The 57,671-nt window shown below is 74.6% G+C and carries 11 protein-coding genes (1 of these 11 only partly in view); all 11 read right to left on the bottom strand.

What is annotated here, in order from left to right; genetic code table 11:
• Positions 1-210: 210 nt before the first annotated feature.
• Positions 211-3,630, bottom strand: coding sequence for a DNA/RNA helicase domain-containing protein (locus tag AB0L89_RS05460; protein ID WP_365134687.1), 3,420 nt, complete (start codon positions 3,628-3,630; stop codon positions 211-213).
• Positions 3,627-4,631 carry a MoxR family ATPase gene (locus tag AB0L89_RS05455; protein WP_365134684.1) on the bottom strand — a complete coding sequence of 335 codons (1,005 nt, stop codon included), beginning with the start codon at positions 4,629-4,631 and terminating at the stop codon, positions 3,627-3,629. Before AB0L89_RS05455 ends, AB0L89_RS05460 begins: the two co-directional genes overlap by 4 nt.
• Positions 4,632-4,687: 56 nt before the next feature.
• Entirely contained in the window at positions 4,688-6,796 is a 2,109-nt protein-coding gene (locus tag AB0L89_RS05450) for a trypsin-like peptidase domain-containing protein (protein WP_365134681.1), read from the bottom strand.
• Between the two features lie 16 nt (positions 6,797-6,812).
• Positions 6,813-7,256 (bottom strand): CU044_2847 family protein, encoded by a 444-nt coding sequence (locus AB0L89_RS05445; protein ID WP_365134678.1) that lies wholly within the window; start codon positions 7,254-7,256, stop codon positions 6,813-6,815.
• Positions 7,257-7,340: 84 nt separating this feature from the next.
• Positions 7,341-8,528: a cytochrome P450 gene (locus tag AB0L89_RS05440; RefSeq protein ID WP_365134675.1), complete on the bottom strand. Its 1,188-nt coding sequence runs from the start codon at positions 8,526-8,528 to the stop codon at positions 7,341-7,343.
• Between the two features lie 116 nt (positions 8,529-8,644).
• Entirely contained in the window at positions 8,645-9,868 is a 1,224-nt protein-coding gene (locus AB0L89_RS05435; RefSeq protein ID WP_365134672.1) for a cytochrome P450, read from the bottom strand.
• Positions 9,869-10,057: 189 nt separating this feature from the next.
• Positions 10,058-13,270 carry an ACP S-malonyltransferase gene (gene fabD, locus AB0L89_RS05430; protein WP_365134669.1) on the bottom strand — a complete coding sequence of 1,071 codons (3,213 nt, stop codon included), beginning with the start codon at positions 13,268-13,270 and terminating at the stop codon, positions 10,058-10,060.
• Positions 13,267-35,046, bottom strand: a complete 21,780-nt coding sequence (locus AB0L89_RS05425; protein ID WP_365134666.1) for an amino acid adenylation domain-containing protein — start codon at positions 35,044-35,046, stop codon at positions 13,267-13,269. Before AB0L89_RS05425 ends, fabD begins: the two co-directional genes overlap by 4 nt.
• Before the next feature lie 3 nt (positions 35,047-35,049).
• Positions 35,050-43,398: a type I polyketide synthase gene (locus AB0L89_RS05420; protein WP_365134664.1), complete on the bottom strand. Its 8,349-nt coding sequence runs from the start codon at positions 43,396-43,398 to the stop codon at positions 35,050-35,052.
• A gap of 71 nt (positions 43,399-43,469) precedes the next feature.
• Positions 43,470-52,682: an amino acid adenylation domain-containing protein gene (locus AB0L89_RS05415; RefSeq protein ID WP_365134661.1), complete on the bottom strand. Its 9,213-nt coding sequence runs from the start codon at positions 52,680-52,682 to the stop codon at positions 43,470-43,472.
• A 16-nt stretch (positions 52,683-52,698) separates the two neighbouring features.
• Positions 52,699-57,671 carry the 3' portion of an SDR family NAD(P)-dependent oxidoreductase gene (locus AB0L89_RS05410; RefSeq protein WP_365134658.1) on the bottom strand. The gene runs 3,589 nt beyond the window's last position, so the window shows 4,973 of its 8,562 coding nt (coding positions 3,590-8,562); the start codon falls outside the window, past its right edge — the gene reads right to left on this strand; the stop codon is at positions 52,699-52,701.

Here is a 57,671-nt window from a genome sequence, read left to right as displayed (position 1 = left end):
GCCGCGGCAGCGGCGTCCAGCACCAGCCGGATCCACCACCGATGTCGCCGGAACCACTCCGGCACCTCTGACTGGTCCATCCAACCCACCTCCTGTCTCCCTTGGTCCCCGCTGCTGCGCGCGGACGCGACGTCACCAGCGGGGGCGTCGGGAGACAGATCTGGGCTTCCGTAGCGGAGGCTATCGCGGGGCGGGCCCCGATCCCCGCGGCTACGACCATTCGCCAGGGTTCGCCACGGGATTGCCTGTGTCACGTCCCAAGGTCACCGTTCCTGCGACGAGTTCGGACAGTTTGTGCCTGGTTTCGTCGTCGGTCGCATAGAGCACGGTGCCGATCGCCCCCCGGGTCAGGAGCACCTTGTACGCGGTGCGGATCAGCGCGTCGACATCGGCGTCCGGCACGGAGCGCCGGTGGAGCGCGGGGTCCCGGGAGGCCGTGCGGTCGGTGACCCAGCGGTCGTCGCGCCACACCAGGTCGGGCCCGATGACGACGCCGTTCCAGTCGTACTCGAAGCCCTGCGCCGCGTACACGGAGCCGATCTGGCCGAAGCCCGCGGGGTCGGTGGCCCACAGGGCGGCGGGCGGCGCCCCGGCGACCGCGCGCTCGCCGGAGACGTGCCACGGGCGGTGCCAGTCGCCGATGCGCACGTCCAGGGGCAGCGTGCCGTCGGCCGGCCGCGTCCAGGGCCAGCAGTACCCGGCGGTGATGCGGGCCGAATACCCCTCGGCGCGGCGGCGTTCGAGGAATTCCTCCAGCTCCTGCGGGGTCCTTGCCACCAGCACCCGCATCCGGTCCTCGGGCCGCCACGCGGCGGGCCCGCCGCGGTCGAAGCCGAGCAGCCGCAGGACCCAGGGCACGTAGGCGGCGCTCCCCCCGCTGCGGAACTGCTCGTCCAGGCCGATGACCCGGCAGGTGAGTCCCTTGGCGCGGGCCGCCGCGCGGATGCCCTCGACGGTGCCCGTCTCGCCGGGCCGCACCATCTGGTGCTCGTCCAGGAGGAAGACGGGGACCTTCGCCGCGTCGATCAGCTCGTCGATCTGCGGGCGGTCCGTCCGCCGGGACGCGGGCGTGTAGCGGTTCGCCGAGGTCGCACGGATCCGGTGCGCCTCGTCGCACACCAGCACGTCGACACCGTCCGGCTCGGCGTCCATGAAGGAGTTGAAGTACGTGAACAGGTCGCGGACCTCCCGCTTCCTGGCCCCGGCCGCCTTGCGCAGCGTCGTGGTGGAGGCGCTCGAACCGGTGGCGTGCAGCACGCTGACGCCCTGCCGGTACAGCTCGCCGACGAGGGAGAGCCCGATCACGCTCTTCCCGGTTCCGGGGCCGCCGGTGACGACGACGACCTCCTTCTCGCCGGACCGCCGGACGGCCGCGCGGACCGTCCTGGACACCATCTCGTAGGCCAGCTGCTGCTCGTCCAGGAGGACGAACTGCCGCCGTTCCCGCACCTCTTCGGCGGCGACCGCCATCAGCTGCCGCGTGGGGGCGGTCCGCGCGGCCAGCAGGGCGTCGGCGGCCGACGTGTCGCTCCCCGGGGCGAAGCGCGCACGGAGGAAGTCGAGGAGCAGTCCGCCGTGCCCCGCCGTGTAGAGCCGTGCGCGGTCGTCCTGCGGGACCTCGTACAGCGAGGCGACGCCGAACTCCGTGGCGTTGGGCAGATAGGCCACGCCGGCGATGAGCTGCGGCCGTTCGGCCAGCTCCTGATGATGGGACGTCAAGAAGTCGACGTAGCCGCGCACTTGCTCCAGCGGGTGCAGCACGGCGTGCGTGAAGCCGTCGACGCGCAGGATCAGGGGGTCGTCCTCCGACGCCTCCGCCTGGCTCCAGCCCTTCATCTCGACGACCACGTACGAGGGTTCGCCGGTGACCGGGTGACGTCCTGCGAGGACGACGTCGGCGCGACGGCTGGTGCGCGGCAGCTGGTACTCCACCAGCATCTCGACGTCACCGAGGCCGGCGTCGATGAGCCGCCTGGCCAGGTGCGGCAGCGCCCTCTCCCAGGCGCGGACCTCACCGGCGCCCGGCCGGTGCCCGTGCCGCGCCACGAACCGCTCGGCCAGCCGCAGCGCCACCCCTCCGGCCGCGCTCTCCGCCTCGATCCGGTGCGCCGTCGTCCGCAGCAGGACGTCACCCGGACCGCCCGCGCGCTCGGGCTCCTCCTCCGGCGCCTCCTCCGGCGCCGGGGGTACCGGCTCCGGAGGCGCGTCCCGGGTCGCGAAGGCCGTGGCGCCCTCGGGCACCCCCTCGCGTCCGTCGTCGTCCGCGACGAGCGCCGCGGCGTCGGGGTGTCTGCCCCAGTGGGGTGCGAGCGCCCGGCCCACCGCCTCCTGCACGTCGAGGGCGTCGGCCCTGCTGAGCCCCGACGCCAGCAACTCCCGTACGCCCGGCCTGAAGTCGTAGCGCGGCCCCGCCTCCGACACGGGCACCAGCAGGCCGCCCACCAGGACCTCAGCGACGTGCGCCGCCGTACTGTCCGGGAGCGTGGCCTGGCGCACCAGCTGCATCTCGGCCGGGGTCGTGGGGCCGACGGCGGCGAGCCGGACGGCCAGCCGGTAGGCGCCGGGTGAGAAGGCCCCTCGGAAGCGGGCGATCAGCCGGTCGGCCGGGAGGCTCTCCGGCTCGTCCGCGCGCCCGGTGGGCTCCTGCGCCGTGAACAGCGCCGCATCGACCGGCAGTTCGGCGCCCGGCCGGGCGAGGGCCCGCAGCCAGGACGCGACAGCGCCGGGTTCCAGGGGCAGCACCGGCAGTGGCGCGGCACCGCCGCCGGTCAGCGGGCGCGGCTGCGGATCGAGGGCGGTGCCCCGCCACAGGCGGCGCGGCAGGGGATTGAGGACGGCGACCGGGCCCCGGTGCCGCCAGGCCGCGACGGCCCGCCCCATCGTGGGCCCCGCCCAGGCCGGGTGCACCCCGTCGGTGAGGAGGAGCGTGAGCGTCGACGCCGCCGGTGCGCCCCGGCCCCGCACCCGGGGCCGCTGCGGGCTGAGATGGCGCACGTGGACCGTCCGGAAGACGCCGCTGCGCCGCAGGAGGCGCGCGATCTCCGGTACGAGGGAGTGCCAGGCCCGCATCGACGGGGCGTCGTCGACGAGGACGACGGCGTCGCGGGCCGGCTCGGGCTCGGCGCGGGAGACCACGTCGAGCAGACCGGACTCGGCGGTGGCCCGCACGGTGGCCTCCACGTCGGGCACCGTGCGGGTGGGGTGGGCGCGGTAGGTGCGCAGGGGGCGCAGGGCGCGGGCCAGCTGTCCGGCGCGGGGCAGCGAGCGCGGTACGGGGACGCGCAGGGGGCTTGCGGCGGTGCCGGTGGCCGGGCTGCCCGTGCTCTGCCCGGTGTACAGGGCCCGGCGGGCTCCCGTGTCCCGGGGTTCGTGCGGGGCGTCCGGTCGCGTCCGCGGGGTGCCGGGCGCCGTCGCGGCCTCGGCGGCGGGGCCCTCGGCGGGCTCGTCGGGCGCTTCGCGCGGGTCGGCGTGCGGCTCTCCCTCCTGCCCGCCGGTGGCCGCGTCCGCGCGGTCCGCGCCGTCCGCCGGGTGCCCCGCCATGGCGCGGGCCAGCCACAGGACGTCGAGGAGTTCCGCGCCGCCGAGGTCGTGGCCGGTGGCCGCGAGCGCCTCCCGCAGTCGCTCGATCACGCCAGGAACGCCTCGTCGAGGCGGTGCGTGACGCTGCGGGCCAGCTCCTCGCGGGACAGGTCCGCGCCGGTGACGCGCAGATGGACGGCGGCGAGCAACTGGTCGGTGGCGAGGGTCTCCACGTCGGCGCGGCGCAGGAAATCCTCGATGAGGTCGTCGGCGTCGGCGAGGGCGGCCTCACCGAGGTGGTGCCGGACGATCATCCGGAGCTTCTCGTGGTCGGGGTCGGCCAGGTCGAGGCGTACGCAGCGGCGCAGGAAGGCGGCGGGGAACTCGCGCTCGCCGTTGCTGGTCATGACGATGACCGGGGGCTCCGCGCACCGCACGAGGCCGCGCCGCACCCGCACGCGCTCCCTGCTGCCGGTGACCAGCACGTCGGCGGCCTGCTCGTGCTCCGGCAGCCGTGCCAGTTCGGGGATCTCGAACTCGCCCTCCTCCAGGACGACCAGCAGGTCGTTGGGCAGGTCGATGTCGGCCTTGTCCAGCTCGTCGATCAGCAGGACGCGGGGGGTGCCGGTGGCCGCGAGGGCCGTGCCCAGCGGGCCGAGCCGCAGATACGTGCCGATGTCGGAGGTGCGGGGCAGTCGCCGTCCGAGCCTCCGGGCGTGCCCGCGCGGTGCCTCCCGCTCGCGCCGCAGCGACGTCTCGCGCAGCCGCCCCACGGCGTCGTAGCGGTACAGCGCGTCGGCCAGCGTGGAGCGGCTGTTGACCGACCAGCGCAGCACGTCGCCGAGGCCGAGGTCCTGGGCGAGCGCGCGGGCCAGGGAGCTCTTCCCGGTTCCGGGGCGGCCGGTGACCAGCAGCGGCCGGCGCAGCCGCAGGGCGGCGTTGACGACGGCGGTCTCCTCGCGCGTCATGAAGTAGCCGGTGCCGGCCTCGGCGGGTACGGACGGGTGGCGGCGCCAGGGCGGGGGCGGCGGCAGCTGCGCCGGACCGCGGAAGACCCACCAGTTCTCCGGGGCCTCGCCCCGGTCCTCGGGCGGTGTCGGGTTCTGGGGCACTGCTCGTCTCCTCGTCGGATGGGGCTCGGGGCATCGGGGCCGGGCGGTGGGGCGGCTCAGGGCTGGGTGAGGACCCAGGGGTCGGGGGCGAGCAGGGGCGGCCGGTGGTCGGGGCCGTCGTGGAGGAGCGAGAGGGACGCCCCGTCGGGAGCGCCGCCGGGATCCGCGAGCGCCCGCACCCGCTCTCCCCGTACGGCCTCCGGGATGTCCGCGTGCCCGACGCCGTGGAGCAGCGCGGCGAGTCGTTCGGCGACCCGCGCCCCGTGCTCGTCCCGGTGCCACAGGACCGTGTGGACCCCGGCCTGGAGGCACTGCCGCAGCACCGGGCCCTGCCGGTCCTGTGCGCAGGCGACGACCACGACGCCCGCCTCGGGCGCCTCCTCGAGTCTGGCCCGCGCCACGGTGGGGTCGGCGGCCCGGTGGTCGAGGACCAGGCGCTCGGCGGTCACCAGGGCCTCGGTCCGCCGCTTCCAGTCCACGTAGGTCTCCCTGGTCCTTCGGGCGCTGCGCAGCACGACACCTCGGTTGAGACCCAGGTGGAATCCGGCGTCGTCCTCGCCTGCCGCCGCGGCCCAGGTGTCGACGTCCAGGCGCAGGGAGGCGGGCGCCACGAAGAACTCCACCAGGGCCTTGCCGCACCGCTCGTCGACCTCCGTGCGCAGCACGCCCCGGATGTCCTCCACCACGTGGGCGCGGGGGACGGGGGTGTCCTGGGCCCGGACGACGTCGTGGCGTCCGTCGGGCGACCACACCCACATCTGGTACGTGAAGCGGCGGCCCTGCGGATCGGCGAACAGCTCGACCTGGACCCGTGGTACGGCCTTGTCCACGACGTCGGCGTGCACCGCTCCGGTCTCCTGCGCGAGGTCCGCGCGGAACCGGTCGACGGCCGCGCCCACCCCGAGCACGTCCGCCGTCCACGTCACCCAGGCGTCCAGGTCGTCGGCGAGGGTCTCCTGCCCGGCGCGTTCGGCGAGGGCGACGCGGACGACGCCCTGGAGCAGCGGCGGGGCGGGGCGGTCGGCGGGCGCGTCGAAGCCTTCGAGGACCTCGGTGGCCTCCACGAGGCCGGCGACGGGCGGCCACTCCTCGGCGTGCGGCAGGGTCGTCCGCAGGAGCGTCATCGGGTCGGTGGCGCGGCACTGGGTCAGCAGTCCCGTCAGGTCCCTGCGCTGGAGCGTGGTGAGCAGTTCGCCGGGGCTCACCAGCTCGGCGGCCCGCCGGAGTCCCCGCCGGTGCGCCTCGGCCGCGGTGGGGTCGGCGGCGGGGTGGTCCGCCAGGAACTCGTGGACCACGTCGAGCAGTTCCGGTACGCCGCGCCGTACGCCCAGGGCCATGCCGACGAGCCGGTGGACGTCGGCGGCGGCGCCCGCGGACGCCCGCCCGAGCCGGCTCGCGAGCCGTTCCTCGCAGACGGCCGCCCGCGTGCCGGGCAGCAGCCCGCGCAGCGCGCCGAGCAGCTGCTGTCTGCCCCGCTGGGCCATCGGGACGGCGACCGGCGGCAGCAGGGGCAACTCCGCCTCGACGACGGGCAGTCCGACTCCGTACAGCGTCTGGCGCACGTGGCTCGCGCCGTTTGGCACGGCCCGGTGCGCGGCGACGACGACGCCGATGACGGCCTGGCGCGCGCGGTCCCACAGCGGTCCGCCGCTGTGGCCCTCGTCGACGGCACCGCCGACGACGTCCAGGGCGAGCCACGGCCTGCCCGCGACCCTGGACACCGCCCGCACGGTGGTCAGTTCGTGGCCGCTGGCCCACAGCGCGATCACTTCGCCGCCCTCGCTCTGCGGCAGGAAAGGGGCCGGTTCGGCGCCGTCGGGGGCGGCGAACTCGAGCACGGCCAGATCGCCGTGGTAGGGGAACGCGCCGGGCGCGGGCGCGCCGCCGCCGTCCGGCCGGGCGCGGGGCGGGCACCACAGGTCGCGCACGACGCGGCCGGTCGTCTCGCGTTCGCCGCTGACGTAGGGCATGCGGACGGCGACGGTGTCCCCCGGCGCGGGCGGCGCGGTGGTGAAACGGTCGCGCCCCAGCGCGCTGTTGACGACATGGGCGCACGTCAGGATGAGCGTGTCGGTGATCAGGACACCGGCGCCGACGGGCTCGCCGCCGTCGCGCACGGACACGAACGCCCGGCGCAGCGCGGCGTCCGCCTCCCCTGGGTTCACGGCCTCCTCCTCGTCCTCAGGAGGCGGCCGGGGAGCCTTCGGCGTCGTCGCCCGGCGTCGTCCGCCAGGTGGCGGAGACGGTGAAGCTGGCCTCGCCCTTGCCGGTGAACACCGCGAGGTTGAGGTCGCTGCCGACCTTCACGCCGAACTCGACGGTGACCTCGTCGGGCCGTTCGGGAAGCGTGGCGAAGGACTGGTGGATGCCGCCGAGGACGGGGCCGAGCGGGCGCAGGGCGTCGGCGAGGTCCTCACCGGTGCGGGCGAGGGCCCGCGCCGCGCGGCCGTTGCGGCTGACGGGCTGGGCGGTGCCGAAGCCCTCGGGGAGCTCCATCGCCCCCGTGCCGCCGTCGTCCTGCGGCGGCGGGGCGCTCTCGGGTCCCGCCGATTCCGGCCGCTGGGCCGGGAAGACGTGCAGGCGCACTGCGGAGCCGTCGTCGAATTCGAGTGTCACATCCCCCATGCGCGTCATTCTCGCACGCACGTCAGGGCGTGTTTCACCGGCCCCGAGGGGCCGGTGCCCGCGTCCCGCCCCAGGGGCCACGTGTCAGAACGTCAGGTGCAGCGATTCCATGCCGATGTTCGCGCGCACCAGACGGGCCCGGTGCTCGGTGCCCTCGGTGATCGAGTACTCCGGGATCCGGCGGTGCCACTCCTCGAAGAGGATCTGCATCTCCAGGCGGGCCAGGTGCGCCCCCAGGCAGCGGTGCACGCCGACGCCGAAGCTGGTGTGCGCGTTGTCCGAACGGTGGAAGTCGATGTCGTGCGGGTGCGGGAAGGCGGACTCGTCGCGGTTGGCGGTCGTCAGATGCGCGTTGACCAGCGTCCCGGCCGACACCGGGCAGCCCGCCACCTCGACGTCCTCGGTGGTGACCCGGGGCAGGAACGGGGCCGGCGGGTCGAGGCGCAGCAGCTCCTCCACCGCCGCCGGGATCAGGGCGGGGTCGGCCACCAGTTCCCGGCGCCGCTCGGGGGCGGCGGCCAGGCGCTCCATCGCCATGCTCAGCGCGTCGGTGACGGTCTCCAGGCCGGCCATGATGAGCATCACGCACAGCCCCATGGCCTCCCCGTCGGACAGGCGGTCGTCGCCCCCGATGGCCAGGATCTCGCTGAGGATGTCGTCGCCGGGCTCGGCGCGGCGGGTCTGGATCAGCTGCATGAGGAAACCGGCCGTCGCGACGGTCTGCGCCGTCGCGGCCTCGCGCGCCTCGTCGGTCAGGGGCACCTCGCCCGCGGCGTCGGCGGTGAGCGAGAGGGCCGCCGTCTTGCACGCGATGAACTGGTCGCGCTCCGACAGGGGCAGCCCCAGCAGGGTCAGCAGGCCCTGGGCCGGGAACGGATCGGCGATGTCCGCGACGAACTCGCAGCCGCCGCGGGCCCTGACGCCCTCGACGAGGTCGACGGCCTGTGTGCGCAGCGACTCCTCCAGCGGCCGGATGCGGCGCGGGCTGAAGAACGGCTGCAGGATGCGGCGGTAGCGGGTCTGCTCGGGCGGGTCGAAGCCCAGCGGGACGAGGGGGAAGCCGCTCTCCACGCCGTCGAACACCATCTTGGCGGAGAACCGGTTCGCCTCCCTGAGCATCTCCTTGACGCCGGAGAGGCTGGTCACCGCGAGGCCGTCCGCCATGGCCGCGACCTCTCCCCGCTCGCCCAGCATCCGCCAGGCGTCGTCGCGCCGTTCGGCCACCGGGAGGTCCTTCACCCGGCACTCGGTGCCGTGGTCCACGCTGGTCATCGTCACTGATCCGTTCGTCGTCTGTTCGCTGTCCGAGGGGGAGGTCCGAGGCGGGTGCCACGGGTGCGTCCGTACCGGCCGTCGGCCGCCTCCGTACGCGCCCGTGGCCGCGCGGCTCACACGGTGATCGGCAGCCGTGCCGCGCCGCGCAGGCTGAGCAGGCCGTTCCACTCGACCTCGCCGTTCAGGGCCAGGCCGGGGAACCGCTCCACCAGGCCTCCGATCGCCACCCGGCCCTCGATGCGGGCCAGCGCGGCGCCCAGGCAGTGGTGGATGCCGCCGCCGAGGGAGAGCTGCTTGCGGGCGTTGTCGCGGTCCAGGCGCAGCTCTTCGGCGTCGGGGCCGAAGAACTCCTCGTCGCGGTTGGCGCCCGCGAGGTTGGCGAGAATGAACGAGCCCGGGGGAATCTCGAAGCCGCCGACGTGGTACGGCTCCAGGTTGATCCGGCGGCTGTTGTGCACCGGCGCGTCGTACCGCAGCATCTCCTCGACGGCGTTCTCGATCAGCTCCGGCTCGGCGCGCAGCAGGTCGAGCTGGTCGGGGTTGCGCAACAGGGCGAGGGTGCCGCCGGAGATGAGGTTCACGGTGGTCTCGTGGCCCGCGACGTAGAGCATGGTGACCTGGGCGACGAGCTCGTCGTGACTGAGGACGTCGCCGTCGTCCTCGACCGCGATGAGCTGGCTGAGCAGGTCGTCGCCGGGGTTGTCGCGCTTCCAGGCGACGGCCTCGCCGACCAGCTCGAACAGCTCGGCGTCGGCGGCCTCGACGGCCCGCATGATCTCGGGGTCCGTGGTCGGTTCGACCGAGCGCATCAGCAGGCCCGTGAGGTGGCGCATGCGCTTGGTGTCGGTCGGCGGCATCCCGAGCATCCGCGCGATGACGGTGAACGGCAGCGGGAACGCCAGGGATTCGACGAGGTCGCCGCCGCCGGCCTCGGCGATGCCGTCGAGCGCCTCGTCGACCAGGGCGCGGATCTGCGGCTCCATGCCGTAGATGGCGCGCGGGGTGAACGCCTTGGAGACCAGCTTGCGCAGCCGGGTGTGGTCCGGGGCGTCCCGGTCGAGCAGGGCGAGGCCCTTCAGGCGCGGGTCGTCGGTGACGCCCGCGTTCGTGTACGCGTCACGGAAGGGGCCGGGGGCGACATGGCGCTGCTCGACGGAGAGCCCGGAGCGCAGCAGTGCGTCCACGTCGGCGTAGCGGGACAGCATCCAGAAGCCGCCCGGGTGTTCGTGCACCGGGACCTGCCGGCGCAGCTCCGCGTAGTGCGGGTACGGGTCGGCCATGAAGTCCGGCGTGAACGGGTTGAAGATCAGGGGCTCGCTGTGCGGCTCCGTGCTCATGGTGAACTCCTCTGCCGAGCGCGCACGCGCCAGCAACTGGGTATCGGTGAGAGGGATCGTGCGGGGTGTCGTGCGGGTCGGGCGGTCTGCGGTCGGACGGGGACTGTTCGACCCGTGGCGCGCCGTGCCCGACCCGGGTTCGCCGGCGGGTGACCAGTTGATGATCTTACCTTTCGCTTTCCGGTAGTTCTAGATCTTTTGTGCCGGTCGCAGGGTCCGCAGCCGCGTGGTGACCCGCGCCGCCGCGCCCTCCATGAGGTGGTCGGCGATGGCCTCGACGGTGCGGGCCCGCCAGGGGTGCAGGCTGGTGCCGGCGACCGACTGGTTGAACGCGCCCATCGCCGGTCCGCAGTGCACCAAGTAGTCGACGGTGGACTGCGGATCGCCCGTCACCGCGAGCCGGAAGCCGCGCCGGAAGTACCCGCGGAACACGGCGGCCAGCTCCGCCTTGGGGTCCGGGCCCGCCGCGAGGTCCGCGGGCCGCTCCCCGCCCAGGTAGCGGTCGAACACCTGCTTCCTGGTGGTGTCGTCGAGGTCGGCCGGCGAGGCGTGGCGACGCCACAGGTCGTACAGCCGGGACGCGCGGGCCGGGAAGAACTGGCCGCGCTTCAAGTAGCGCGCCTGGGCGCCGTGTTCGAAGAGCTCGCCCCAGGGGGCGGTGTCCACGTCGTACTCCTGGGCGGCCTGCAACAGGTCCTTGACGGCGTCGCTGGTGGCCGCCTCCACGGAGCACTGGTTGACCGAGCCGGTGAGCACGAAGTCGGCGCCCATCAGGAACGCCGCGGCGGCCGCCTCCGGGGTGCCGATGCCGCCCGCACAGCCCACGTGCACCCGGTGTCCGGGCAGCGCCGTCTCGTCCCTGAGCCGCAGCACGGCGGGGAGCAGGGTCAGCGGCCCGGCCGTGCCGGTCAGCCAGCCGCCGTCCGCCTCGACGCACAGGTCGTCGGCGAGCGGGCGCCCGGCCGCGGCGGCGGCCTCCTCCCGCGTCACGGCCCCCTTGCCGAGCAGCGCCGCGACGAGCCGCTCGGGCGGCGGCGCGAGGAAGGCGGCGGCCAGGTCCGTCCGGGTCACCTTCGCGAGGATCCGGCCGCCCTTGAGACGGAAGCGGACCAGGTCCTCGGTGACGAAGGGGTAGCCGGACGCCTCGACCAGGCCGACGCCGTGCCGCAGCAGCGCGTCGACGAGCACGGCCTCCCGCTCCGGCTCCCGGTGCGGGTAGAGCAGGTTGACCCCGTGGCCGTGCGGACCGAGTTCGCCGGTCAGGCCGCTCAACCCGGCCTCCACGTCCTTCTCCTGGAGTCCGCCGATGCCGAGGAAGCCGAGCAGGCCCGCCTTCGACGCGGCGCGCACCAGGTCCCGGCCGGAGATCCCGCCGTACATCGAACCCACGACGTAGGAGCGGCGCAGCCCGTACCGCTCGCGGAAGCCGCGGGCGCCGAGCGCCTCGGCGTCGAACACCGGCTCGTCGCCCGGGGCGCCCTGCCCGGCGGGCTCGCGCACGGCGGGGGCAGGTGCGGGCGCGAGCGGCGCGGCGGCGTCCCTGATGCGCGTCACCAGTTTGGTCAGGACCCGGCCGGGGCCGAGTTCGGTGAACTCGAAGTCGCCGTGTGCCATCAGGGTGCGCACCGTGTCGGTCCAGCGGACCGGCGAGGCGATCTGCGCGGTCAGCCGCTCGCGGACCGTGTCGGCCGTGTACGGCCGGGCGTCGACGTTGGCGAGCACGGGGATCGTCGGCGGGTGCAGGGCGACCCCGTCGAGGAAGCGGCCGAACTCCTCCGCCGCCGGGCGCATGTACCGCGAGTGCAGGGGCGCGCTGACGTGCAGGCGGACCGTGCGGGCCCCGGCGGAGTCGAAGGCGGCGCAGGCCACGTCGATCCGCTCGTCCGGGCCGGAGACGACGAACTGGTCCAGGGCGTTGTAGTTGGCCACGTCCAGGTCGTCGAGTCCGGCGTCGGCGAGGACGCGCGTGACCGTCGCCTCGTCGACGCCGACCACCGCGGCCATCGCGCCGCCTCCGGCGGCGGCCATGAGTTCGCCGCGCCGCCGCACCAGCCGCAGCCCGGTCGCGAAGTCGAAGACGCCGGCGGCGAACAACGCGACGTACTCGCCGAGGCTGTGCCCGATGACGTGGTCCGGCGGCACCGGGTCCTCGGCGATCCGCTCCAGGTACGACAGCGCGCCGACGACGTAGAGGGCGGGCTGGGTGAACTCGGTGCGACCGAGGCGGCGTTGGGCGTCGGTGAGGCAGAGCTCCTCGATCGAGTAGCCGAGCACTTCGTCGGCCACGGCGGTCTCCCGGGGGAACCGCTCGAACAGGCCCCGTCCCATGCCCCGCCGCTGCGAGCCCTGTCCCGGGAATCCGTAGACCTTCATTGCGTGCACCTTCCGTGCTGTCGTCGGGGCGGGGGCCTCGCGTGGTGGCGTCGGGGCCAGGCGCCTGCGGACCTCGGCCAGCAGGTCGGTGTCCCGGGCGAACTGGCTGAGCAGCGGCAGCGACCGGTCCCGCGCGTCCTCGGGGAGCACGGCGCGGACGAAGTTGTGCAGGCTGCCGGACGGACCGAGGTCGAGGTACAGGAAGTCCCCGCGCGCCCGCAGTCCGGCCAGGGCGCGCTCGAAGTCGATGGTCCTGCGCGCGGCGTGCCAGAAGTGCTCCGCGGTCACCTCCGTCACGGGTCCGCCGCTCACGCAGGAGATCCAGGGGACGCGCGGCGGTGCGAGCGCGACGCCCTCGAAGCTGTCCCGGCAGGCCCCGACCACCGGGTCGAGCAGCCGCGAGTGGAAGGCGTACTCGACCGGCAGCCGCAGGTGCAGGACGTCGGCGGCGCGCAGCCCCGCCTCGGCCCTCGCCAGTTCGTCCTCGCCGCCCGCGACCACGAAGTTGCCCGGGTAGTTGCGGGCCGCGACCTCGCAGCCGCGCAGCTCGGGCACCGTGTCCATGACCTCGGGTCCGGCCAGCACGGCGAGCATGCCGCCCCGGGGGCTGCCCTCCATGATGCCCGCCTGCCGCACCAGCACCCGCAGACAGTCCTCCGCCGAGAGGCTGCCCGCGACGACGGCCGCCGCGTACTCGCCGAGGCTGGAGCCGAGCACGTGGTCCGGCTCGATGCCCTCCGCCCGCAGGGTCTCCACGAGGGCCAGCTCGATCATCACGATCGCGGGATGGGTGATGCGGGTGTCGGACAGCGGATGGTTCCTCGGCTTCGTGGGGTCGAAGACGCGGTCGAGCACCGACTCGCCGAGGTAGGAGCCGACCACCGCGTCCAGGCGGCGCAGTGCCCTGCGGAACACCTCGTTGGTGTCGAAGAGTTCCTTGCCCATCCCGTAGTACTGGGAGCCCTGTCCGGAGAACATGAACACGACGGGGAGCCGTGGCTCCGCGTCCAGGGGCGACCGGCGGCTCATCGGTAGCTCTCCCAGAACAGGCCGCCGGCCGGGGCCGCGGGGGCGAGGGTGCCTCTGATGACGGTCCTCCGGTTCAGTGCGGGCTCGGGCAGCGGCTGCCTGGTCGGCGACGGCGGCAGGGGCGCGGGCGCGAGCAGCACGTGCGCGTTGGTGCCGCCGTCGGCGAAGCAGTTGAGGCCGGCGACCGGCGCGTCCCCGGGCCACGGGCGGGACTCCCGCGGGAAGTACAGCGGCGAGGCCGCCACGTCGAAGTGGTCGAGCGGCTCCTGCCCGGAGCGGAACGGCACCTGCTCGCCGTGGTGCAGCATCAGCACCACCTTGATGAAGGCCGCGATGCCCTCGGCGGTCAGCGGGTGGCCGATGTTCGGCTTGACCGAGCCGAGCGCCACCGGCGACGTCGAGCCGGTCCGGTAGACCGCCTGCACCGCCTTGAGTTCGAGCAGGTCGGTGACCGTCGTGCCGGAGCCGTTGGCCTCCACCCAGCCGACGTCCTCGGGCGTGACGCCGCTGTGGGCGAGCGCCGTGGTCATCACGTCCTTCTGCGCCTGGATGTTCGGGGTGGCGGGTCCCGCGGTCCTGCCGTCGTTGTTGACCGCGATGCCCTTGAGGACCGCGAGCACCCGGTCCCCGTCGGCCCGCGCCCGGTCCAGCGGCTTGAGGACGACGACGCCGACGCCCTCGCCGAGGATCAGCCCGGCCGCCCTGCGGTCGAACAGATGGAACTCGCCGCCCGGGTTGAGCAGTCCGCGCCGGCCGAACAGGTCGTACGGCTTGTCGTTGCCCAGCAGGCTCACGCCCGCGACGACCGCCGACTCGATGTCGCCCGCGCGCAGCGCACGCGCGGCCATGTCCATCGCCACCAGGGCGGAGGAGCAGGCCGTGTCGATCACCAGGCTCGGGCCGCGGAAGTCGAAGAACTGCGAGACGTTCGCGGACAGGTAGTTCTGGCCGGTGATGACCACCGGGTTCTGGGCGCGGGCCAGTACGTCGTCGTCCGGCATGTGCGCGGCACGGCCGCCCACGTAGACGCCGATCCGGCGGCCCTTGAGGTCGGCGGGGCGGTAACCGGCGTGGTGCACGGCCCTGTCGACCTCCTCCAGGAGCAGCAGCGCCTGCGGATCCATGGCGGCGACGTCGCCCTCCGACAGGAGGAACGCCTCCGGGTCGAAGCGGAGCACGTCGGGCAGCAGACCGGCGTGGTGGCCGACCGGCCGGCCGAAGCGCTCCTGCGGCACGGGACGCAGCGCCGAACGGCCCTGCCGCAGCAGCTCCCAGTACGCGTCGCCGGATTCGGCGTCGGGGAACCGGCAGGACAGACCGACCACCGCGATGTCAGCGGTGGGGGCGGCCTGTTCGGCGGGCCGTGCCGAGGGCGCCGCGCCGACGGTCGCGGCGCGCGGCGCCCCGGCAGAGGAGACCTGCGGATCCGCGGGCGCGGGCGCTTCGGGTCCGGCCGGGGCGAAGGCCGCGACCAGCTCGGCCGGGTGCTCGTCGGCGAGGTGGGCGGCGAACTCGTCCGCCGTCGGGTACTCGAACAGCGCGGACGGGTCGAGGGACACGTCGAGCTGCTTGCCGAGGGTCTGGAGGAGCTGGGTGACCAGGATCGAGTCGATGCCGTAGTCGTGCACCGGTACGTTCCCGGCCAGGCGCGCGCGGTCGAAGCGCAGCTCCAGCGCGAGCCGGTCGAGGAGCCAGGAGGCCGCCGCGTCGGCCGCCTCCCGGAGCGCCCCGGGGACGGGGTCCGTCGAGGACGGCTCCGGCGCCACCGCGACCGGGGCGGCCCGGTCGGCCGCCACCACGAAGGGCTCCGGGGCCGGTCGGCGCTCCGTGAGGCGCTCCGGGCGCCACTCGGCGTCGGGGCGGACCACCGCGGGCACGACCACGCGCGCGCCGCTCGCCAGCGCCCGGTCCAGCAGGCGCAGGCCCTGTGCGTCGGAGAGCGCGGCGAGACCGGACGCCCGGTAGGCGGCGCTGCGCGCCGCGCCCATGCCCGTGTCCCGCCAGCTCGGCCACGCCACGCTGACCAGCGGAAGACCGTGCGGCCGCGCCTCGGCGACGGCGTCCAGGTAGGCGTTGGCCATGGCGTAGTCGCTCTGTCCGACGGCGAGCGCGGGGACGGTCGCGGCGACCGAGGAGTACACGACGAAGAAGCTCAGCGGCTCGTCGCGGAAGCAGTCCACGAGCGTGTCGAGGCCGAAGACCTTGGGTCCGACGACCCGCTCGACACCGGCCCAGGGCTTGCGTACGAAGGCGGGGTTGTCGGTGTCGACGGCACCGGCGCCGTGCACCACCGCGCCGATCGGGCCGAGCCTGCGCCTGACGTCCGCCAGGGCCGCGGACACGGCCGCCCTGTCGTCCAGCGGCACGGCGAGCACCTCGATCTCCACGCCCCTGTCGGCCAGTTCGGCGAGGGGGCGCAGCTTGCGGCCCAGCGCGCCGTCGGCGGCGATGTGCGCGGCCCACTGGTCCCGCGGCGGCAGCTCCTCGCGGCCCGTCAGCACCAGCTTGCGGACGCCGTGGCGGTCCACGAAGTGCCGGGCCGTGAGCAGCCCGATCCCCCGCGTGCCGCCGGTCACCCACAGCACGTGGCCCTCGGCGATGCGCGGCGCCCGCTCCGGTGCCGCGGGCAGCTCGCGCAGCACCGCCCGGTGCCGCACCCCGTCGCGGTACGCGATCTCGCCGGCCGTCGCGTCGGCGCCGGGGTCACCGTGCCCGTCGGCGCCGAGCTCGCCGGTCACCCGGCGCAGCAGTTCCTCGTCCGTGCAGGAGCCCATGTCCACGTGGCGCGAGGTCACATGGCGGTACTCGCTCTGCAGCATCCGGTAGAGCCCGGTCCGGGCGGCCCCGCCGTGGACCCCGCCGTGCGCCGCTTGCGTGGTCCGGGAGACCAGCAGGGCGGTCAGCCCTCGCCTGCCCTGGTCGACGGTGTGCTGGAGCCAGCCGAGCCAGGTGCGCAGCGCGGCGGGCTCCACGGCCCCCGGGGACACGGCGCACCCGGCCAGGTCGACCACCGCGCCGAACCGGTCCCAGCGGGTGCCGGAGTCGGCGAGGTCGGCCGCGAGCCGCTCGGTGCCGAGCACCTCGGCGGCGGGCAGCGCGGCCGCGAGCCGCGCGGCCAGCGCCTCGGTCCCCGGCGCCGCGAGGACGGCGGTCGGGCCGAACGGCGCCGTGTGGGCGGGAAGCCGGGCGGGCACCCAGTGGGTGGCCAGCAGCAGGCCCTCCTCCACGGAGGCGGCGGCCGGGGCCGAAGCGGGGGCGGGGACAGCGGTCGGTCCGGGCACCGGGCCGACCTCCAGCGCGGCCAGTTCCGCGTCCGCCGCCGCCAGCCGGACCCGCTCGCCGCCGAAGGGGTAGCCGGGCAGCGGCACCCGGCAGGGCCGCGTGCCGCCGTGCAGGGCGGACCAGTCGACGCGCAGGCCCGACGTCCAGGCCACGGCGTACGCGGCGGGGTCGGCCGCCGGGGCGTCGCCGGGGACCGGCCTGCGCGGGTCGACCACGCCGGTCCGGGCACCCGCCGGAGCACCACCGGCGGCGAAGTCCTCCAGGCACAGGGCCAGTTCCGTCACCTCGTCGAACGGCACGGCCAGCCGGTGCGCCATGGCCTCGCGGCCGGACTGGAGCGTCCAGGCGACGTCCTGGGGCTGCCACGACGCGCCCTCGGCCCGCAGATGCGCCGCGAGCCTGCGCGCCTGCTCGACGAGCCGGTCGGCCTCCCGGGCGGAGAGCACGGCCAGCTGCCCGCCCGCCGGGGCGGCCGATGTCCGGGGCGCGCCGGGGAACTCCTGGAGGATGACGTGGGCGTTGGTGCCGCCCGCGCCGAAGGAACTGATGCCCGCGGTCCTCGGCCGCTCGGTCCCGTCGGCGAGCACGCGGCGCGGCCACGGCGCCAGCTCGCGCTGCACCTCGAACGGGGTGGCCGCGAAGTCGACGTTCGGGTTGAGCTCGTCCGCGTGCAGCGACGGGGCCAGCTCGCCGTGGCGCATCTGGAGCAGCACCTTGGTGACCGCCGCGATGCCGGCGGCCGACTCGGCGTGCCCGATGCCGGACTTGACCGAGCCGATCGGCAGTCGCTCCGGCATGTCGTCCTGGAAGGCCCGCAGCATGCCGGTGATCTCCACCGGGTCGCCGAGCGCCGTACCCGTGCCGTGCGCCTCCACGTAGTCCAGGTCCGCGGGCCGCATCCCCGCGCGGTCGAGCGCGGCCTTCACCAGGTCGCCCTGCGCCTTGGGGTTCGGGACGTTGAAGCCCCGGCCCGTGCCGCCGTGGTTGACGGTGGACGCCTTGACCACGGCGAGGACCCGGTCGCCGTCGGCCAGCGCCGCGTCCAGGCGCTTGAGGAGCACCGCGCCGGAGCCCTCCGCCGGGACGTATCCGGTGCCGCCGGTGCCGAAGCTGCGGCAGCGGCCGTCCTCGGCGAGGAAGCCGCGCCAGGCGAGCTGCAGGTACTTCGCCGGGTGGCTGGTGATGTTGACGCCGCCGGCGACGGCGACGTCGCAGTCGCCGGAGCGGATCGCCTGGCAGGCCTGGTGGATGGTGACCAGGGCGGAGGAGCACATGGTGTCCACGGCGACGCTGGGTCCGGAGAAGTCGAAGAAGTACGACACCCGGTTGGCCACCGAGGCGAACGACGAGTGCGGGGGCAGCCCCTCGCCGCGCAGCGCCTCCTGGACGCCGTACAGCTGGTACTGGCCGTACATCATGCCCACGAACACACCGGTACGGGAGGCGCGCAGCTGGTCGCGGGTGTACCCGGCGTCCTCCATAAGGTGCCACACGGTCTCCAGGAAGACGCGCTCCTGGGGGTCGGTGAGTTCGGCCTCGATCTGCGACATCCGGAAGAAGAGCGGGTCGAAGCGCTCGGCGTCGCGCACGAAGCCGCCCCACTTGCCGTACGTCTTGCCGTCGGCGGACTTGTCCGGGTCGTAGAACCGGTCGTGGTTCCAGCGGTCGGCCGGTATCTCCTCGATGCTGTCCCGTCCGGCGCGCAGGTTGCGCCAGAACTCGTCCACGTCGTCGGCCTGCGGGTAGCGCCCCGCGACACCGATGATCGCGATGTCGTCGCCCGCGGTGCCGGCGGCCGGGACGGGTGCCGACGCGGTCGCCGCGGCGGTCACGGCCCCGGGGATTACCGCCCGGTCCTGGGACGGCTCGTCCTCTGCGGGCCCGGTGAACGCCTCGGGGTGGGCGGTGGCCAGATGGTCCGCGAGTTCGCCGACGGTGACGTACTCGAAGAGCAGCGTCTTCGACAGCGGTCCGCAGTGCTCCTCCAGCCGCCGGGTCACGCTGAGCGTGATCAGCGAGTCCACGCCATACTGGTCGATGGGCTCGGTGACGGCGATGTCCGTCTCCGGGAGCTTCAGCTCCTCCGCCAGGACCTGGAGCACCAGGCGTTCGGCATGGGCGTACGCGTCCTGTCCCGCGGGCCGTGGCACGGCAGCGGGAGCGGGGGCAGCGACGCGAGCGGTGGCGGCCGTCGTCGTCGGGCCCGGCACGCCGTTGAGCTCGGCGAGCACCCGCGCCGGGTCGCCCGGCGCGAGCAGCAGACGCGGCGCCGTGCCCGTCAGGGCGCGGTCCAGCGCGTCGAGGGCCGGTCCGGTGCGCAGCGCGCGCATGCCGAGCTCGCGCGCCATGTACTCCGTGCCGGCCGCGTCGGCCCGCATACCGCCGTCGGCCCAGACCGGCCAGGCGGCGGCGAGGGTCCGGCCGCTGCGCGCGCCCTGACGGCGCTCGCGCTCGCGCTGCTCGGCGAAGTGGTCGAGGAAGGCGTTGGCGTAGGCGTAGTCGCTCTGGCCGACGTTCCCGAAGGCGGCCGCGGCGGAGGAGAACGCCACGAAGTAGTCGAGCGGTTCGTGCCGCGTCGCCTCGTCGAGCAGGGCCGTGCCGGTCACCTTGGCGGCGAGGACCGCGTCGGTGTCCGCGCGGTCCCGGCCGAGGAGCAGGCCGTCCTTGAGCACCCCGGCGGCGTGCAGCACGCCGCTCACCGAGCCGTGCAGCCGTCGCGCCTTGGCGACGAGAGCGCGTACCTGCTCGGGGTCGGCCACGTCGGCCAGGACCACGTGCGCGCCGACGGCGGCGATCCGGGCCCGGGCGTCGGGGCCCGGAGCGGTCCGTGACGCGAGCACGATCCCACCGGCGGTGAGGCCCGCGGCGCCGCGTGCCGCGGCGATGTGTTCGGCGAGCAGCAGCCCGAGCGCGCCGGTCCCGCCGGTGATCACATGGGCGCCGGGTCCGGTGAACACCGGCACCGCGGCGGGCAGTTCGACCTGACGCCAGATGCGGCGGTGCCGTCCTGCGGCGTCGATCCGTGCCTCCGCGTCGCCCGTGACGCCGAGTTCGGCGACCACCGCGTCGGCGAGGGAGCGGCCGTCGGCGACGGCCAGCACGCCGAAGTCGACCGCCGGCAGTTCCCTGCGCACCGAGCGGGCGAAGGCGGCCATCGCCGGGTGGGCCGGGGACGCGGCCGGGTCGCGGTAGGCGTAGAGGTAGCGCAGCGCGCCACGGCGCTGTCGCTGCCATTCCTGGAGGAACGCGGTCGCCGCGCGGAAGCCGTGCTCGACCGCGCCGCCGGATCCGGTCTCGGGTCCGGCCAGGTGCACGACGTGGACGGGGCCCTGGGGCAGGCCCGCCCGCAGCGCGTCGGCCGCGTCGGATCCGGTGCCGAGCTCGATCCGGTGCGCGTCCGCGCCCGCGTCCGTGAGGACGGTGGCGACCGCGTGGCCCTCGGTGCCCGCGTCCAGGAGCAGGACGGTGGCGTCGGGCCCCCGCGGGGTACGGGGTGCGGGCTCCCAGGCGGGTTCGTACGCGGACACCGCGTCGGTCACCCCGTCCGGCACCGCGTCCGGCACCGCGCGCCGCGCGGGCACCTCCCGGAGGGTGAACGTGTCGATCGTGGCGAGGACGTGGCCGTCGAGGTCGAGCAGCGCGATGTCGAAGGCGAGCGTCCCGGGCGCGGTCCGGCCCGCCGACGGCGTCGCGTACGCGTGGACCCGCTCGGGCAGTTCGGCGTACAGCCGGACGCCGCCGAGCGAGAACGGCAGGTACGGCAGTGGCCGCGCGGGGTCGTCGGCGCCGGGCGCGAGCCTGCTCGCCGTCTGCAGGGCCGCGTCGAACAGCGACGGATGGAAGACGTAGGCGTCGGCGTCCGCTCGGCGCTCCGGGGGCAGCCGCAGCGCGGCCAGCGCCTCGCGCTCGCCCAGGGTGATCTCCTCGATCGCCCGGAAGCTCGGGCCGTAGTCGAAGCCGAACCGGGAATAGAGCGCGTAGCAGCTCGCGCCGTCGAGCACGCGCGTGCAGCGCGAGCGCGCCGCCGTCAGGTCGACCGGGGCGGGGCGGTCGCCCGCCGGGCCGAGCAGCAGGGTGCCGCGGGCGTGCGCGGGGGTGCCCCCGCCCGCCGTGCGTACCTCGAAGGACGGGTCGGTGCGGTCGCCGCTCACCTCGACCGTGACGCGGTGCTCGCCGCCGCCGGCGGGGAGCCGGACCGGGCTCGCCCAGACCAGTCCCTCGACCCCGCGGACGGGCACGCCGAACGTCGACTCCCCGGCGAGCCGGGCCATCTCCAGGTAGGCGACGCCCGCGAGGACGAGGTCACCGCCGACGACGTGGTCGCGCAGGAAGAACTCCTCGCCGGTGAGCGTCTTGGCGTACGCGGTCCCGTCGGAAGCGGAGTGCGCGGAGATGCAGGCGTCGAGCAGGGTCGGGTGCAGCCGGGCTTCGGCGGGCCGTGGTGACGGCGCCGTGGTGGTCGGCGCGGTGAACCAGTGCCGGGTGCGGGCGAACGGATACGCGGGCAGGTGCACGCGGCGGCGCCGCGCGCCCCGGTGCAGGTCCGCCCAGTCCACCTCGGCTCCCGTGACCCACGCGTCGGCGAGGGCGGGAAGGTCACCGGCCGCGACGGCGGACCGGTCGGCCTCGGCCCGGCCGGTGCGCACCGCGGACGGGCGGCCCGACAGGTGGGCGAGCAGTTCGGCGCGCAGCGCGGTCGTGCCGTGCGCCGGTACGGCGAGGCGGTGCGCCATCGGCTCGCGCCCGGTCTGGAGGGTGTACGCAAGGTCGCCCGCCGGGACGTCCTGCTCCTCGGCGAGATGGTCGGCGAGCCGCTCGGTGGTGCGGCGCAGGGCCTCCGGGGTGCGGGCGGAGAGCACGAACAGCTGCTCTGCCGCCGTGTCCGTGGTGCCGGTGTCCGGCATGGGGGGTTCCTCCAGGACGATGTGCGCGTTGGCGCCGCCGAAGCCGAAGGAGCTGACTCCGGCGCGGCGCGGCAGTCCGTCTCCGGCGCCGTCGCGGGGCCACGGCCGGGGCGCGGCCGCGATCTCGAACGGGCCTCCGTCCAGCTCCAGATAGGGGTTCTGCTCCCGCAGGTGCAGTCCGGCCGGGATGGTGCCGTGCCGCAGCGCGAGGACGGCCTTGAACAGGCCCGCGATGCCGGCGGCGGCCTCCAGGTGGCCGATGTTGGTCTTGACCGAGCCGATCACGCAGCCCGGCGCGGCGGTCGTGCCGCGCTCCGCGCGCAGGCGGCGGAAGGCGGTGCTCAGGCCGGTGGTCTCGATCGGGTCGCCCAGCGCGGTGCCGGTGCCGTGCGTCTCGATGTACCCCACGGTCTCCGGGGCCACGTCGGCGGCGCGGTAGGCCTCGACGAGCAGGTCGGCCTGGGCGTCCGGGTTGGGTGCGGTGAGCGAGGTGGTGCGGCCGCCGTGGTTGGCGGTGGCCGCCTTGATCACGGCGTGGACGGCGTCGCCGTCGCCCTGGGCCCGGTCGTCCGGCTTGAGCAGCACGACCCCGACGCCCTCGCCGCGCACATAGCCGTCGGCCCGGCTGTCGAAGGTCTTGCAGCGGCCGTCGGCACTGAGCATCTCGCCCTGGTCCAGCACGTCGTACACGCGCGGCGACAGGATCAGGTTGACGCCGCCCGCGATCGCCAGGTCGCAGGTGCCGTCGCGCAGCGCGGCGCAGGCCTGGTGGACGGCGGTGAGCGAACCGGAGCAGGCCGTGTCCACGGCCATGCTCGGACCGCGCAGGTCCAGCAGGTACGAGACGCGGTTCGGGATGACCGACAGGGCGCCGCCGGTGGCGGTGTGGGCCTGCGGCGGGCATCCGGCGTCCCGCTGCGCCTGGAGGTAGTCGGCGCCCGCGACGCCGATGAACACCCCTACGCGCTTGCCCGCCAGGTCGGACGGCCGGTATCCGGCGTCCTCGACGGCCGACCAGACCACTTCGAGCAGCAGGCGCTGCTGCGGGTCCATCAGCTCCGCCTCGCGCGGGGAGATCCCGAAGAAGGCGGCGTCGAAGCGGTCCACGTCGGGCAGGAAACCGCCCCACCGCGTCCGGGGGTTCGCCTCGGCGCCCTGGTCCCAGCGGTCCGCGGGGACCTCGGTCACCAGGTCGTCCCCGGCGGCCAGGTGGTCCCAGAACTCCTTGAGGTCGGCCGATCCGGGCAGGCGGCCCGCCATGCCGATGACCGCGACGTCGCCGCCGGTCCTGTGCCCGGCCGGTGTGGCGGCCTGCGCGGGCCGCGCGGCGACGGCGGGAGCGACCGTGCCCGCGACGCTCTTGAAGCGTGCGGTCAGTTCGGCGGGGTGCTCCTGCCACAGGTGCTCGGCCAGGGCGGCCAGTGTGCCCCGGCGGTAGAAGAGCGTGGGGTACACCTCGATGCCGTACTCCTTGCGCAGGTCCGCGCTGAGCGCGGTGAAGCTCACCGAGTTCATGCCGACCTCGCCGAGCGGGGTGTGCGGGCCGATCTCCTCGGGGCCCACCCCGGCCAACCGGCTCACCTTCAGGGCCAGTTCGTCCCTCAGGGCCCGCACGCGGCCGCCCGCGCCGGCGCCCGCGACCACGGGCTCGGGCAGCCCCGCGCCGGGGGCGCCGAAGCGGGACCGCAGCTCGGACAGCGGCAGGGTCGCCAGCGTGGTGCGGTCGACCTTCTCGTTGAGCGTGTGCGGGAACCCGGTCACCCGGACCAGCGCGTCCGGGAGCATGTAGGCCGGCAGCCAGGCCGCCAGCCGGTCCCTGGTCGGTTCGGCGGCCCCGTCGGCGAGCACGTAGCAGGCGAGCAGCGAACGGTCGCCGCCGCCCTGGCCACGTGCCACCACGACCGCGTCGCGTACGCCCTCCAGGCGTCGCAGCGCCGACTCGATCTCCTCCGGCTCGACACGGTGGCCGCGCACCTTGACCTGGGAGTCGATCCGGCCGAGGTAGTCGATGCGCCCGTCGGCGAGCCTGCGCACCAGGTCGCCGGTGCGGTACATCCGCGCGTCGCTCCCGCTCGCGAACGGATCGGGCAGGAAGCGCTCGGCGGTCAGTTCGGGGCGGCCCTGATAGCCGTCGGCCACGCCGTGCCCGCCGATGTACAGCTCACCGGGCACCCCGGTCGGCACCGGCCTGCGCGCGCGGTCGAGCACATACAGCGCGGTGTTGTCGATCGGGGCGCCGATGGTGACGCGCTCGCCCCGGCGCAGCCGGCTCACCGCCGACCAGATGGTGGTCTCGGTGGGGCCGTAGAGGTTCCACACCGCGCGGTTGCCCGCGAGGAGTGCCTCCGCCGTCTCGGCGGGCAGCGCCTCGCCGCCGCACAGGACGGTGAGATCCGGGTTCCCCTGCCAGCCGGCGGCCAGGAGCATGCTCCAGGTCGCCGGGGTGGCCTGGACGACGGTGGCGGTGCCGCGTTCGAGGGCCTCGCGCAGCCGCATGCCGTCCTGGGCGACCTCGGTGGGCGCCACCTCCACCGTGCCGCCGGTGATCAGCGGGAGGTAGAGCTCGAGTCCCGAGATGTCGAAGCACACGGTGGTCAGCGCAAGCAGCGTGTCCCCCGGCCCGAAGCCGGGCTCGCGGGCCATCGACCAGAGGAAGTTGGTGAGCGCGCGGTGCGGCACACGGACACCCTTGGGGCGGCCGGTGGAACCGGAGGTGTAGATGACGTACGCGGCGTCCGAGGGGCCCGCCGGACCGGGTGAGGGCATCGCGGGCGGCTGTTCGTCCGCGTCGATCAGGAGCCGGGGCACCGTCCCGCCCCACTCGGTGCCGACGGAGGAGTGCGTGAGCATCAGGTGCAGCCCCGCGTCCTGCGCCATGTAGGCGAGGCGCTCCTGCGGGTAGGCGGGGTCGAACGGTACGTACGTGCCGCCCGCGGCCTGCACCGCGAGCAGCGCCACCGGCAGGTCGGCGTCGCGCGGCAGCAGTACGCCGACGGCGCGTCCCCGGCCGACGCCCGCGGCGCGCAGCCGGGTGGCCAACGCCGCGACCCGGTCTCCGAGGTGACGGTAGGTCAGCACCGTGTCGTCGTACCGGACCGCCACCGCCGCGGGCCGCGCGTCGATCTGACGCCGCACCAGGTCCCAGACGAGGGTGTCGGCCGGGTGGTCGACGCCCACGGGCGGCGCGAGCCGCGCGCGCTCGTGGCCGGTGAGCAGGTCCAGGTCGCCGACCGCGGCACCGGGCGCGGCGACGGCCGCCGACAGCAGCGTGACGAAGTGGGCGCCGAACCGCTCCACCGTGGCGGCGTCGAACAGGTCAGGGTTGTACTTGAGCGTGAACCGGCAGCCCTCGGGGTGGTCGACCAGGTCCAGCGTCAGGTCGAACTCGCCCTCCTGGTGGACTCCGCCGACGCGGCCGCGCACCACGCCGTCCTCCGGCATGTCGCGCGCCCAGTTGTGGAAGTAGAAGGCCACGTCGAACAGCGCGTCCGTGGCGCTGCCCGGCTTCTCCCTGCGCAGCTCCTCGGAGAGCGTGATCAGCGGGTACGCACTGTGTTCGAGGGCGCCCAGGACCATCTGGTGGATCCGGCGGACCAGGTCGCGGAAGGCCTCCGCGCCGTCGACGCGCTCGGCCAGGACCACCATGTTCATGAAGTAGCCGAGCACGTCGTCGTAGCCGTCGGCGGGCCGGCCGGCGGTCGGGGTGCCGACGGCGATGTCCTCCTGGTCGCTGTAGCGGTGCAGCAGCGCGAAGTAGGCCGCCAGCATGACGCTGGACAGCGAGGCGCGGGCCGTCGAGGCGAGGTCCCGCGCCCGCGCGGTGACGTCGGCGGGGACGACCCCGCCGACGCTCGCGCCCCGGAAGGTGGGCACGGCCGGGCGCGGCCGGTCCAGCGGCAGCGCCACGGAGGTCCCGCGGTCCCTCAGGCGGTCGATCCAGTACGTCCGCAGCCGCTCCGACCGCGGTCCCGCGAGGAGTTCGCGCTGGTCGGCGCAGAAGTCGCCGAAGGTGCGGGCGGGCCGCCCTGCGGGCAGCGGACGCCCCTCGCGCAGGGCGCGGTGGCCGCGCTCCACCTCGGCGAGCAGCAGCGGGATGGACAGGCCGTCGAGCACCAGGTGGTGGACGGTGAGATGGAGCGCCTGTCGGCCGTCGCCGAGGGTGTAGAGGGTGGCCCGCAGGAGCGGACCGTTCGCCAGGTCGAAGGGCTCGCGCATCTCGGCGTGGATCCGGTCGCGGAGGTCCTCGTCCGCGACGGAGGTGAGGAAGACCTGCCGGAACGGCAACTCCGGCTCGGCGGCGATCCGGATGAACGGACCGTCCTCGTCCGTCCGCACGGTCGCGCGCAGTTCCTCGTGCCGGTCGAGGAGGTCCTGCAGGACCACGCGCAGCGTGAGGACGTCGACGTCGTCGTCGAGCCAGAAGGCGAGCGGCAGGTTGTAGGCGCCGTTGCCGGGTGCGATCTGCTCGATCACCCAGAGCGCGCGCTGCCCCTGCGACATCGGGTGATCGGTCAGGGACGCGTCGCCGCGGGGACGCAGGACCGCTTGGGCCGCGGTGCGTACGGCGGGCGGCGTGCCGGGGACGCGGGCGGGGACGGGGACCTGGGAGGCGGGTGTCACCAGGGCCGGGGCGGCGAGGTCCGCGGCGGGCGGTGCCGTCACGGTGGCCGTCGCGGTGGTGCTCACCTCGGCGGGCACCGTGGCCGTCACGCCGGTCACGGCCTCCGTGGTCGCCGCGTCGGCGAGCCAGTCCGACCGCAGGTGCTCGGACAGCTCCGTCAGCGTCGGCCGGGCGAAGAACTCCTCCAGCGGCACGTTGACACCGAAGGCGTCCTCCACGACGGCCACGATCTTCATTCCGCTGAGCGAGTCGAAGCCGTAGTCCACCAGCGGACGGTCCGGGTCGATGCGCTCGTCCAACTTCAGCACGCGTTCCAGGAGTTCACCGAGCCGGTCGGTGACCGCGTCCCCCGCGTCGGCGGGCACCGCGGGCACCACCGCGCCGGACGCGGTCGCGGGCTCGCTCACCGCGGGTGCCGCCTCCTCGCGCACCGCCGCGTTCTGCGCGACCAGGACGTGCTGGCCAAGTTCCGCGCCCTCGGCGCCCAGCGCCCTGACGTTCGCGTACCCCTCCTCCTCAAGGAGACGGATCCAGCTGTCGGGCGCGGCCAGCGGCGAGTTGGGGATGCGCAGCTCGCCGTCCTGGAACGCCCACCAGCCCTCCATGACGCCGCCGCCCAGGGTCAGATACGGGCGGATCGAGGTGAGTTCGTTGAGCACCAGCAGCCCGCCGGGCTTGAGCAGTTCCCTCATCTTGCGCAGGGTGGTCCGCAGGTTGCGCGTGGCGTGGACGACGTTGGTGGCGAGGACCGCGTCGGCCGAACCCGGCACGAAGTCCTGCTCGGCCAGGCCCCGTTCCAGGTTGAGCAGCTGGAAGCGTACGTACGGGTGGTGTGCGGCGAACCGCTCGCGGCCGTACTCCAGGAAGCGCGGGGAGATGTCGGTGAAGGTGTAGCCGACGCGGTCCGGGTGGCCGGCGAGCGCGGGAAGGACCTTCTCGCTGGTGGCGCCGGTCCCGGCGCCCAGTTCCACGACCTGGAAGGTCTCACCGGCCGCGGCCTGCGGCAGGCAGGCGTCCAGATGGGCGCGGACCGTGTCGGCGACCAGCAGGTTGAAGAAGTCGGTGAGCGGGTTGCCCTGGTAGAGGTCCTGCACCAGCTCCATCGAGGAGTCGGGGAACATGACCTCGGTCCCCACGACCTCGCCGCGCAGCAGGGCCGGGTACGCCCGCAGGAACGCGCGGTTGAGGTCCGCCGTCGGCGCGACGTCCGGGTATCCGGTCACGAGGGCCGCGAAGTCGGCCTCCCAGCGGTCCGCCGCCGTGGCGCCGTCCGCGCCGCCGACCGCCGCGGTGGCGGTGAAGGCGTCACCGTCACGGGTGAGGAACCCGTGCGCGGCGAGGAGGTCGAGGATCGCCTCGTGCAGCCGCCGGAACTTGTCCCGGATGCCGAGACCGCCGCGCAGCTCCTCGCAACGGTGCCGCTCCCCCGGGCTCCTGAAGGCACCCATGCGCTGGTAGACGCCGAGCAGCCCGGAGACCGACGCGGCGTCCAACCGGGCGTACCCGGAGAGGACTTCCACGACGGCGGGCGCCACGCGCTGCCGCCCGTCGGCCGCCACCGGGGCGTCGGCCGCCACGGCCGACCGGACCACAGGGACCTCAGGGGTCACCGGGATCTCCGGGACCTCCGCACGGCTGTCGGCGGACGGCTCGGGTATCCAGAGCCGCTTGCGGGCGAACGGGTAGCCGGGCAGCTCGATCCTGCGCGCGGCCGGATGGGCGAGCGCCGCCCAGTCGACCGCGGCCCCCGCCACCCAGCGCTCGGCCACCGCCGTCAGGTCGCGGCGCGTCACGGACTCCCGCAGCGCGGCGGCGTCGCCGTCGGAGAGGCGGGCCCCGGCGCGGGCGGCCCGGCCGGTGAGCACCGTCCCGGCGGCCTCCGCGCCCGCCGCGTAAGCGGCGAGGAGCCGCGCCGCGCCGGCCGTCGTCGTGGCGGGCAGCGCGAGCCGGAACTCATGGGCCGTGCGCCCGGACTGGAGGGTGTGGGCGACATCGGCGAGCCACGGGCCCGCCGCGTCGGCGACCTCCGCGTCCACGACCGCCGCGCGCGGCATCAGGTCGGCCACGGCGGCGGCGAGCGCGCCGATGGTGTCCGCCGTCAGGGCGGCCTCGGGCAGCCGGTCGACACCCAGCTCCTGGGCGAGCAGCGCGTGGTAGCGGGCGCGTTCGGTCACGCCGAAGCCGCAGTCCACGAGGTCGGTCGCGAGGTCGAGGGCGGCCGCGTCCAGGCCGGCGAGGTCGGCGGCCAGGCGCAGGCCGAGACGGCCCGCGGCGGCCCGCGCGTCCTGCGGCGTCGGGGCCTCGTCCGTGTCGCGCGGCGTCGCGCCGCCCGTCAGGAAGGCGGCGAGGTCCCCCGCGTACGCACGCAGACGTTCCTCGCTCTTCGCGGAGAGGACGAGGAGGTGCTCCTGGCCTTCGTCGGTCACGGGTCGTTCTCCGTCGTCGGGGCCGGTCGGCAGGTGTTCCTCCACGACCAGGCAGGCGTTGGCGCCACCGGCGCCGAAAGAGCTGATGACGGCGCGCAGCGGCAGTTCGCGCGCGGTTCCGTCGGGTGCGGGCCGCTCCAGCCGCGTCCAGGGCTCGCGGGTCTGCTGCACCACGAACGGCGTGGCGGCGAAGTCGATCTCCGGGTTGGGCTCGGCCGAGTGGAGCGAGGGCACCAGGGTGCGGTGCCGCACCTGCAGCAGGACCTTCGTCAGACCGGCGATGCCGGCCGCCGACTCCAGGTGGCCGATGTTGGTCTTCACCGAACCGACCGAGATCGTGGGCCGCGACGCCCGGCGCGCCGGGTCGTCGGCGGCCCCGCCGAAGACGTCCGTCAGGCCGGCGATCTCGATGGGGTCGCCGAGCAGCGTGCCGGTGCCGTGGGCCTCGACACAGCCGATGGTGTCGGCTGCCACGCGGGCGCGGTCGAGGGCGCCGCGGACGACCGCCGCCTGGGCGGAGGCGCTCGGCACGGTGTAACCGCCCGCGTCGCCGACCGCGTTGACGGCCGAGCCGCGGATCACGCCGAGGACGCGGTCCCCGTCGGCGAGCGCCGCGGCGAGCGGCTTGAGCAGGACGGCGCCCACGCCCTCGCCGTCGACGAAGCCGTCCGCGCCCGCACCGAACGCCTTGAGCCGGTCGTCGCGCGAGAGCATCCCGGACTGCGCGAGAGCGCGCAGGTGCTTGGGGTGCAGGATCAGGTTGACGCCACCGGCGACGGCGGCGGCGCACTCGCCCGCGGCGATGCTCTGGCAGGCCAGGTGGATCGCGGTCAGGGAGGACGAGCAGGCGGTGTCCACCGCCATGCTGGGCCCGGTGAAGTCGAAGGAGTGCGAGACGCGGTTGGCGATCGACCAGTGCCGGGAGTGCGCCTCGGTCGGCACGCCGCGCGCGTTCGCCGCGCCGCTCATCCACTCGTAGTCGCTGCCCATCACGCCGACGAACACGCCGACCGGGCCCCGGGCGGCGAGCGTCGCGGGCGGGCAGCCCGCGTCGTCCAGGGTGGCGGCGGCGGTCTGCAGGAAGAGGCGCTCCTGCGGGTCCATCGCCTCGGCCTCGGCGGGCGAGATCTGGAAGAACAGCGGGTCGAACGCGTCGACGTCGTCGATGAACCCGGCCCACTTGCTGTACGCGCCGGTGACCCCCGACGGGTCGAAGTGGGCGGTGGCGTCCCAGCGTTCGGCGGGCACCTCGCGGACGCAGTGACGCGCCGCGGCGAGGTTGTCCCACAGCCGGCCGACGGTGTCGGCCAGCGGGTACCGCCCGGCGACACCGATGATCGCGATGCGGCCGTCCGTGCTCTCCCCGGCCTCCGCCGGACCGGTGGCGGCGGCGGTGACCGGCTCCTCGTCGGTCAGCTTCCCGGCGATGAACCGGGCGACGGCCCGCGGGGTGCGGTGCTCGAAGACCATGGTCGCGGGCAGCCGCAGCCCGGTGCGGGCACCGAGCCGGTTGCGCAGCTCCAGTGCGGTCAGGGAGGTGAGGCCGAGGCGCAGCAGCTCGGCGTCGGGGTCGATCTCGTCGGCCGACCCGAACTTGAGGGCCGCGGCGACCTCGCCGCGCACCAGCTCGGCGACGACGTCCGCGCGCTCCGCGGCGGGGACCGCGCGCAGCCCTTCGCCCTCCCCCGTGCCGGTGGCCGCTCCCGACGGGGCGGCGACGGCGGTGCGGGGGCGGCGGGCCGGTGCCGGGGCGCGCAGCAGCGGCGGCAGTGTGCCCGCGGCGGACCGGGCGGCCTCGCGGTCGAGGCGTACGGGGACGAGGTGGGCGCGGTCCGTGCCGAGTGCGGCGTCGAGGAGCGCGAGCCCCTCGTCGGTGGCGAGCGGGAGGACGCCGGCGTCGCCCAGACGGGCCAGGTCGGCCTCGTCGAGGCGGCCGGTCAGGTCGCTGCGCTCGGCCCACAGGCCCCAGCCGAGGGAGAGGGCGGGCAGCCCCTGCGCACGGCGGTGGTGTGCCAGGGCGTCGAGGAAGGCGTTGGCGGCGGCGTAGTTGCCCTGTCCCGCGGTGCCCAGGGTGGCGGCGACCGAGGAGAACAGCACGAAGGCCGTCAGGTCGAGGTCGCGGGTCAGCTCGTGGAGGTGCAGGGCGCCGTCGGCCTTGGCCGCGAGGACGCCGTCCAGACGTTCGGGCGTCAGCGAGCCGGTCACCCCGTCGTCGAGGGTTCCTGCGGCGTGCACGACGGCCCGCAGCGGGCGGTCCCCCGGGAGGGCCGCGAGGAGGTCGGCGAGCGCGGCGCGGTCCCCCGTGTCGCACGCGGCGGAGGTCGCGGTCACGCCGAGCCCGGTCAGTTCGGCCGCGAGCGCGTCCGCGCCCCGGCGGCTGACGAGCAGCAGGTGGCGTACGCCGTGCTCGGCCACGAGGTGGCGTGCCACCAGGCCGCCCAGGGTGCCGGACGCGCCGGTGATCAGTACGGTGCCGTCGGTGGGCAGCGCGGCGGTGACCGCCGGGTCCGCCGTGGTTCCGGCCGGCTTCGCGCGGACCAGTCTCGGGGCGCTCGCCCTGCCGTCGCGTACGGCGAGTTGGGGCTCGTCGGAGGCGAGCAGAGCCGGCAGGAGGCCGGTGAGTCCGTCCGCGTCCCCCTCGGTCCCTGCGGTGTCCGCGCCGTCGGTGTCGACGAGCAGGATCCGGTCCGGGTGCTCGGTCTGCGCCGAGCGCACGAGCCCCCACACGGCGGCGGCCGCGGGGTCGGTCTCCTCGGCGGGGCTCGCGCCGGTCGTCACGGCGTGCCGGGTCACCACGACCAGGCGCGCGTCGCCGGTGTCCGGGTCGGCGAGCCAGGCCTGGAGGCCGCCGAGGACCTCGGAGGTCAGCGCCCGTACCCGGTCGGACAGCTCGCCGCCGACGACGGGGCAGCGCAGCACGGTGGCCTCGACGGGCGTCTCGGTGCGCGTGGTGTCCAGGTGTACGGGCACCCAGTCGACGCCGAACAGCGCGCCGCGGCCGGCGTCGAGGCTCAGGCCGTCGATCGGGCGCAGCGTCAGCGAATCGGCCGCGAGGACGCCGCGGCCGGCGCCGTCGGAGAGGCGCAGGGCGACGGCGCCGCTCTCCAGCGGGGTGAGCCGGGCCCGCAGGGCGGTCGGTTCGGCCGCCGCGTCCGCGTCGAGCCAGCGGACGCCGGTGAACGAGAACGGCATGGCGGGCGTGGTCTTGAGGTCCAGGGCGTGCAGGGCGGCGTCGAGCAGCGCGGGCCGTACCGGCTCGGGCAGGGTGACCTCGGCGTACAGCTCGTCGCCGTGCCGCCACAGGTTCCGCAGGCCGCGGAAGCCCGGCCCGTACTCCAGTCCGCGCTCGGCCAGATCGGCGTACCAGGACGTCAGGTCGACGCGCTCGGCGCCGGTGGGCGGCCACGGCACGGGGTCCTCGGTGCCGCGCTCGCCCTCGGTGTCGAGGAGCGCGCCGGTGGCGTGCAGCTGCCAGTCGGTCTCCGGGGCGCGGGCGTGCAGCCGCAGCGGCCGCGCCCCCGCGTCGTCGGCCGTTCCCACGGTGAGCTGGATCTCGACCTCGCCCCGCTCGGGGATGACCAGCGGTGTCCGGAAGGTGAGTTCGTCGACCGTGCCGCCCGTGTGGAGCGCCATCTCCAGGAGGGCGGTGCCGGGAACGACCACCTGGCCCCGTACGCGGTGGTCGGCGAGCCACGGGTGGGTGCGCAGGGACAGCCTGCCGGTCAGGACGGTCTGTCCGCCGTCGGCCAGTTCGACCGGCTCGTTCAGGAGCGGGCTGGGCGGCCGGAGCCAGTAGGACGTCGCATCGAAGGCGTAGGTGGGCAGGTCCGCGGCGCGGGCGCCGGTGCCCTCGAAGCCGGGCCGCCAGTGCACCGGGACGCCGTGGGCGTACAGGCGCGCCATGGACAGGTGCAGCTGCCGGGTGGCGTCCTCGTCGCGGCGCAGCGAACCGACCACCAGGGCGGGGCTGTCGGCGTCCTGCGCGGTCTCCTCGATGCCGAACGCGAGGACGGGGTGCGGGCTGCACTCGACGAAGGTCAGGTGCCCGTCGGCGAGGAGCGCGTCGACGACGGGGGCGAAGCGGACGGTGGTGCGCAGGTTCTCGTACCAGTAGGCGGCGTCGAGGCCCGCGGTGTCCAGGACCTGTCCGGTGACGGTGGAGTGGAAGGGGACGGAACCGGAACGGGGGGCGAGGTCCGCGAGGTCCGCGAGGATCCGGTCGCGGATCCGCTCCACGTGCGCGGAGTGCGAGGCGTAGTCCACGGGGATGCGGCGGGCGCGGATCTCCTCGGCCGCGCAGTGGGCGAGGAGATCGTCCAGGGCGGCCGCCTCGCCGGAGACGACGGTGGAGCGGGCGCCGTTGACGGCGGCGACGAAGATGCGGCCCTCCCAGGGCGCCAGCAGGGCGCGGGTGGCGTCGGCCGCCAGGGCGAGGGACACCATACCGCCCGCTCCGGCGATCTCCAGGATGGCGCGGGAGCGCAGGGCGACCACGCGGGCGCCGTCCGCCAGGGAGAGGCCGCCGGCCGCGCAGGCCGCGGCGATCTCACCCTGGGAGTGGCCCACCACGGCGGACGGCACGAGCCCGGCCGCGCGCCACACCTCGGCGAGCGAGACCATGACCGCCCACAGCGCGGGCTGGACCACGTCCACCCGGGCCAGCGCCGCCTCGTCGTCCAGCACGTCCCGCAACGACCAGTCGACCAGTCCGCTCAGCGCCTGCTCGCACTCGTCCATCCGGGCGGCGAAGACCGGGGACGACTCGCGCAGTCCCCGGGCCATGCCGACCCACTGCGAGCCCTGGCCGGGAAACACCCACACCACGCCGGACTCGGCGGCGACGGTGCCCTCCACGACCTCGGGAGTCGACTCGCCCGCCGCCAACGCGGCCAGTCCGGCGCCGAGTTCGGCGCGGTCACCGGCGACGACGAGTGCGCGGTGGTGCAGGGCGGCACGGGCCGTCAGGGTGGAGTACCCGATGTCCACCAGGGGCGCCTCGGGGTGGTTCTCCAGCCACTGGCGCAGCCGTTCCGCCTGCCGGCGCAGCGCCGCCCCGGTGCCGCCCGACACCAGCACCGGCACCACGGCCGGGGTGCGGTGCCGCGGCGCGGCCCCGTCGGTGTCCGTCGCGCTGGTGTCCACCGCGTCCGCGCCCGGCTCCGCGGGCGCCTGCTCGATGATCACGTGCGCGTTCGTGCCGCTGGCCCCGAAGGCCGACACCCCGGCGCGGCGGGGACGGCCCGTCTCGGGCCAGGCCCGCTGCTCGGTCAGCAGCTCGACCGCGCCGGAGGACCAGTCCACGTGCCGTGAAGGACGCTCGACGTGCAACGTCCTTGGCAGCAGGCCCTGTTGGAGGGCGATCACCATCTTCATGACACCGGCGACGCCCGCGGCGGCCTGCGTATGACCGATGTTGGACTTGAGCGATCCCAGCCACAGGGGGACGTCCCGCTCCTGGCCGTACGTCGCGAGCAGCGCCTGCGCCTCGATGGGGTCGCCCAGCCGCGTCCCGGTGCCGTGCGCCTCGACCGCGTCCACGTCGGACGCGGACAGCCGGGCGTTCGCCAGCGCGTCGCGGATCACCCGCTCCTGCGAGGGCCCGTTGGGCGCGGTGAGACCGCTGGAGGCGCCGTCCTGGTTGACGGCGGAGCCGCGCAGCACGGCGAGGACCCGGTGGCCGTTGCGCCGCGCGTCGGACAGCCGTTCAAGGACCAGTACGCCCACGCCCTCCGACCAGCCCGTGCCGTCGGCCGTGTCCGAGAACGCCTTGCACCGGCCGTCCGCGGAGAGGCCGCGCTGACGGGAGAACTCCACGAACGTCGTGGGCGTCGCCATCACCGCCACACCGCCGGCCAGCGCCAGCGAGCTCTCCCCCGACCGCAGCGACGCCGCCGCCAGGTGCAGCGACACCAGCGACGACGAACACGCCGTGTCGACCGTCACCGCGGGTCCCTCGAAGCCGAACGTGTACGAGACGCGGCCGGACGCCACGCTCGGCAGGCTGCCGGTGAGCAGCTGCCCCTCGAAGCCTCCGGTGCCGCCGCCCAGGCGCGAGGAGTAGTCGCCGTACATGACGCCCGCGAAGACGCCGGTGCGGCTGCCGCGCAGGGCGGCCGGGTCGATGCCCGCGCGCTCCAGCGCCTCCCAGGACGTCTGCAGGAGCAGTCGCTGCTGCGGGTCGGTGGCCAGCGCCTCGCGGGGCGACATGCCGAAGAAGGCGGCGTCGAACTCCGCGGCGTCGTGGAGGAATCCGCCCTGGCGCGTGTAGCTCGTGCCGGTTTGTTCCGGGTCGGGGTCGTAGAGCCCCTCCAGGTCCCAGCCGCGGTTCGTCGGGAACTCCGACACGGCGTCCACGCCGTCGACGGCCAGCCGGAACAGTTCCTCGGGCGACGTGGCGCCGCCGGGGAACCGGCACGCCATGCCCACGATCGCGACCGGCTCGTGGCGGGACGGGCCCGCCTCCGCCTCGGCCAGCCTCCGGCGAGTGTCACGCAGCTCGGTCGTGACCCGCTTGAGGTAGTCGAGCAGCTTCCCGTCGGTCATGGTTCAGGGCCTTCCCAGCTCATCGTCGATCAGAGAAAAGAGTTGGTCCGCGTCGGCCGCGGCGATCTGCTCGTCGTGCGGGGGCTCCACCGCACCGGCGGGTTCCGGGCCGACGGCGACCGCCCCCAGGAGTGCGAGGAGCCGGTCGGTGACGGCCGCGCGCAGTCCGTCGTCGTCGACGCCGCCCACGCTGAGCGCGAGCCGGTCGAGGTCGGCGAGGACGGGGGCTCCGTCCGGGACGGCGGGGTCGGGCGCGACGGCAGGGGCCCCCGGCCGGACGTCCGCCGGCGGGGCCGCCGTCGAGGCCTGCGGGTCCAGCGCGAGCCGTCCCAGCAGATGACGGGCCAGCGCGGCCGGGCTCGGGTGGTCGAACGTCACCGTGGCGGTCAGGGTGAGACCGGTGAGGGTGGAGAGGCGGTTGCGCAGCTCCAGGGCCGTCAGTGAGTCGAAGCCCAGGTCGGTGAAGCCGCGGTCGGCAGGCGCGTCCGGTGCCCCGGCCCCGCCGAGGACGGTGCCGATCTCCGCCAGCACCAGTCGGCGCACCGTCAGCTCCCGGTCGCGGTCGGGCAGCGGCAGCAGCCGCTCCCGCAGCGACTCGGCGCCACCCCTCGCCCGGTCCGTCCGCGCGGTCCTTGCGGGCGCCAACTGCCTGAGCAGGGCAGGCGGTTCGGTGTCACGGAGTGCGGCCACGTCGAGCCACGCGGGCACCAGATGCGCGCGGTCGGCCCCCAGCGCGAGGTCGAGGAGCGCCAGACCGTCGTCGGTGGGCAGCGGACGCAGGCCCATCCGGAGCATCCGCTGCCTGTCGGCGTCGTCGAGGCGCTCGGTCATGCCGGTGCGCTGCTCCCACAGCCCCCAGCCGAGGGAGAGCGCGGGCAGTCCGGCGGCGTGCCGGTGCTGGGCGAGCGCGTCGAGGAACGCGTTGCCCGCCGCGTAGTTGGCCTGGCCGGCGAAGCCGACCGTGGCGGTGACCGAGGAGAACAGGACGAACGCCGAGAGGTCCAGGTCCCGGGTGAGCTCGTGCAGGTGCCAGGCGGCGTCGGTCTTCGGGGTCAGCACCGCGTGCAGCCGCTCGGGCTCCAGGGTCAGTGTCGCGGCGTCGTCCATGCGCCCGGCGGCGTGCACCACGGCGCGCAGCGGCGCCGCGGCGGGGATGTCCGCGAGGAGCGCGGCGAGCGCGTCGCGGTCGGCGACGTCGCAGGCGGCGACGGTGACCGAGGCGCCCCGCGCGGTCAGCTCGGCCACCAGGTCGTCCGCGCCGTCGGCGGCCCCGCCCCGGCGGCTGACCAGCAGCAGGTCGCGTACGCCGTGGTCGGTGACCAGGCGCCGCGCCACGGTGGCGCCGAGGCCGCCGGTGCCGCCGGTGATCAGGACCGTGCCCTCGGGGCCGAGGGCCGGGCGGGCGGGGTCGGGCGCGGGGACGGAGCCGCGGGCGAGCCGGGGCACGAACACGCGGCCCGCCCGCACCGCCACCTGCGGTTCGCCGAGCGCCAGCGCGCGGGCGAGGTCGTCGGCGGCCGGTTCGCCGGTGCCCCCGTCCCCGTCGCCCTTCGCGCCGTCGATGTCCATCAGGACGACGCGGCCGGGGTGTTCGGTCTGCGTGGGCCGCAGCAGCCCCCACACGGTGGCGGCGGCGAGGTCGACGTCGTCGCCGCTCCCCACGGCCGTGGCACGCCGGGTGACGACGACCAGCCGGGAGGCGCCGCCGGTGTTCTCCCCCAGCCATGTGCGTACGTGGTGGAGGACGTACTCGGCGGTCTCGTGGACGGCGGCGGGCACGTCCGCGGTGCCGGGCGTCACCGGCAGGACCACCGTCGTGGGGTCCGGTACGGCGGCCGACGCGGGTGCGGAGACCTCGCGCCACTCGACGTGGAAGAGCTTGGGGTGGGTGCGCCGCGCGTCCAGCGGCCGCAGGGTCAGCGAGTCGACGGAGAGCACCTGGACGCCGCTGCCGTCGGAGACGTCGAGGGACGCCCTGCCTTCGCCGAGGGGGGAGATCCGCACGCGCAGCCGGGTCGCGCCGCCCCGCACCAGACGCACCCCGGCCCACGAGAACGGCACGTTCGTGCCGGGCTGTTCGAGGACCAGGGGGTGGAGCACCGCGTCGAGGAGCGCCGGGTGCACGCCGAACGGTCCGGCCTCGTCCCGCAGCGCCACCTCGGCGAGCAGGTCGTCTCCGTGGCGCCAGACGCGGTGCAGGTTGCGGAACGCCGGTCCGTACTCCAGGCCGCGCCCGGCGAGTTCGTCGTACCAGGCCGTGCGGTCCTCGGGGACGGCCCCGGCGGGCGGCCACTCGGCCAGCGCGACGTCCGCCTCGACGGGCCCGGCCGTGGTGACCGTGCCCGTGGCGTGCAGCTGCCACGCCGCGTCGGCGGCGCCCGGGACGCGTCCGTGGATCCGTATGGCGCGCCGGCCTTCCTCGTCCGGTGCCGCCGCCGTCAGCTGGACCTCGACCTCGTCCCGCTCCGGGACCACCAGCGGGGTGTGCAGGGTCAGTTCGTCGACCGTGTCGCCGACGCGCAGGGCCATGTCGAGCAGGGCGGTCCCGGGGACCACGGCCTGCCCGAGCACGCGGTGGTCGGTCAGCCAGGGGCGCGAGCGCAGCGAGAGCCGCCCGGTCAGGACGGTGCCCGCGCCGTCGGCGAGCTCCACGGCCCGGCCCAGCAGCGGCTGGTCGGCGGTGGCGTCGAGCCAGTGGCGGCGGCGCTGGAAGGCGTACGTCGGCAGGTCGACCCGCGACGCGCCGGCGAACCGGGTGCCCCAGTCGACGCCGATGCCCCGCGTCCACACCTCGGCGACCGAGGCCAGGAAGCGGTCAGGGCCGCCCTCGTCGCGGCGCAGCGATCCGCAGACAGCCGCGCCCGGCGCCGCGTCGCCGTCCTCCAGGATCTCCTGGATGCTCATGGTGAGCACCGGGTGGGAGCTCACCTCGATGAACGTGTCGTGGCCCTGCTCGGCGAGCGCGGTGACGGCGGAGTGGAAGTGCACGGTCTGACGCAGGTTGCGGTACCAGTACCCGGCGTCGGCCAGGCCCTCGCCCAGCCAGTCGCTCTCCACGGTCGAGTAGAACGGCACCCGGGCGGGCTCGGGGCGCAGGTCCGCGAGCACCCGTGCCAGCTCCTCCTCGATGCGCTCCACGTGGGAGGTGTGCGAGGCGTAGTCGACCGGGACCTTGCGGGCCCGTATGTCCTGCGCCTTGCAGGCGGTGTACAGGGCGTCGAGGGCCTCGGGGTCACCGGCCACGACCGTGGCGTTCGGGCCGTTCAGCGCGGCCACGGCGAGCCGGCCGTCCCACTCCGCCAGGCGGTCCTCGACCTGTGCGGCGGGCAGCGCCACCGACATCATCCCGCCGCGTCCCGCCAGGCCACCGGCGATGGCACGGGAGCGGAGCGCGACCACGCGGGCCGCGTCCCGCAGCGACAGGGCACCGGCCACGCACGCCGCCGCGATCTCGCCCTGGGAGTGGCCCACGACGGCGGCCGGCTCGACTCCGTACGCGCGCCAGAGCGCCGCGAGCGAGACCATGACCGCCCAGGACGCGGGCTGGACCACGTCGACCCGTTCCAGGGTCGGGGCGCCCTCGGCCTGCCGCAGCACGTCCTCCAGGTCCCAGTCGACGAACTCGGCGAGCGCCGCGGCGCAGGCCCGCAGCCGCTCGGCGAACTCCGGCTCCGCGTCGAGGAGTTCCACGGCCATGCCCGCCCACTGCGAGCCCTGGCCGGGGAAGACGAGGACCACACGGCCCGCGGCGGTCCCGGCCGCCCCGGTGACGGAGCCCGGCGCCTTCGGCGCACCCTGCGCCACCGCGTCGAGCCCGGCCAGCAGGCCGTCCCGGTCGCCGGCCACGACGGCCGCGCGGTGCTCGAACGTGGTGCGCGAGGCGGCCAGCGTCCAGCCGACGTCGAGCGGACGCAGGTCCGTGCGGGCCGCGAGGTGCTCCCCCAGTCGCGCGGCCTGGTCGGCCAGCGCGGCCTCGGTCTTCGCGGACAGCAGCACAGGTACGGGGAGTCGGGCACCCGGGACGGGCTGCGCCGCGTCCCGCGCCTCGGCGTCCGGCGCCTGCTCGATGATCACGTGCGCGTTGGTGCCGCTGATGCCGAACGACGACACTCCGGCGCGGCGCGGGCGGCCCGTCTCGGGCCACGCCCGCCGCTCGGTGAGCAGCTCGACGGCGCCCGAGGACCAGTCCACGTGCCGCGACGGCTTCTCGACGTGCAGCGTGCGCGGCAGCACGCCCTCCCGGAGCGCGAGGACCATCTTGATCACACCGGCGACACCGGCGGCGGCCTGCGCGTGCCCGATGTTCGACTTCAACGAGCCCAGCCACAGCGGCTGTTCGGGGTCGCGTCCCTGTCCGTAGGTCGCAAGGAGCGCCCGCGCCTCGATGGGGTCGCCCAGGGTCGTGCCGGTCCCGTGGGCCTCGACGGCGTCCACGTCGGACGCGGACAGCCGGGCGTTCGCCAGCGCGTCGCGGATCACCCGCTCCTGCGACGGGCCGTTGGGCGCCGTCAGGCCGTTGGACGCGCCGTCCTGGTTGACGGCGGAGCCGCGCAGCACGGCGAGGACGCGGCGGCCGTTGCGCCGCGCGTCGGACAGCCGTTCCAGGACCAGTACGCCCACGCCCTCGGCCCAGCCCGTGCCGTCGGCGGTGTCGGCGAACGCCTTGCACCGCCCGTCCGCCGAGAGCCCGCCCTGCCGCGCGAACTCCACGAACATGCCGGGGGTGGACATCACTTCGGCGCCGCCGGCCAGCGCCAGCGTGCTCTCCCCCGACCGCAGCGACGCCGCCGCCAGGTGCAGCGACACCAGCGACGACGAGCACGCCGTGTCGACCGTCAGCGCGGGTCCCTCGAAGCCGAGGGTGTAGGCGATGCGGCCGGACGCCACGCTCGGCAGGCCGCCCGTCAGGGCGTAGCCGCCGAAACTGTCGGACGTCTCGTGCAGCGGTGGGACGTAGGACTGGTCGGACACGCCCATGAAGACGGCGGTCCGGGTGCGGCGCAGGGACTCCGGGTCGATCCCGGAGCGTTCCAGCGCCTCCCAGGACGCTTCGAGGAGCAGCCGCTGCTGCGGGTCCATCGCGCGGGCCTCGCGCGGGCCGATGCGGAAGAACTCGGCGTCGAAGTCCTGGGCGTCCGCGAGGAATCCGCCGGTGCGGACCTGTCCGGTCGCCGCCGGGTCCAGGGTCCAGCCGCGGTCCTCGGGAAACGGCGAGATCGCGTCGCCCCCGTCGTGGACCAGCCGCCACAGGTCCTCGGGAGTGCGTACGCCGCCGGGCAGCCGGCAGCTCATGCCCACGACGGCGATCGGGTCGTCGGGGGCGGGGCCCGCCGCGGCCCCGGCACGCTCGTCGGCGTGCCCCGAGAGCGCGTCGTCGAGGTGGCGCACGAGCGCGGCCGGGGTGGGGTGGTCGTAGACGAGCGTGGTGGCGAGCCGCAGCCCGGTCGCGTCGCCCAGCCGGGTGCTGAGCTCGACCGCGGTGACCGAGTCGAAGCCGGACTCCTTGAACGTGCGGTCCGCCGCGATCGCCGTCGCGTCGGTGTGGCCGAGCACGGCCGCCGCCTCGGAGTGGACCAGGGCGCGCAGCGCGTCCTCGCCGAGGGCCTCGCCGGGGGCCGAGGGAGCGGCGTCGAGCGTGTCCTCGTGGGTCGTCCGGGGCACCGGCGCCGTCGACGGGAGCGGTGCGTGAGGCGCCGGGGCGGCGGCGATCCAGTGGGTGCTGCGCTGGAACGCGTACGTGGGCAGCTCGACGGCACGGGCGCCGGTGCCCTCGAACACCGGCCGCCAGTCCACGGGGATGCCCCGCACGTGCAGCGCGGCCAGCGACAGGAGCAGCCGCCGGACCCCGTCCTCGGCGCGCCGCAGCGTGCCCTGCACGACCGCGCCGTCGGCGTCCTCGACCGTGTCGAGGGTGGACCGGACGGCCATCGTCAGGACCGGGTGCGGGCTGGCCTCCACGAACACCCGGTGTCCGTCGGCGGCCAGGGCGCGTACGGCGGCGTCGAGGCGCACGGGTTCGCGGAGGTTCCGGTACCAGTACCCGGCGTCCAGGTCGGCCGGGTCGAGCGGGCCGCCGGTGACGGTGGAGTAGAAGGCGACCGGGCCGTCCTGGGTGGTGACGTGCCGCGCCGCCGCCAGGACCTCGTCACGGATCCCTGCCACGTGCGGCGAGTGCGAGGCGTAGTCGATCGGTACGCGCCGCGCCCGTACGCCACGGGCACGGCAGTCGGCCAGGACCGCGTCGACGGCGGCCACCGGGCCGGAGACGACGATCGCGTCCGGGCCGTTCACGGCGCCGATCGACACCTCGTCCCAGCCGCCGTCCGCGATCGCCGACTCGACCTCGGCGTGCGCCAGCTCGACGAGGGCCATCGCGCCGTGGCCGGAGAGGTGTGCGGTGATGGCGCGGCTGCGTTCGACCATCAGGCGCAGGCCGTCCGCCAAGGGCATGAGCCCCGCCGCGCAGGCCGCGGTGATCTCGCCCTGGGAGTGCCCGACGACGGCGTCCGGGGTGACCCCCGCCGCGCGCCACACCTCGGCGAGCGACACCTGCACCGCGAACAGCGCGGGCTGCATGACGTCCATGCGCAGCAGCGCGTCCTCGTCGGCGAGCACGTCGCGCAGCGACCAGTCGACCCGGTCGTCGAGGAGCCGCGCGCACGCGTCCATCCGCGCGGCGAACACCGGCAGGGAGCCCCACAGGTCCAGGGCCATCCCGGCCCACTGCGGGCCCTGTCCGGGGAACGCCCAGACCACGCCCGACGCGGAGCCCGCCGCGCCGTCGACCACGAGGGGCGAGGGGGTGCCCGCCGCGAGGGCGGTCAGGCCGCCGGCGAGTTCGGCGCGGTCCGCCGCGACGACGACGGCACGGTGCGCGAGGACCGACCGGGTGGTCGTGGTGGCGAACCCGACGTCCACCGGCCGCAGTTCAGGGTCGGCCGCCAGCCGGTCGAGCAGCCGCCGGGCCTGCGCGCGCAGCGCGGCGCCGTCGGCGCCGGACACGACGACGGGGAAGGACGACACGCCCCTGGATCCGGCCGCGTCCGGTTCCTCGGGGGCGGCCGGGGCCTCGGCGACGACCAGGTGGCAGTTGGTGCCGCCCACGCCGAACGAGCTGACGCCCGCCAGGCGCGGGCCCTCGGGCCAGGGCCGGGCCGTGTCGTTGACGCGCAGGCCCAGCCGGTCCATGGGGATGGCCGGGTGCGGCTCGGCGTAGTGCAGGCTGGGCGGCAGGGCACCGTTCCGCACCGCCAGGGCGACCTTGATCAGGCCGGCGATGCCCGCCGCGCCGTCCAGGTGTCCGATGTTGGTCTTCACCGAGCCGACGAGGAGCGGCTCGGTGTCCTCGCGTCCCCGGCCGAGCACCGCTCCCAGCGCCGCCGCCTCGACGGGGTCGCCCGCGCGCGTGCCGGTGCCGTGGAGCTCGACGTACCGCACGCGTGCCGGATCGGTGCCCGCCTGCGCGTAGGCGTCGCGCAGCAGTTCCCGCTGGGCGTCGTCGTCGGGGACGGTGAGCCCCTCGCCGCCGCCGTCGTTGTTCACGGCGCCGCCGAGCAGCACGCAGTGCACGGGGTCGCCGTCGGCCACCGCGTCCGCAAGCCGCTTGAGGACGACCACGCCGCCGCCCTCGCCGCGCACGGTTCCGTTGGCGCGGGCGTCGAAGGTGTGGGCGCGCCCGTCCGGGGACAGGGCGCCCGCCCGCGCGAAGGCGAGGGTGCTCTCCGGGGTGAGGTTCAGGTGCACGCCACCGGCCAGGGCCAGGGTGGCCGCGCCCGAGCGCAGGCTCTCGCAGGCCAGCTGGACGGCGACCAGCGAGGAGGACTGCGCGGCGTCCACGGTGAGGCTGGGGCCGCGCAGGCCGAGGTGGTAGGAGACGCGGTTGGCGATCACCCCGCGGCTGAGGCCCGCCATCGAGTGGTGGGACACCGCGTCGCCGCCGTGCCGGTGGACGAGCGCGGCGTAGTCGTCGCCGGTGGCGCCGAGGAACACCGCGGCCCGGCCGCCGCGCAGCTGCTCCGGTACGACTCCGGCGTGTTCGAGGGCCGTCCAGCTCAGCTCCAGGGCGAGCCGCTGGCGCGGGTCCATGGCCGCGGCCTCGCGCGGCGAGATGCCGAAGAAGCCGTGGTCGAAGTCGCCGACGCCGTCGAGGAATCCGCCGCGCCGCACGCCTCCGTGGCCGGGGGTGTCGTCCGGTGTCCCGGTGAGGTCCCATCGCCCGTCCGGCACTTCGGTGATCGCGTCCACGCCGTCGCACAGCAGCCGCCAGTAGGCGTCGAGGTCGTCGGCTCCGGGCACCCTGCAGGACATGCCGACGACGGCGATCGCACGCTCGGTCGGGTCGTTCGTGGGCATGCCTGCTTCGTCCTCCGGTCGGTCCTGTCGTGGCGGGTGCTGCGGTGTGCCGCCCTGGTGCGCGCGGCGTGTCATGCGGAGGCGTCCGGGCCGTCCGCGTCGGCCCGCTCCCGCAGCCGGGCCAGACCGGCGGCGGGGTCGGCCGCGATCTCGGCGAGCAGCCGCTCGTAGGCACGCGCCATGCCTTCGGCGGTGTCCCGCGTGAACAGGTCGGTGCTGTACTCCAGGCGGCCCGTCAGGCCGGAGTCCGTCTCCAGGGCCGTCAGGTTGAGGTCGTACTTGGCCGGGCCCGGGTCGGCGGCGACGGGGCTCACCGTCAGGTCCGCCGCCGCGTCCTCGCCGCCGGCGTCGGCCGCCGGGTTCGGCACCAGGTTGAACATCGTCTGGAAGAGCGGCGAGTAGGCGGGATCGCGCTCGGGCGCCAGGTCCTCGACGAGTGCGGCGAAGGGCAGGTCCTTGTGCTCGTGGGCCTCCCCCGTGACCTTCCTGGCCTGGGCGAGCAGGTCGGTGAAGGCGCGGTCCGGGGTGACGTCGAGACGCAGGACCACCAGGTTCACGAAGTAGCCGACGAGCCGGTCCAGTTCGGCGCGGGGCCGGTTGGTGACGGGCGAGCCGACGGCCAGGTCCCGCTCGTCCGTGCGACCGCCGAGGAGCACGGCGAACGCCGACAGCAGGGTCATGTACAGGGTGCCGTCGTGGTCCTGGCCCAGCTGCCTGAGGCGGGTGAGCAGGGACTGCGGGACGCCGAAGTCGACGGTGGCTCCCCGGTAGGACTTCACCGGGCCGCGCGGCCGGTCGGTGCGCAGCGCCGTGCAGGCGGACAGGCCGTCCAACTGGCGCTTCCAATAGCCGCGTTGGCGGTCGAGCTCGGGTGCGTCCACGGTGGCGCGCTGCCAGCGGGCGTAGTCGGCGTACTGGAGCGGCAGCGGCGGCAGCTCGGGCCGCTCGCCGCGGCTCAACGCCCCGTACAGGACCATCAGTTCGGTCAGGACGATGGTCAGCGACCACCCGTCGAAGACGCCCCAGGGGCGGGTGAGGACGACGACGTGCTCGTCGTCGGCCACCGGCACCAGGTGGACGCGCACCGCGTACGGCCCCTCCGGGGTGAACGGGCGGGTGCGCTCCTCGCGCAGCCATCGGGCGAGGGCCGCGTCCCCGGAGACCGGTTCGCTGACGCTCGCCGCGAAGTCCGCGACGTCGTTGACGCGCTGGGTGACCGTGCCGTCGCGGCGCACATAGCTGGTGCGCAGCACCGTGTGCCGGGTGACGAGGGCCCGCACGGCGCGCGCGAAGGCGTCGCGGTCGAGGCGGCCGGTGAGCCGGTGGGCGAGCTGGGCGTTGTCGTACGACGCGTCCAGGTGCGCGGGGTGGCCGAGGAACCACAGGTCGCGCTGCTGGAGCGAGAGCGGCGCCTCCTCCCCTTCGGCGACGGGCACGGCCGGCACCAGCGGGGCGGCCTCGGTGGAGGCCGCGGACGGCTCCTCCTCCAGCGCGGCTGCCATCTCCGTGACGGTGGCTCCCGTGAGGATCAGCGGCAACGGCAGCTCACGGCCCGTCTCCTGGCGTACGCGCAGGTTGAGCCGGACCGCCAGCAGGGAGTGGCCGCCCAGGGCGAAGAAGCCGTCCCCGATCCCGACGCGGGTGACCCCGAGGACCTCTTCGAGGACCCGGCAGAGCGTCCGCTGGATCTCGGTGCGCGGTGCGACGTAGGCCTCCTTGGCCACGGCGCCCTCGTCCGGGGCGGGCAGCGCCCGCTTGTCGACCTTTCCGTTCGGGGTGATGGGCAGCTCGTCGAGGAGCATGAACACGCTGGGCAGCATGTACTCCGGCAGCCGTGCCGACAGGTGCCCCTTGAGCGTCCGGGCCACGGACGGGCCCAGGTCGCCGATGCGCGGGTGGTTCGCCGGCCGCGCCTGCCGGTAGGGCGCGCGGGCCCGCACGGGCGGCAGGTCGTCCCTGCCGAACACGAGGTCGAGGCCGTCGAGCCGGTCCTGCGACCAGGTGGCCGCGACCCGGTAGCCGAGATCCTCGGCATGCCGCAGCACGGCCTCCACCTTCCGTACGTCAGCGGCTTCCTGCTCGGTCAGCCGGACCCCTCCGGGAAGCGGCTCGACTTCGTGGGTGGGCGCCCAGCGCGTCAGCCCCTCGGCGATCCGTAGGTCGTCGGCGATCCGGGGGTTCCGCAGTCCGCTGACGCCGAAGCGGTCGGGGGCGCCGTCGTCCAGGAGGGCGCGCAGCCGCTCCGGGGTGTCGGCGTCCAGCCACTCCAGAGGCTCGACGGGCGCGGGCGTGCCCTTGGTCAGGACCGCGTCGTAGCGGTAGGCCGACATCTCGTTGTCCTCGACTCCGCGCTTGACCAGGAGGTCGAAGCCACCGAGCTCGGGGAAGCGTTCGGCGATGCGCGCGAAGTAGGTGGGGCTCAGGAGCAGTTCGCTCTCCTGCCTGCGGCGGCGGCGCGTCTGCTCGGTGAGGGCCCCTGCCGTGGTGCGGCCGGCGGTCCGGCTGCGTTCGACCGCTCCCAGGTGGGCGGGGTGCAGGTCGAGGTTGCGTACGTCGCCGATGAAGATGCGGCCGCCCTCCGCGAGGAGCGGCAGCATCCGGGAGAGCGCCTCTTCCAGGTAGACGCGGTTCGGGAAGTACTGGGCGACGGAGTTGAGCACGATCGTGTCGAAGGTCTGCCCGGTCAGCCGGGCGATCGACAGGGCGTCTCCCTGCTCCAGGGTGACGTGGCTCCAGCCGCGCCGCTCCACTCCCGCACGGACGTCGGCGAGCGCCGAGGCCGACAGGTCGAAGGCGTGCACGGTCTCGCAGGCGTCCGCGTAGCGGAACAGCAGCAGGCCGGTGCCGCAGCCGATCTCCAGGAGGCGCCGGGGCCGCAGCTCCGCGATGCGCTCGACGGTGCCGTCGATCCACTCGCGCATTCCGGCCTCGGGGACCGGTGCGCCGGTGTAACTGCTGTCCCAGCCCGCCAGGTTGAGGTCGTCGGCGGTGCCGTCGCCCCCGGTTCCGGCGTACTGGTCCTCGAAGACGTGCTGCCACTGTTCCAGCAGCGAGGCGTTCTGCTCACGGGCGGCGTCGTCGAGCCACTGCGGCGTCGTGCTGACGTAGGCGACGAGCGCCCGGCCGTCGTCGGAGCCGCGCGGGACGACGACACCGTGGGAGACGGCTTCGTGGCTCGCGAGGGCGGCTTCGATCTCGCCGAGTTCGATCCGGAACCCACGGATCTTCACCTGGTCGTCATTGCGCCCCAGATACTCCAACGAACCATCCGGCAACTGCCGCGCCAGATCCCCCGTCCGATACATCCGCGCACCGGCCCGCCCACAGAACGGATCCTCCACGAACCGCTCCGCCGTCAACTCCGGACGATTCAAATACCCCCGCGCAACACCCCCACCCCCCACGAACAACTCACCGACCGCACCCACCGGAACCGGCCGACCCACCCCATCCAGCACATAGATCCGCAGATCCGGAATCCGCTCACCGATCGGACTCGCCGACCCATCCGCATCCGCCTCCACCAACGGCCGATACGTCACATGCACGGTCGTCTCCGTGATCCCGTACATGTTCACCAACCGCACACCCTCATTGACCCCACGCCGCATCCACGGCTTCAACGCCCCCACATCCAACGCCTCACCACCGAACACCACCACCCGCAACCCATGCGCCGCCCCGTCCTCGCCCTGCGCCGCGATCAACTGCCGAAACGCACTCGGCGTCTGGTTCAACACCGTCACACCCGCACCACACAACAACTCATAGAACTCACGCGGATTACGCGTCACCGCCTGCGGAACCACCACCAAACGGCCCCCATACAACAACGCACCCCACATCTCCCACACCGAAAAATCAAACGCGAACGAATGGAACAACGTCCACACATCCGAAGACCCGAAACCAAACCAACCATCAGTCGCCGTGAACAACCGCGCCACATTCCGGTGCTCCACCACCACACCCTTCGGCACACCCGTCGACCCCGACGTATAAATCACGTAGGCGAGATCGCTGGAAGTGGACCCGACCTCGGCGCGGTCCAGATCCGCGTCCGGCTGTCCGGCCCAGGAGCCGGCGTCGGCGCGCACGTCCACCACCGGGACGTCCGGTGCCGTCAGGCCATCGGGCAGCCCGCCGTCCACGACCAGGACGCGCGGCGCGCTGTCCCGCAGCACATGCTCAAGCCGCTCGACGGGAGCCGCCGGATCCAACGGCACATAACCCCCACCCGCCTTGAGCACCGCCAGCACCGACACCACAATCTGCTCACTACGCGGCAGACACAGACCGACCAACGACTCACGACCCACCCCGAGCTCACGCAGATGACGCGCCAGACGATTCGCACGGGCATTCAGCTCGCCATACGTCAGCGACACACCCTCGAACTCCACCGCCACCGCATCAGGCGCACCCGCCACCACCGACTCGAACCACTCATGCACACACCTCTCCTCCGCCACCAGATCCGCCGGCGCCGCATTCCACTCCTCCAACACCCGCCGACGCTCGGCCGGGGAGAGGACGTCCACGTCGAGGGCGCGCGTCCCGGCCCCGTCGTCCGCGGCGAGGGCGGCGACGATGCCGGACAGCGCCGCCTCGACGTTGCCGACGAGCGCCTCGCACTCGACCGTGTCGTCCACGCGGACGTGCAGGGCGAGTTCGCTGCCGAAGTCGTCGAGCGACACCACGAGCGGGTAGTTGATCGCGTCGGCCTCCGCCAGCCAGTGGATGCCCTGGCCGGTGACCGCGGACCCGGACGCGTCGCCGTGTCCCGGCTCGAAGTGCCGGACGTTGATGACCGCGCTGAACAGCGGGGTGTCGGCGTCCAGGCCGCTGCAGCGCTGCGCCAGGCTCAGCGCGCTCTGCTCACGGGCGATCAGCTCCTTCAGACCGGTGTCGACGTCCGCGATCAGGTCCTTCACGGACCGGTCCGCGAGGCGTACGCGCAACGGCAAGGTGTTGATGAAGTTGCCGAGCATGCCCTCCACGCCGGGCACACCCTGGAGACGGCCCGACATGACGGTGCCGAACACCACGTCGTCGCTGCCGGCCGCCGCGGCCGTGACGCACGCCCACGCGGCGTGGAACAGGCAGGCCGGGCTGACGTGCAGCCGCTTGGACTGGGCGCGGATCGCGTGGGTGAGGTCCTCCGGCAGCGCGCGGCGCAGCTGCGGGTAGCGGTGGCCGTCGCCGCGCACGTCCGTCAGGCCGAACGGCGTGGTCGGCTCGGTGACGTCGGCGAGCATGGCCCGGAAGTGGGCCTCGCCGTCGTCGGCGGTCGTCTGCCGCAGGGTGTGGGCGACGAAGTCGCGATAGGGGGCGGGCGCCTTCAGCAGGGCGGCGCGCCCCGCCATGTGGGTGGCCAGCTCGGTGAGGACCAGGCGCAGGGTGGTGGCGTCCTCGATGAGGTGGTGGGCGCTCAGCAGGAGGTAGCGCCGCTCGGAGCGCGGGTCCTCGGCGACGAGGAGCTTCAGCAGGGGCGCCCGGTCGACACGCATGCGGCGCGGCCGGTCCAGGAGGGCGCGGGCCTGCTCCTCGGCGTCGGTGCCGGGGTCGAGACGTGTCCGCTCGATCGTCAGGCGGGCGGTGCGGTGGACGACCTGGACGGGCTCGGGCAGATCGGCGGTGAGCACGGCGGTGCGCAACACGTCGTGCCGGTCGACGAGCGCCTGGAGCGCCTGAGTGAACGCGGTGGCCACCTTGTCGTCGTCGGCGGCGAGCAGGACGGAGACCAGGTAGGGGTCGTTGTCCGGGTCGAGCAGGTGGTGGAAGAGGATGCCCTCCTGGGCGGGGGCCAGCGGGTAGACGTCCTGGACGTTGGGCGCGCCGCCGGGCACGGTGGCGACGACCGTGTCGACCTGCTCCTGGGTCAGCTCGACCAGGGGCAGCATGTCCGGGGTGAGGCGGGCGCAGCCCAGGGGGATCAGGTTCGGCGGGACGCCGTCGTCCACGGGCGCTGCGCTGTTCCCGTCGATGGCCTCCGCCAGGCGGGCCAGGGTCGGGGTGCTGAACACGCTGCGCACCGAGACGTCGAGGCCCAGCTCCTTCAGACGGGCCACCAGGACCGTGATGAGCAGCGAGTGACCGCCGAGCTCGAAGAAGTTGTCGTCGGCGCCGACGCGCTCCTCGTCGAAGCCGAGCAGTTCCGCCCAGACCGAGGCGAGGGCGCGCTCGGTGGGGGTGCTCGGCGCAACGTACTCGCGCTGGGCGTACGCGTCGATGTTCGGCGCCGGGAGAGCCTTGCGGTCGAGCTTGCCGTTGGTGGTCAGCGGCAGGCTCTCCAGGGCGACATAGGCGCTGGGGACCATGTACTCGGGGAGCGCGCGCTCCACGTGCCGGCCCAGCTCGGCGCGGAAGTCCGTGTCCGCGTGCCCGTCCTCCGCGACGACGTAGGCGACGAGCTGCTTGTTGCCCGGCTGGTCCTCGCGCGCCACGACCACGCTGGAGCGCACGGCCGGGTGGGTGCCGAGGGCGGCTTCGATCTCGCCGAGTTCGATCCGGAACCCACGGATCTTCACCTGGTCGTCATTGCGCCCCAGATACTCCAACGAACCATCCGGCAACTGCCGCGCCAGATCCCCCGTCCGATACATCCGCGCACCCGCACGCCCACAGAACAGATCCTCCACGAACCGCTCCGCCGTCAACTCCGGACGATTCAAATACCCCCGCGCAACACCCCCACCCCCCACGAACAACTCACCGACCGCACCCACCGGAACCGGCCGACCCACCCCATCCAGCACATAGATCCGCAGATCCGGAATCCGCTCACCGATCGGACTCGCCGACCCATCCGCATCCGCCTCCACCAACGGCCGATACGTCACATGCACGGTCGTCTCCGTGATCCCGTACATGTTCACCAACCGCACACCCTCATTGACCTCACGCCGCATCCACGGCTTCAACGCCCCCACATCCAACGCCTCACCACCGAACACCACCACCCGCAACCCATGCGCAACAGCCCCCTCGCCCTGCGCCGCGATCAACTGCCGAAACGCACTCGGCGTCTGGTTCAACACCGTCACACCCGCACCACACAACAACTCATAGAACTCACGCGGATTACGCGTCACCGCCTGCGGAACCACCACCAAACGGCCCCCATACAACAACGCACCCCACATCTCCCACACCGAGAAATCAAACGCGAACGAATGGAACAACGTCCACACATCCGAAGACCCGAAACCAAACCAACCATCAGTCGCCGTGAACAACCGCGCCACATTCCGGTGCTCCACCACCACACCCTTCGGCACACCCGTCGACCCCGACGTATAAATCACGTAGGCCAGGTCAGCGGGCCCGGAAGAGGCATCGGCACGGCCCAGGTCGCCGTCCGGCAGACCGGCCCACACCCCGGCATCCGCCCGCACATCGACCATGGGAATACCGGCCGTGTCCAGTCCCTCGGGGACGACACCGTCGGTGATCAATACCGCGGGCGCGCTGTCCCGCAGCACATGCTCCAACCGCTCGACGGGAGCCGCCGGATCCAACGGCACATAACCCCCACCCGCCTTGAGCACCGCCAGCACCGACACCACAATCTGCTCACTACGCGGCAGACACAGACCGACCAACGACTCACGACCCACCCCGAGCTCACGCAGATGACGCGCCAGACGATTCGCACGGGCATTCAGCTCGCCATACGTCAGCGACACACCCTCGAACTCCACCGCCACCGCATCAGGCGCACCCGCCACCACCGACTCGAACCACTCATGCACACACCTCTCCTCCGCCACCAGACCCGCCGGCGCCGCATTCCACTCCTCCAACACCCGCCGACGCTCGGCCTGCGGAAGCTCGGAGAGGTGGGAGATGTGCTGCTCGGGGTCGGCGGCCACGGCTGCGAGGACGCTGGTGTAGTGACGTATGAAGCGCCGGATGGTCCCGGCGTCGAAGAGGTCGGTGTTGTACTCGATGAATCCGGCGAGCCCCTCGGGGGTCTCGCGGAGGTCGAGGGTGAGGTCGAACTTGGTGGCCGCGACGTCGAACTCGACCGGCAGGACCTCCAGTTCGCCGAAGCGGGTCTCCTCGGTGGTCTGTGCCTCCTGGAGCACGAACATCGTCTGGAAGACGGGCGAGTGGGCGAGGCTGCGCTCCAGCCGCAGGGCGTCGACCACGGCCTCGAAGGGGACGTCCTGGTGCGCGTACGCCTCCAGGGCCCGCTGCTTCACCTGGGCGAGCAGCGCGGGGAAGGACGGGTCGCCGGACAGGTCGGCGCGCATCACCAGCGTGTTCGCGAAGAAGCCGATGAGGCCTTCGAGTTCGGTCCGGCCCCGGTTGGCGACGACCGTGCCGACGGCGACGTCGGTGTCCTGGGTGTAGCGGTGCAGCACGGCGGCGTAGGCGGCGAACAGCGTCATGTACGGCGTGGCGTCGTACCGCGCGCCGATCTCCCGCAGGGAGTCGAGGAGCTCGGCGGGACAGCGGAAGGTCTCGCGCGCACCGTTGTACGTCTTGACCGCGGGGCGCTCCCGGTCGGCGGGCAGGGACAGGCGCGGATCGACTCCGGCGAGGCGCTCGCGCCAGTACGCGACCTGCGGACCCCGCACCGTCTCGTCGAGCCACCGGCGCTGCCAGGTCGCGTAGTCGGGATACTGGACGGGCAGCGGCTCCAGCGGCGAGGGACGGCCGGCGCCGAACGCCTCGTAGAGGGCGACGAGATCGCGGTAGAGGACCCCGATCGACCAGCCGTCGGAGACGCCGTGGTGCATGGTGACCAGCAGGACGTGCTCCCGCTCGGACTGCCGCAGCAACCGCGCCCTGATCAGGGTGTCGCGCGCCAGGTCGAAGGGCGCGGCCGCCTCCTGTGCGCAGATGTCCGGGAGCTCGGCGGGGTCGGTGAGTTCCTCCAGGCCGACCTCGAAGTCCCGTCCGTCGCCGACGTGCTGGTAGGGCACGCCGTCGTGGTCGACGAAGCGGGTGCGCAGGGCCTCGTGCCGCCGCACCACCTCGCGCAGCGCGTCCGTCAGCGCGGTACGGTCGAGGCGCCCGCGCAGCCGTACGGCCATGGGAATGTTGTAGGCCGAGCCCGCGCCGTCCAACTGGGCCAGGAACCACAGGCGTTGCTGGGTGAAGGACAGCGGTACGGGCTCGCCGTCCCCGCGCGCCGACAGGGGGATGACACCGAGCGCGAAGAGGTCGACGCCCTGCTTCTCCAGCAGCGCCATCAGGGCGCGTCGGCGCCGGGGCTCCAGAGAGCGGATCCGGTGGACCAGGTCGTGCGCGCCCGGCTCATTGGTGAGGGTCATCGTCGTCCCGTCTGCCTTACTTCGCGATGTCCAGTGCGTCGAGCTCTTCGTCGCTCATGGCCTCGACGAGGGCGATGCCCTGGAGGATGGCCTTGACGTCGAGGGCTCCGGTGGATCCGTCGGGGGTGCGGCGCTCCAGCTCGGCCGCCATGTCGGCCAGGCGCGGGGCGTCGAAGAGGACCTGGACCGGCAGCTGGGCTCCGGTCCGCCGCTCCAGCTGGTTGATCAGGCGGGTGGCCAGGAGCGAATTGCCGCCCAGAGCAAGAAAGTTGCTGGCCCGTCTGAGCTCGCCCGCGTCGATGTCGAGCAGCTCCGACCAGGCGTCGACGAGCGTCCGCTCGGCGTCGGTCAGCTCCGGGTCCGCGGGTCGCGCGGCCCGGGGTGCCGTGTCGTCGGCGCCGGCCGGGTGTCCGTCGGGCGCGTACCGGAGCCCGGAGGCGGGTGCCGCGGCACCGGACGGCGCGGGAGCCCCCGGCCGCCGGCCGACCCAGTACTGTCCGGGCACGAAGGCCGTCGTCGGCAGCGGCACGAACCGGCGCCGCCCGTCGTGGAGTTCGGCCCACGGCACGGCCGTCCCGCGCACCCAGAGTTCGGCGAGGTGCTCCAGTGCGCGGTCCGTGACGAGCCCGGCGAGGAACGCCTCGCCCCGGGCGCCGGACAGCACGGTGCCCAGCGGGCCCGCGCCGTCCTCGGCGTTGCCGTGGTGGACCGGCACGGGCGCGGGCGCGCCGTCCCCGGTCCCTTCGCCGTCCGCCACGTACCACCGCAGGGCCTGCCGCAGCTCCGCCACGGAGCCCGCCACCACGGCGAGCCGCTCCGCGAGCGCCTCGCGGCCCAGCTGCGCGGTGTACGCGATGTCGGCCAGCGCCGCGGCCGAGCCGAAGCCGTCGTTCCCGTCACCGCCGTCCGTGCCGTCGGCAACGCCGTCGAGGTACTCGTCCAGGCGCCGCGCGGCCGTCCGCAGCCGCTCGGGCGTCCCCGCGGACAGCACCACCAGCTGGGGTCCCTCGTACGCCGTGGAATCCGGCTCCGCATCACGCGTGACGGGCGGCGCCTCGACGACCAGGCTGACGTGACTGCCGCCCGCCGCGACGGAGTTGATGAGCGCGCGGCGGGGCGCGGGGCCGCCGTCGGCGCCCATCGTGGCGCGCGGCCGCCAGTCGGTCAGCTCCTCGCACAGGCTCAGCGCGGTGCCGTCGAAGTCCAGGTGGGGGTTCGGGTCGCCCGCCGCCACCAGGGGCGTCAGCTGCTCGTGGCGCATCTGGAGGACGACCTTGGTCAGCTGGGCGATGCCGGAGGCCGCCTCGGGGTGACCGAGGTTGGACTTCACGGTGCCGAGCGCGACCGGCTCGGCGACGTGCGAGAACACCTCGCGCAGCGCGCCGAACTCGACCTCGTCGGAGAACGCCGTTCCATTGGCCGCCGCCTCGACGTACCCGATGGAGTCCGCGGTGACACCGGCCTGTTCCAGCGCCCGCCGCATGACCTTCACCTGCGTCCTGCGGCTCGGCGTCATGAAGCCGTTGGCCCGGCCGCCGTGCATGCTGGCCGTGCCCTTGATGACGGCGTGGACGCGATCGCCGTCGCGCAGCGCCGCGTCCAGCGGCTTGAGCAGCACCGCGCCGACGGCCTCGGCGGGCAGATAGCCGTCACCGTCGCGGAAGCTGCGGCTGCCCGGCCCGCTGCCGAGCAGCTGGAGTTCGGCGAGCGCCACGTACTTGTCCGGGTGGACCGTGAGGTTGATGCCGCCGGCGACCGCGAGCTCCGTCTCGCCGCGCAGGACGTCGGCGCAGGCCAGGTGGACGGCCATGGCCGAGGACGCGCACATGCTGTCCACGGCGAGGCTCGGCCCTTCGAGTCCGAAGAAGTGCGACACGCGGTTGGCGATCATGTTGTACGAGGCCGCGGAGGTCAGCGCCGCGAGCGCGGGGTCCGCCGACTCGTCTGCGCGGTACAGGTGGTAGGCCGCGCCGACGTAGACGCCGACGCGCCGCTCGTACCGCCGCTCGATGACCTCCTGCGTCACGCCGCTCTGCTCAAGGAGCTGCCAGACGGTCTCCAGGAAGAGCCGCTGCTGCGGGTCCAGGGCCGCGGCCTCGCGCGGCGAGATGCCGAAGAGCAGCGGATCGAACCGGTCCACGCCGTCGAGGAACCCGCCCCACTTGCCGGGCCGTGCCCGGTCGTCGGCCAGGTCACCGAAGAGCGCCTCGTGGTCCCAGCGGTCGGCGGGCACCTCGGTGACACCGTCCTTGCCGCCGCGGAGGTTCGCCCACAGCGCGCCGAGGTCGTCGGCCTGCGGGTAGCGCCCGCTGATGCCGATGATCGCGACGTCCCTGGTGGCGGGCGCGGGCCCGGACGGGCCTTCGGCACGGTCGCGCGCCGCCACGCGGACGTCCTCGCGTACGGCGGGTGCGACCGGGAGCGCGGGGGCCTCGTGGGCCACAGGAGGCTCGGGGGCCATGGGAGCCTCGGGGGCCGCAGTAGCCTCGGCGGCCACGGGGGGCCGCGGCACGGGCGCAGCGGGACGTTCCGGTACACCGACCAGCGCGCGCAGCGCCTGCGGGTGGTCAGTGATGAAGTACCGGGCCAGGTCGCGGATCGTCTCGACCTCGAAGAGCAGCGTCCGGGAGAGCCTGCCGAACGACTCCTCGAGGCCGGAGATCACGCCCACCGCGATGACGGAGTCCATGCCGTAGCGCTCCAGGGGCGCGTCGGCGGAGATGCGTTCGGGGGTGAGCTTGAGCGATGTCGCGAGCACGCGCCGCAGATGGGCCACCGCCTTGTCCTCGAGGACGGCGTCGTCGTCCGGCGCGTCGGCGGCGGCCGGGGCCACCACTGACTCGTGCTCGGCATCGGCCCCGGCGCCCGCCTCGGCCTCGCCGTCGGCCCCGGCGCCCGTTCCGGCCCCGGTACCGATGATCCGGGACAGCAGCCCGTCCCGCTCCCCCACCAGGACGGTCATCCGGCCGTCCGTGAGGCCGTTGTCCGCCGGGGCGAGGGCGCAGCGCAGCGCCGCGAGACCACGGGCGGTGTCCAGCGGGGCCAGGCCGACGCTGCGCAGGTTCTCCCGCACGGCGCCGCCGCCCATGCCGCCCTCCTCCCAGAGGGGCCAGCCGACGGACACGGTCCTGCCGTGGCGCGCGCCCGCGTCGACCAGCGTGTTGCGGTAAGTGGCGTACGCGTCCATGAACGCGTTGCCCGCCGCGTAGTCGCCCTGTCCGGCGTTGCCGAAGGCCCCGGCGATCGACGAGAAGCACAGGAAGACGTCCAGCGGCTGGTCCCGGCTGAGCTCGTCCAGGTTCACCAGGCCGGTGACCTTGGGCGCCAGGACGCGGGCCAGTTCCTCCTCGCTCTTGCGCAGCAGGAAACCGTCCTCGATGACGCCCGCGCTGTGCACGATGCCCGTCAACGGACCGTGGTTGTCGGCGACATGGTCCAGCACGCGGGCGATCGCCTCGCGGTCGGCCACGTCGGCGCGCTGGTAGTCGACGGTGAGGCCCGCCGCGCGCAGCGCGGTCAGCGCGCCGCGCCGCTCCTCGTCGAGCGCGGAGCGGCCGGTGAGGACCACAGTGGCGTGCCGGACGGACGCGGCGATCTCGTGCGCCACGATCCGGCCGAGCCCACCGGCTCCCCCGGTGATCAGGTAGACGCCGTCCTCGCGCCACGGCACGGCCGCGGCACGGGCGGTGCGGATCTCGGTGTGGCGTGCGAGCAGGCTGCGGCCGTCGCGGTGGCGCACTTCCGGTTCCGGGTCGTACGTCGCCCCGGCGGCCAGCCGGGCGGCGACGGCCGCCGGGGCCGCGCCGTCGAGGCACTCGACGTACTGCGTGTGGAGCTGCGGGTTCTCCTGGTGGGCGGTGCGCAGCAGCCCCGCGAGGCCGCCGAAGCAGGCCAGGCGCTCCCGCTCGGCGCCGTCCGTCGCGGCGGAGCCGACCAGAGCGGCCTGGAACAGCGTCGGCTGCCGCACACCTGCCTGGAGGACCGTCCGGAGCAGGGTGAACACATGCTCGGCGACCTGCGCATACGCGTCGATCGGCGCGCCGTCGGCGAGGTCCACGAAGTGGCTCGCCGTACCCGCGGGCAGGGCGGCCCGAAGGGCGTCGCGCTCCCCGGCACCGAGCCGACCGATCACCACGAGGTGACGTCCGGCGAATTCCGCTCCGGTACGGGCGGTGCCGGTCGAGGCGGCCTGCTCCACCCACAGGGGACGCAGCAGGATCATCTCGCCCCGCGCGTCGGGCTCACTGCCCGCCCCGGCCGGGGCGGAGGCGGCCGGGTCCGGTGCCACCGGCACCGGGACCGCGGGCGCCGGCTCCGCGTCGAACCAGCACCGATCCCGGGCGAAGGGGTATCCGGGCAGGCTGACGCGGCGCGGAAGCGGCGTCGAACCGTGCAGCGAAGCCCAGTCCACCGTGGCTCCGCGTCCCCACAGGCGCAGCAGCTCGCCGGAATCGGCACGGTCCGTCCACTCCGACACGGCGGCCCGGAGATCGAGTTCCCCGGGCGCGCCGGACACGTCGCCGGGAAGGACGGTGCCGCGCACCCAGGCGCCCGCGGCACCGGGAGCGGACACGAACGCGTCGAGGAGCTCACGGGCCTCGTCGAGCGAGGAGGCGGCGAAGGCCAGCCGCTCCTCCAGGGCCATCCGGCCCGTCTGGAGGGTCCACGCGACGTCCGGGAGCACGCCGTCGGAGAGCTCCGCCAGTCGCGTACGCAACTGGCCTGCCTGCTGGACGAGTTGGCCCTCGGTCTGCGCGGAGAGCACGAGCAGCTCGGGGCGCGCCGGGCGGGCGGGACCGGCCGGGCGCGGGGCCGACGGCACGTACTCGGCGACGACGAGGTGCGCGTTGGAACCGCCGGCGCCGAAGCCGGAGACCCCGGCGATCCGCGCGAGCGCTCCCGGCGCCCCGTCGGCGGCACCGCCGGGACGACGCCACGGCTCCAGGCGCTGCTGCACCCGGAACGGCGTGCTGTCGAAGTCGATGCGCG

This window comes from Streptomyces sp. NPDC052114 (genome assembly GCF_040680155.1).
Lineage (GTDB): Bacteria > Actinomycetota > Actinomycetes > Streptomycetales > Streptomycetaceae > Streptomyces.
This window is presented reverse-complemented; position numbering and strand designations above follow the sequence as displayed.

Coding starts and splice junctions, on each gene's coding strand:
- AB0L89_RS05445 (WP_365134678.1), bottom strand. CDS start 7,256: ATGGGGGATGTGACACTCGAATTCGACGACGGCTCCGCAGTGCGCCTG.
- AB0L89_RS05440 (WP_365134675.1), bottom strand. CDS start 8,528: ATGACCAGCGTGGACCACGGCACCGAGTGCCGGGTGAAGGACCTCCCG.
- AB0L89_RS05435 (WP_365134672.1), bottom strand. CDS start 9,868: ATGAGCACGGAGCCGCACAGCGAGCCCCTGATCTTCAACCCGTTCACG.
- fabD (WP_365134669.1), bottom strand. CDS start 13,270: ATGAGCCGCCGGTCGCCCCTGGACGCGGAGCCACGGCTCCCCGTCGTG.
- AB0L89_RS05425 (WP_365134666.1), bottom strand. CDS start 35,046: ATGACCGACGGGAAGCTGCTCGACTACCTCAAGCGGGTCACGACCGAG.
- AB0L89_RS05420 (WP_365134664.1), bottom strand. CDS start 43,398: ATGCCCACGAACGACCCGACCGAGCGTGCGATCGCCGTCGTCGGCATG.
- AB0L89_RS05415 (WP_365134661.1), bottom strand. CDS start 52,682: ATGACCCTCACCAATGAGCCGGGCGCGCACGACCTGGTCCACCGGATC.